We start from the raw sequence: 57671 nt of genomic DNA on the forward strand, positions 1-57671 counted from the left end.
CCAGTTCACGCTGGGCCTCTTCGCCCGCGCGTTCGGCCTGTGCGCGCTGGGCCTCCTCGCCCGCCGCGGCGACGAGCTTGGGCCAGTCGACGGGACGCAGCACGTAGGCCACGGCCGCCACGTCCACCGGGTCGGCGGCCGGCGGCGGCGTGCCCGAGGTCAGCGCCTCGGCGAGTTCAGGGAAGCGCTCGCGCAGCTGCTCGGCGATCCGCTCGCGGAAGGCGGGCTCGCTCTCGAGCGCGGCGGCCATCGCGTTCGCACCGAACTTGATGCGGCGCTGCGGAGTGAAGCGTGCGTACTGGCGCAGCGGGGCGGGCAGTTCGGCGACGCCGAGACCGCCCAGCGCCTCGCCCGTGAGGGACACCACCCGGCGGCGGACCTTCTCCGGCAGCGGCCTGTCGTACGGTTCGGCCTCCTCGGGGCGCGGCGGACCGGCGGCCCGGGGCTCGCCTCCGGACTCGTCGGCGACGGGCCCCGTGCCCGACTCCGGCTCGGGGCGCCCGGCACCCGGTGCCGACGGCTCGCGCCCCGAGCCGTCGGCAGTCCCATCCACCACCGTTCACACCTGCCGTTTCTCAGACCTGGGCGCCCGGCCGGTCCACGAGCTCGACCTGGTCGGCGGCGTCGCACCACCGGCAGCGCACGGATTCGATGCTCTCACTGAGCACCTCCTGCTCCTCGACCTGCGGCTCCCCGGCCAGGTCCAGGTGGACGTACTCGACGACCCTGCTGGAGCGCGTCACGTCGAAGCGCGTCAGATTGCCGCAGAGCGTGCATCGCCACCGGGTTCCGGCCGTGGGCTTGGGGACCGTCATGTACTCGACCTCATTCCTTCGAGCGTTCGCGGGCATCGCTGCGGTGCGACCAGGTGTGCGTGGTAACCCGGCGAGAGCACAGCATCGCCTGGCGTAACCCTATGACCCTGCCACGCACCGTGCGTCCCGAGGAGCCTGCCCAGTGGCCGAATCATCATGAACCGCACCGTCCCGAAGATTCCCGTCGTGACCTGTGCCCTCATCGTCCTGTGCACCGTGATCTTCCTCACCGGTCCGGCCTCGGGGTTTCTGCCCGGCTACGGCACGGGCCCCGGCCTGCACCGCGCGCAGGCCGCCTACTTCAATCACTGGGGCGTCGTGCCCCGCACCCTGTGGAGCGGTGCGCTGCGGCCGTTCGTCACACCTGTGACCGCGCTCTTCCTGCACGCGGGCTGGCTGCACCTGCTGGGCAACCTGCTGTTTCTCCATGTCTTCGGCGGCCCGGTCGAGATGCGCATGGGCCACCTGCGCTTCGCTGTCTGCTACATGAGCGTCGGGTACACCGCCATGCTCTGCTACGCGGCGGCACACAGCCAGTCGGCGGAGCCCCTGGTCGGGGCGTCCGGCGCGGTCTCTGGCGTGCTGGGGGCCTTCCTCTACCTTCATCCGAAGGCGCGGGTCACCAGCCTCTTCCCCTTCCTGTACTTCCTGCCGCTGCGCTTCCCGGCATGGGTGGCGCTCGTCTTCTGGCTCGCCCTGCAGTGGATCGCCACCCGCTCGGACACCGACGGACCGGGCGTCGCCTACCTCGCCCACGTGGTCGGGTTCACCCTCGGCTTCCTCTACGCCTGGGCGCGTTTCCGCCGTTTCCGTGCGGATACAGTGGGCACGCCCGCTCCGGCGACCCAGGGAGAGTCGACACCGTGATCACCTCGATCGTGCTCCTCAAGACCAGCCCCGAACGCATCCCCGAGATCGCCGAGCAGATCGCCGCGCTCGAGGGCGTCAGCGAGGTCTACTCGGTCACCGGTGCGCACGACCTGATCGCCATGGTGCGGGTGGCCAGGCACGACGATCTTGCGGACGTCATCCCCGGCCGGATCAGCAAGGTGCCGGGGGTGCTCTCCACCGAGACCCACATCGCCTTCCGCACCTACTCGCAGCACGATCTGGAATCGGCGTTCGCCATCGGCCTGGACGCCTGAGGGCGGCGGACGCGGCCCCGCCGGGGCCGGCCGGCGGACGTCCATCGCGCTGGACGCACCTGGCATCAGGATCTGCCGGCGGCCGGATCTCCTGACGGCGCTCAGGCGATGGGACCGACCCGGGCGGCGGGCTCCCGCAGGGTGCCGGGTTCCGGGACGCAGCGCCCGTCCTCGGTGCGGTAGCGCAGGCGGGCCCCGTCGCGGACCAGTTCGCTCACGGCCCGCACGAACCTCTCCACGTGCTCGTCCGGTGTCCCAGCCCCGATGCTCACCCGCACCGCGTTCAGCGACGGTCCCCCGGGCGCACCGCACTCACCGGAGTCCTCGCTCCGGGAGCCCAGCAGCGCACGCACCAGCGGGTGCGCGCAGAACAGGCCGTCGCGCACGCCGATGCCGTATTCGGCGGAGAGCGCGGCGGCCAGGTGGGCGCTGTTCCAGCCCTCGACGACGAACGAGACGACGCCGACCCTGCGCTCCGCCTCGGCCCTGGCGCCGGCACGTGCGCTGGCGCTGGGACTGGACCCGGCCCCGGTACCCTCGTCGTCCGCGCCGAAGAGCGAGAGCACCTTCACTCCCGGGACGTCCGACAGGCCCGACAGCAGCCTCGCCGTCAACTTCCCCTCGCGCGCGGCCAGTTCCGCGAATCCCGCGGCCGCGAGCGCATCGCAGGCGGAGGCGATGGCGCAGGCGCCGATCACGTTCGGCGACCCGGCCTCGTGACGGGCCGCCCCACTCTGCCACTCCACTTCGACGCCGCCGTCCGCGTCCCGCGCCACTCGGCGGCTGGCCCCGCCTCCGGCCAGATAGGGCTCGGCGGCGTTCAGCCAGTCGGTACGTCCCGCCAGCACACCGGCCCCGAACGGGGCGTACAGCTTGTGCCCGGAGAACGCCACCCAGTCGACGTCCAGTTCACCGATGTGCACGGGGCGGTGCGGTACGAGCTGAGCCGCGTCCAGCACGATGCGGGCCCCGTACCGGTGCGCCACGGCCGCCAGCCGGCGTACGGGCCAGATCTCGCCCGTGACGTTGGACGCGCCCGTCACGCACACCAGCTTCGGGCCCTCGGGCGCCGCGGCGAGGGCGCGCTCCAGCGTCCGGACGGCCCGGCCCGGCGAACGCGGTGCGTCCAGGAAGACGGTCCGGGTGCCGGCTCCGCGCCACGGAAGGAGGGCGGCGTGATGCTCCGTCTCGAAGACGAAGACGCGTGTGCCCTCGGGCAGCGCCGACGCCAGGAGGTTGAGCGAATCCGTGGTGGAGCGGGTGAAGACGACCTCGTCCGCGGGGCGGCAGCCCAGGAAGCGCGCCACCGTGGCACGGCTCCGCTCGAAGAGTGCGGTGGAGTGCCGGGAGAGGTATCCGGCGCCGCGGTGCACGCTGCCGTAGTAAGGGGCGAACGCGGCGACGTCCTCCCACACGCTGCGCAGCACGGGTGCGCTCGCGGCGTAGTCCAGTGCGGCGTAAGGGAGTTCACCGCCCGTGGCGAGCGGCGCGGGCACATCCAGGCCCAGCACCGGCAGGGGCGCGGAGGCCGGGGCGGAGGCGGACTGCGGAACCGGCCGGCGGGCCGGCGCGGGACGGTCGGTGGCGGACGCGACGAGCACGCTCATGCGATGTCTCCCTCGAATACCGGGGACCCCTGGCCATGGAGCCTCCCCGCCGATGCGAGGGAAGAGGGATCCGTGCTTGCCGCACGACCTTGCTGTCGTACGGCCCGGTCATCACCCGGGGCACCCCACCACGGAAGGAGGGTTGCCGGACAGCGGGCCGGGGCCTTGATCGCTGTCGCTCGTGACCTGGCGGGAAGTATGGCACAACGTGCCGCAGGCTCCGCCCCGCTGTCCGGATCCCGGACATGCCGGGGGCACCGGCCGGGCCGGAGCCCCACGGGGAGCGGAGACGGCGGCACCTCGGTGTCACATGTGACTGGCAGCCACCCAGCGGTCCAGAGCGGCCCGCGCGGCGCCGCTGTCGACCGACTCGGCCGCCCTGTCCATCGCCGCACGGATCTGCTCCGCAAGCGGGGCGTCCCCCGGCTCGAGAGCGACGAGCGCCGCCGCGGAGTTGAGCAGCACGGCATCCCGCACCGGGCCTCGCTCACCGTCCAGCAGGGCGCGGGCCACATCGGCGTTGTAGGCGGCGTCCGCGCCGCGCAGCGCCTCGACGGGCACGATCTCCACCCCGACGTCGCGCGGGTCGAAGGACTCCTGACGCACCTCTCCGTCCCGTACCACCCACACCGTGGAGGTGGAGGTGGTCGTCAGTTCGTCCAGCCCGTCGTCTCCGCGGAAGACCAGTGCCGACGAACCGCGTTCGGCCAGCACACCGGCCATGATGGGCGCCATGCGGGGATTGGCGACCCCTGTCGCCTGGGCCCCCACGCGTGCCGGATTCGTCAGCGGACCGAGGAAGTTGAACGAGGTGGGGATGCCCAACTCGCCCCGCGCGTTGGCCACATGCCGCAGCGACGGGTGGAACTTCACGGCGAAGCAGAAGGTGATCCCGGCCTCCTTGGCCACCTCGGCCACACGCTGCGGGCTCAACTCCAGGTTCACGCCCAGCTTTTCCAGCACATCGCTCGCACCGCTCGCGCTGGAGGCGGCGCGGTTGCCGTGCTTGACGACCTTCGCCCCGCATCCGGCGACGACGATGGCGGACATCGTGGAGATGTTGACCGTACGGGCCCTGTCGCCGCCCGTACCGACGATGTCGACCGTCGGTCCTGGCACCTCGATCACGTTGGCGTGCGCGTACATCGCCTGCACGAGGCCCGAGATCTCCCCGACCGTCTCGCCCTTGGCCCGAAGCGCCACCGCGAAGCCGGCGATCTGGGCGTCGGTGGCCTCGCCGCTCATGATGTTGTCCATCGCCCACGCCGTCGTGCCGGCGCTGAGATCCTCGCCGGCGAGCAGCGACGTCAGTACGTCCGGCCAGGTGTGGTGACCGGGGGTACCACCCAGGCCGGAGGCTCTGGGGGCGGGAGAGCCGGCAGACGGAACGGCACTCATGATCCCTCCTGAGGTCATCGGGGTGCGGCTGGGACCCACGCGCTCGCGTCCCGGCCATGGCACCGGGTGAGCCCGGCGGCCGGCATGCGAGCAGGGCGTGGGGGACGGCCCGGCCTCGGGGCCCAGCCAGTCACCACCCTAGCGGCACACGGTCGCCGCCAGGACCTCCGTCTCACGTGGGGCGAGGCGCCGGTGTGCTGCGTGCGGCCCGGGCCCCGCGCGGTCGCGGACAGACGCGAGGGGCCGGGCTCCCCGTCGGGAAGCCCGGCCCCTCGTCCGTGGCTGCGCGGTCCGCCCACGGGCGGTGCCGCGGCGGCTCAGTGGTGGCCGTGGCCGCTCGTGATCTCCTTGTACTCCTCGGCGGTCGGCTTGGGGATCTGCGCCTGCTCGCCGTAGTAGCCCTTGGACAGCCGGGCGCGCAGCTTCTGCCCGCGGCCGACCTTCCGCTGGACACCGTTCTCGTCCACCTCGGGGCCGGGCTCGTACGGCTTGTGCTGCTCGTGCGCGGTGAGGGTGTGCAGCTGCTCCTGCGAGAGCTGCTCGTGCACCTCGATGAACTCACCGTGCGGGAGCCGCTTGATGATGCCGGACTCGCGCCCGTGCAGCACCTTTTCCCTGTCGCGGCGCTGGAGCCCCAGGCACGCGCGCCGGGTGACGACGAAGACGATCACCGGCACCACGAAGAAGGCGATCCGCACGAACCATGTGATCGAGTTGATCGACAGGTCGAAGTGCGTGGCGACCAGGTCGTTTCCGCCGCCGATCAGCATCACCGTGTACCAGGCGACCCAGGCCGCGCCGAATGCCGTACGGGTCGGGGCGTTGCGGGGGCGGTCCGCGATGTGGTGTTCGCGTTTGTCGCCCGTCACCCACGACTCGATGAACGGATAGACGGCGATCGCAGCGAGCACCAGCGGGAAGATCATCAGCGGGATGAACACGCCCAACACGAGTGTGTGGCCCCACAGATGGATCTCCCAGCCGGGCATGATGCGGATCAGACCCTCGGAGAATCCCATGTACCAGTCGGGCTGCGCGTTGGTCGACACCTGGTCCGGCCTGTACGGGCCCAGCACCCAGATCGGGTTGACGGTGAAGGCCGCGGAGATGGCGGAGATGACGCCGAAGACGAGGAAGAAGAAGCCTCCGGCCTTTGCCATGTAGACCGGCAGCAGCGGCATGCCGACCACGTTCTTGTTCGTACGGCCGGGACCGGCGAACTGCGTGTGCTTGTGGTAGAAGACCAGGATCAGATGCGCCACGAGCAGGCCCAGCATGATCCCGGGCAGCAGCAGTACGTGGACCGAGAAGAACCGCGCGACGAAGTCGTGCCCGGGGAACTCTCCGCCGAAGAGGAACATCGACAGGTACGTGCCGACGATGGGCACGGAGAGGATCGCTCCCTCCATGAACCGCACGCCGGTGCCCGAGAGCAGGTCGTCCGGCAGGGAGTAGCCGGTGAAGCCGGTGAACATGCCCAGCACGAACAGCAGGAAGCCGAACAGCCAGTTGATCTCGCGCGGCTTGCGGAAGGCGCCGGTGAAGAAGACGCGCATCATGTGCACGAACATCGCGCCGAGGAAGATCAGCGCCGCCCAGTGGTGGATCTGCCGCACGAGCAGACCGCCTCGGACGTCGAAGCTGATGTCCAGCGTCGAGGCGAACGCCTCCGACATCCGCACACCCTGCATCGGCACGTAACTGCCGTGGTACTCCACCTCGTTCATCGAAGGGTGGAAGAACAGCGTCAGGTACACGCCGGTCAGGATGATGATGATGAAGCTGTAGAGCGCGACCTCACCCAGCATGAAGGACCAGTGGTCCGGGAAGATCTTGCGCATGTTGGCCTTGGCCAGGGTGTAGATGCCCAGGCGGCCGTCGGCCCAGTCCGCGACCCGCTCGCCGGCGGGTGCCTTGCGCTTCGGGGCGGTGGTCTCGGTTGCTGTACTCATGCTCGACGCTCCCAGTAGGCCGGGCCCACGGGTTCTTCGAAGTCGCCCTGCGCCTCGAGGAATCCTTCGTTGTTGACGCTGATCTTCAGCTGCGGCAGCGCGTGGCCGGCCGGGCCGAAGATCACTCGTGCACCGTCGGCCATGTCGAAGGTCGACTGGTGGCACGGGCAGAGCACGTGGTGCGTCTGCTGCTCGTAGAGGCTGACGGGACAGCCGACGTGGGTGCAGATCTTGGAGTAGGCGACGATCCCCTCGTGGGACCAGTCCAGCTCCCGCTTGTCCTTGATGTCGTCGGGCTCGAGGCGCACGAGCATCAGGGCCGCCTTGGCGATCTCCTTCTGGAAGTCCTCGTCCTCCTCCTCCAGGCCCTCGGGCATGGCGAAGGTCAGCGAGCCGACGGTGATGTCCTCGGGACGGAGCGGCTCGTGGGTGTTCTCGTTGACCAGGAGCTTGCCCTTGGCCCACAGCGTGTGCTCCAGCTTGTCCTCGGGCAGCGGCCCGAGGTCACGGAGGAGCACGACGCCGGAGAGCGGAACCAGGGTCAGCGCGCCGAACATTGTCTTGCGGATGAGCGAACGGCGCCCGAGGCCGGACTCCTTGGCGCCCTGAGCGAAGTCGTCCATGACCTTCGCCCGGGTCTCGGGCTCGGCCGAGACGGCGTGCCTCTCGTCGATCAGTTCGTGGTCGGACATCAGGGTGCGCGCCCAGTGGACCGCGCCCGCGCCGATGCAGAAGAGCGCGACGCCGAGCGTCATGCCCAGCGCGAAGTTCAGCGCACCGATGCGTCCCGCCGGCCACACGTAGATGATCTTGTCGATCGGGATGAGCACGAAGCTCGCGATGAAGCCCAGCGTCGCCAGCATCGACGTGGTGAACAGCATCGCCACGACGCGCTCGGAGCGCTTGGCGGCGCGCTCGTCGATGTCCTGGATCCGCGGCTCGTGCGGCGGCATGCCGGGGTCGGCGAACGGATCGTCCGCGACGGCCACGGCGCCGTGACCGTTCTGCTGCTCGGTCGGCAGGTTCTTCTCAGTCACGTTCTCGTGTGATCCAGTCTCGCTCATGACTTCCTGGCCTTTGCGGTCCGAGCTGCGACCCAGATGGCGACGAGGATGAGAACGCCGAGACCGAAGATCCAGGCGAACAGGCCCTCGACCACGGGGCCCAGGCCGCCCAGCTTGTAACCGCCGGGGCTGTCGGACTCCTTGCTGTTCACCGCCTTCAGGTACGCGGCGATGTCCCGCTTGTCCTGCTCGGGCATCACCTTGTCCGGGAAGGAAGGCATGTTCTGCGGGCCGGTCTGCATGGCCTCGTAGACGTGCTTGGAATCCACATCACCGAGGCCGGGCGCGTACTTCCCGTGCGTCAGGGCCCCGCCCTCACCGGTGAAATTGTGGCACTGGGCGCAGTTCGTGCGGAAGAGCTGACCGCCGTTGGCGATGTCGGCGCCGCTCGGGTCGTACTGGCTCTTGGTGGGCGTCACGGGGCCGGAGCCCAACGAGGCGACGTAGGCGGCGAGCTGGTCGGTCTCGTGCTGGCTGTAGATCTTCTTCTTCTTCGGCACCTGAGCGCCCGGCTGCTGCGCGGGCATGCGGCCGGTCCCGACCTGGAAGTCCACAGCGGCGGAGCCGACGCCCACCAGGCTGGGGCCGTCGCTGGTGCCCTGGCCGCCGGTTCCGTGGCAGCTGGAACAGCCCACGTCGTAGAGCTTCTTGCCCTCCTCGATGGCGAGGGACTGGCTCGACGACTGTTCGGCCTTCGCTTCACCTGCGGGAGCGAACGCGGCGTACAGCCCCCCGGTGACCGCCAGCGCGAAGATGAGAACGACGAGCGCCGCCAGCGGATGGCGCCGTCGTGCGGAGAGCTTTTTCACGGATTACCCCGGTGTCAGGATCTTCTGCGTCGATGCGTGTGCTTTGTGTCTGTCACTGCCCGGCGCACGCTCGCGCGCACCGGCGCCCGATCAGCTACTTGATCAGGTAGATCGTGGCGAAGAGGCCGATCCAGACGACATCGACGAAGTGCCAGTAGTAGGACACGACGATGGCTGCAGTGGCCTGCTGATGGGTGAAGCGCTTGGCCGCGTACGTCCTGCCGAGCAGGAGCAGGAACGCGATCAGACCACCCGTGACGTGCAGCCCGTGGAAGCCGGTGGTCAGGTAGAACACAGAGCCGTAGGGATCCGAGGAGAGCGTGATGCCGTCCTTCTCCACCAGCTCCGTGTACTCGAAGACCTGGCCGCCGATGAAGACAGCGCCCATGACGAAGGTGATGATGAACCAGCCCCGCAGCTTCTTCACGTCACCACGCTCGGCAGCGAAGACGCCGAGCTGACAGGTGAGCGAAGAGAGCACCAGGATCGTGGTGTTCACCGCCGAGAAGGGCACGTTCAGCGAGTCGGCATGTTCCTTCCAGAAGTCCGCACCCGTCACGGACCGCAGGGTGAAGTACATCGCGAAGAGGGCCGCGAAGAACATCAACTCGGAACTCAGCCAGATGATCGTTCCGACGCTGGTGAGGTTCGGCCTGTTGACCGACGGGTGCGCGTGCCCGGTTTCTACTGCTGTTGCTGTCGCCACGCCGACATTATGTCGGTCGCCCATAAGGCCCTTACTCCCGGGGTGCCGTTCGGTGTGTCCGGCCAGTGTGTCCAGCTCAAACAAGCCTCTCCCCCGGGCATGCGAAGCGGTGTTGAGCGGCCCGGCGAGGGAGTAACATCCGCGCAGCGGCTCCTTGCCGCCACGTGATCACGAGCGAGACGTCCCGCGGAGGAACGATGCAGCCGACCGCCACGGTGCTGGTCTACAGCGACAACACCGACACCCGCGAGCAGGTGCGGCTCGCCGCGGGCCGCCGTCCCGCCGCGGACGTGCCCCCCGTGGAGTACGTGGAGTGCGCGACGCTCCCCGCGGTCCTCTCGACGCTGGAGAAGCACCGCATCGACGTGTGCATCCTCGACGGGGAGACGGCACCGGCGGGCGGCATGGGCGTGTGCCGGCAGATCAAGGACGAGATCTTCGACTGCCCCCCTGTGCTGCTGCTGATCGGGCGCCCGCAGGACGCCTGGCTGGCGTCCTGGAGCCGCGCCGAGGCCGCTGTCTCGCATCCGATCGACCCTGTCGCCCTCGCGGGCGCCCTGGCGGGGCTTCTCCGGGAGAGCGACGGGGCCTCTGCGCAGGTGCAGCCTCTCTGATCCCCCCTTGCCGGTGATCGTCCGGGCCCCGTGACGGCCCGAACAGCTCATACCTGCGGGCGCAGCCTGTTCACTCCGCCCTCGGCACCGGCGTCCTGACCCTTGTTGCCGCGGTGCAGTGCGCTGCCCTTCTTCCACTTCTCCCAGGACAGGTTCCAGTCGCCGAAGCCGTTCTCGAAGGGCGCCATGTCGTCGCCGTCGGAGTTGACGTACTTGACCGGGACTCCGTTGCGCACGTTGTCGAAGAACCACTTGGCGTTGGCCGTGCTCATGCCGGTGCAGCCGTGGCTGCTGTTGGAGACGCCGTGCGAGCCGCTGGACCACGGGGCGGCGTGCACGTACTCACCGCTCCAGGTGAGCCGCGAGGCCCAGTGGACGCCCAGGTCGTAGGACTCGCCGCCGCCGATTCCGACGCTGCTGCTCCGCATCCGTACGAACGACTCCCGGCCCAGGATCACCTTGGTGCCGTTGCGGGTCTCGAAGCCGGCCTTGCCGGTGGTGATCGGGATCTCCTTGACGACCTTGCCGTTCTTGCTGAACTTCATGCTCAGGCCCGAGGCGTCCGCCAGGGCTTCCACCCGGTCGCCGGTCTTCAGCTTGACGGGCTTCGCCTTGTCGCCGTACAGCCCTTCGCGCACCTTCAGGCCCTTCAGGCGTGCACTGACACTGATGGTCGAGTGCGCGGGCCAGTACTCCTTCGGGCGGTAGTGCAGCTTCTTGTCGTCGACCCAGTGCCAGGAGCCCTCGACGTGCGGGGAGGACTTCACGGTGAGCGCGCCCTCGACGAGCTTGCGCTGCTTGGCGCCCTTGACCTTGTGACTCAGCTCGGCGGTGACGGGCTGGCCGACGCCGTAGGTGCCGCTGTCGGGCCCGAAGGTGACGCCGAGCCGCTTGGCGTGTGCCGGCTTGGTCTGGAAGGTCAGCGTCCGGCGTCCCTGCTCGCCGGCACCGTTCTCGGTGCTGATGCGGACGGTGTAACGGACACCCGCTGCGAGGCCGGCGGTGCTCCGCCAGCGCTTGCCGTCCTCCGAGAGCTTGCCGCTGAGGAAGCGTCCCGCGGTGTCGACGGCGGTGACGTCGGTTATTCGCCCTTCGTCGCCCGTTGCGGTCACTTCGAGGGGCTTGGAGGGGTCCACGACCGCCCCCTCCTCGCCCGCGCTGACTGATATCTGGTTGCTGGCGTCGTACGGGGCCCCAGCGAGGGGGTTCCCGCCGCTGCCGACACTGCACGAGGCAAGTCCGACAGCCATCGGTACGAGGGTGAGGGCACAGCCGGCCGAGATCCGGCGCTTCGTCCTGTTCGAAGAGTGATTCATAGGCCCAAGGTAGGAACTGTCACCTTTCAGGGCCTCTTGGGCGCATGCAAATGGGTCGGCGCCCGGTGATCACCGGGCGCCGACCCATTTGCAGACTGCCTCTGCCTGGAACCTTACTGGGTGCGATTCTCGCCGTGGTAGTACTCGAAGACCCAGCCGAAGAGGCCGATGAACAGCAGCGGCGCCGAGACGAACACCAGCCACCATCCGAAGGCGACGCCCAGGAACCCGAAGGCCGCGCCGAGCCCGAGGGCGAGCGGCTGCCAGCTGTGCGGGCTGAAGAAACCGACCTCGCCGGCGTCGTCGGCGACCTCGGCCTCCTTGTTGTCCTGCGCGCCGACATCCACACGGCGGGCGGTGAAGGCGAGGTAGTAGCCGATCATCACCGCCAGGCCGAAGGCGAGGAACAGTCCGGTCGTACCGACCGGCTCCTTCGACCAGGCGCCGTAGACGATCGCCGCGGCGAGCAGGAAGACGGCCAGACCGAGGAACATCTTGCCCTGGATCTTCACTTCGAGTCCTCCTTACCACCGACGAGCGTCCGCTCGACGGCCTGCTGCTCGCCGAGCTGGTCGAGAGCCGCGACCTCGGGGTAGTGCAGATCGAACGCCGGCGACTCGGAACGGATGCGGGGCAGCTGGAGGAAGTTGTGCCGCGGGGGCGGGCAGCTCGTCGCCCATTCGAGGGAACGGCCGTAGCCCCACGGGTCGTCGGCCTCGACCTTCTTGCCGTACTTGGCCGTCTTCCAGATGTTGTAGAGGAACGGCAGGACCGACAGCCCCAGCACGAAGGAACTGATCGTCGAGACCGTGTTCAGGGCGGTGAAGCCGTCCGCGGCCAGGTAGTCGGCGTAGCGGCGCGGCATGCCCTCGGCGCCCAGCCAGTGCTGGACGAGGAAGGTGCCGTGGAAGCCCGTGAACAGGGTCCAGAAGGTGATCTTGCCGAGCCGCTCGTCGAGGATCTTCCCGGTGAACTTCGGCCACCAGAAGTGGAATCCGGCGAACATCGCGAAGACGACCGTTCCGAACACGACGTAGTGGAAGTGCGCCACCACGAAGTAGGAGTCGGAGACGTGGAAGTCCATCGGCGGCGCGGCCAGGATGACGCCGGTCAGACCGCCGAAGAGGAAGGTGACCAGGAAGCCGATCGACCACAGCATCGGCGTCTCGAAGGACAGCGAGCCCTTCCACATCGTGCCGATCCAGTTGAAGAACTTCACGCCCGTCGGCACCGCGATCAGGAACGTCATGAACGCGAAGAAGGGAAGCAGCACTCCGCCCGTGACGTACATGTGGTGCGCCCAGACCGTCACCGAGAGGCCGGCGATGGCGATCGTCGCGCCGATGAGGCTGATGTACCCGAACATCGGCTTGCGGCTGAAGACCGGGACGATCTCGGAGATGATGCCGAAGAACGGCAACGCGATGATGTACACCTCTGGATGCCCGAAGAACCAGAACAGGTGCTGCCACAACAACGCCCCGCCGTTGGCGGCGTCGAAGACATGCGCCCCGAACTTCCGGTCCGCCTCCAGCGCGAAGAGCGCCGCAGCCAGCACCGGGAAGGCCAGCAGCACCAGCACACCGGTGAGCAGCACGTTCCAGGTGAAGATCGGCATCCGGAACATCGTCATGCCGGGTGCGCGCATGCAGATGATCGTGGTGATGAAGTTGACGGAACCGAGAATGGTGCCGAAACCGGAGAGCGCCAGCCCCATGATCCACAGGTCGGCGCCGATGCCCGGCGAGCGGACCGCGTCGGAGAGCGGCGAGTAGGCGAACCATCCGAAGTCCGCGGCGCCGGACGGCGTGAGGAAGCCGCCGACGGCGATGAGCGAACCGAAGAGGTAAAGCCAGTACGCCAGCATGTTCAGCCGCGGGAAGGCCACATCGGGAGAACCGATCTGCAGCGGCATGATCCAGTTCGCGAACCCGGCGAACAGCGGGGTGGCGAACATCAGCAGCATGATCGTGCCGTGCATGGTGAACGCCTGGTTGAACTGCTCGCTCGACATGACCTGTATGCCGGGCCGGGCGAGTTCGGCGCGCATGAACAGCGCCATGACGCCGCCGAAGAGGAAGAAGGCGAAGGACGTGACGAAGTACAGCGTCCCGATCTTCTTGTGGTCCGTCGTGGTGGCCCAGTCGACGAGCATGGCGCCGGGCGTCTTCTGCCGTACGGGCGGTGCTGCCTCGGCCGTCGCGGCGGCACCCTTGGGTTCGTTGAGGATGCTCACGGGTTATTCGTCTCCGCATTCCTGGCGTCGCCGGTGGTGGCGGTGCCCGACGGGATGTAGCCGGTCTGGCCCTTCTCGGCCAGGTCCTTCAGATGCTTCTGGTAACGCTCCGGGGACACGACCTTCACGTTGAAGAGCATCCGGGAGTGGTCGACGCCGCAGAGTTCGGCGCACTTGCCCAGGTAGGTGCCCTCCTTGGTGGGGGTCACCTCGAAGCGGTTGACGTGGCCGGGGATGACGTCCTGCTTCATGAGGAACGGCACCGGCCAGAACGAGTGGATGACGTCGCGGGAGGTGAGGATGAACTGCACCTTCTCGCCCTTCGGCAGCCACAGCGTCGGCCCGGGGTTCTTCGTCTGCGGGTTGCGCTCGGCGGGTGTACCGACGGTGTAGACACCGTCGGCGCCCTTGGGGAAGGCCGTCCTCATCCGGTCCGGGATGGCGGAGAGTTCCTTGTCGCCGGTGTTCGAGGTGGAGGCCTCGCCGTCGACGTCCTCGATGTAGTTGAAACCCCAACTCCACTGGAAGCCCACCACGTTGATCACGTGATCGGGCTTCTTCGTGGTCGCGAGGAGCTTGGTCTCGTCCCGCGCGGTGAAGTAGAAGAGCACCGCGACGATGATGATGGGGACCACCGTGTACAGCGCCTCGATCGGCATGTTGTACCGGGTCTGCGCGGGAACCTCGACCTTGGTCCTCGAGCGCCTGTGGAAGAGGACGCTCCACAGGATGAGTCCCCACACCAGAACGCCCACGGCGAGCGCTGCCGCCCACGAGCCCTGCCAGAGGGAGAGGATCCGCGGAGCCTCGTCCGTGACCGGGGTGGGCATGCCGAGGCGGGGAAAGTCCTTGTATGTGCAACCGGTGGCGGTCGCCAGGACCAGGCCCGCGGCGAACGCCTGCTGCAGCTTCCGCCGCATCGGGCGCCGCGACATGGGGATACCGCCCACGCCCTTCGGGCGGTGGGGGAGGTCGGAGCCGTTGGGACTCACGTAGCGCCTTCCCGAGAGTCTCGCCCGCCCATACCGGCTCGGCCGTTGCTGGTCGGGCGCGGCCCCTGGCGCGGGCAGGGGTTTGATGTTTATGCGGGGCAAACCTTACTGGACCGATCTCGGGGCCTCGCCGGGAGGGTCCCCAACGCGCCGCGGGCCTCTCAACAGGCGCCCTGCGGCGGCTCGTCGGGCGCCGCCGCCCCCGTACGGCAGCGGCGCGTTAGCGTTCCCACGTGCCCTACTTCGATGCCGCGTCCTCCGTACCCCTGCACCCCGTCGCCCGAGAGGCGCTGATCGCCTCGCTCGACGAGGGGTGGGCGGACCCCGCGCGCCTGCACCGTGAAGGACGGCGGGCGCGGATGCTGCTGGACGCCGCACGCGAGACGGCCGCCGAGGTGGTCGGATGCCGTCCGGACGAGCTGGCTTTCACCTCTTCGGGTACGCGTGCCCTGCACACCGGCATCGCCGGAGCCCTGACGGGGCGCCGCCGGGCGGGCCGCCGGCTGGTCGTCTCGGCCGTCGAGCACTCCGCGGTGCTGCACGCGGCCGCCGCGAACGAGGCTGCGGGCGGTTCCGTGACCGAGGTGCCCGTCGACCGCACGGGGCGGGTCGACGCGGCGGACTTCGCCGCCGCGCTCCGCGAGGACACGGCGCTGGCCTGTCTGCAGTCCGCCAACCACGAGGTGGGCACCGAGCAGCCGGTGACCGAGGTGGCCGAGGCGTGCGCGGTCTCCGGGGTCCCGCTCCTCGTCGACGCCGCGCAGTCGCTGGCGTGGGGCCGGGCCGGCGAGGGCTGGTCGCTGCTGGCGGGCAGCGCGCACAAGTGGGGCGGGCCGCCCGGTGTGGGACTGCTGGCCGTCCGCAAGGGCGTGCGCTTCGCGGCGCCGCCGCCCACGGACGAGCGGGAGGCGGGGCGCTCCGCGGGGTTCGAGAACATCCCGGCGATCGTGGCCGCGGCGGCCTCGCTGCGCGCCGTGCGTGCCGAGGCGGACGCCGCGTCGGACCGGCTGCGCGGACTGATCGACAGGGTGCGTGCGCGGGTGCCGGAACTGGTCCCGGACGTCGAGATCGCCGGCGATCCCGTGCGGCGCCTGCCGAACGTGGTGACGTTCTCCTGCCTGTACGTGGACGGTGAGGCCCTGCTGCACGCCCTGGACCGGCTGGCGTTCTCGGTCTCCTCGGGCTCGTCGTGCACGTCCAGCACGCTGACCCCGAGCCATGTGCTGCGCGCGATGGGAGTGCTCTCGGAGGGCAATGTCCGTCTGTCGCTGCCGCCCGTCCCGGGGCCGTCGGCGGAGGAGGACGTGGAGCGCTTCCTGGAGGTCCTCCCGCAAGCGGTACGTGAGGTGCGCGGCCACCTGGACGCGCCGGGCCGGCCGCCGGCGGAGCGCGAGGTTCAGGACGAGCGGGATGAGCGGGACAAGGCGGAGGGCCGGGACGAGGCGGCGGCGGAGCGAGAGCCGCCCGCGTCGTCCGCCGGGCCGCCCTCGGCCGTGACGGTGGACGCTCTGGGGTCGCTCTGCCCGCTGCCGGTGATCGAACTCGCGAAGGCGATCGGCGGCGTGCCGGTGGGCGGTGTGATCTCGGTCCTCGCGGACGACGAGGCCGCCCGGGTCGACATCCCCGCGTGGTGCGAGATGCGGGGCCAGGAGTATCTGGGCGCCGACGGCACCGAGTTCAGGGTGCGCAGGCTCAACTGACGGCCCGGCCGGCCGCCCGATACACGTGTCCCGTGGGCGGGACGCGCCGCCTCCGCCCACGGGACACCGGTGCCGTCAGCGCGTCACTTCAGGTGCGCGGCGACCTCGGCGGCGGCCTCGTCGCCGTACTGCTCCGTGAAGCGCTCCATGAAGTGCGCCCGCTTCAGCTCGTACTCCTGCGTGCCCACCGTCTCGATGACGAGAGTGGCCACCATGCAGCCGACCTGGGCGGCGCGCTCCAGGCTCACGCCCCAGGCGAGGCCGGAGAGGAAGCCCGCGCGGAAGGCGTCGCCGACGCCGGTGGGGTCGGCCTTGGCCTTCTCCTTGGGCACGCCGACGACGATGGGCTCCTCGCCCTCGCGTTCGATGCGGACGCCCTTCGCGCCGAGCGTGACGATCCGGGTACCGACCTTGGCGAGTATCTCCTTGTCGGTCCAGCCCGTCTTGGTCTCGATGAGCTCCTTCTCGTACTCGTTCGAGAAGAGGTACGTGGCGCCCTCGACGAGATCGCGGATGTCCTCGCCTTCCATGCGCGCGATCTGCTGCGAGAAGTCCGCCGCGAAGGGAATGCCCCGCTTGCGGCACTCCTCGGTGTGCCGGGTCATCGCCTCGGGGTCGTCTGCGCTGATACAGACGAGGTCGAGGCCGCCGACCCGCTCGGCGACGGTCTGCAGCTCGATCAGGCGGGCCTCGCTCATGGCACCGGTGTAGAAGGAGCCGATCTGGTTGTGGGCCTCGTCGGTGGTGCACACGAAGCGGGCTGTGTGCCGCAGCTCGGAGATGTGCACCGACTCGGTGTCCACCCCGTGCCTCTCGAGCCAGGCGCGGTAGTCCTCGAAATCCTCGCCCGCGGCGCCGACCAGGATCGGGTTCGCTCCCAATTGCCCCATGCCGAAGGCGATGTTGGCGCCCACGCCGCCCCGCCTGATCTCGAGCGAGTCGACGAGGAAGGAGAGCGAGACGGTGTGCAACTGGTCGGCGACGAACTGGTCGGCGAACCGGCCGGGGAACGTCATCAGGTGGTCGTTCGCGATGGAGCCGGTGACTGCGATACGCACGGCGAAATCTGCTCCTGTCGGAGGACGCTGTCGGATGGCAGCATCACGCTACCTGCTCCCTCCGCTCAACCGAACAGGACGGAACTACCAGATAGTAGGGCCTTCCAGGCGCCTCACCTGCTGCGTAGCGTCGGACTCATGCGCAACCTCACGCGGCACACGGCCGCAGACCCCGAGTCGATGGACGAACTGCTGGGCGACTGCGCCCGCATGGCGCCGCACTGGACGGAGCCCGCATGGGCCCTGCACATCCCGGCCGACAGGGACGTCCCCGCGGTCGGCCCGGCCTCCCACGAAGCGCTGCACGGGGTCCGGGTTCCGGCTGCCTCCGCCCGCATGCTGGAAGGCATGTCCGAGTACGGCGTCTGGTGAGGGCGGGAGCCGCGAGCGGCTGACCGTTCCCGCTGTCCCTGAGATCTCCCGGGAACCTTCGCGGCCTCGTGCGGGAACCGCCGGAGCCTCGGCTTCGTCCCAGGTGTGCCACAACGGTCCAACTCGTCGGCAGGGGCGGGGCGGAGACGCGGTGGCGGAGCCGAAGGAGCGATGGCGTGAGCACCGAACCGTCTCCCACCTCCCGTGGGGAGACCCCTTCCGCCGGCGGACAGGGCGTTCCGGCCCGCAAGCACCGGCTGCCCGTGATCGCGGTGGCGGCCGCCGTACTGGTGGCCGGCGGCGGGGGCGCGTGGTGGGCCTCGACCGCGGAGTGGGGCTCTGTGGGCGCGGACAATGCGTCCGAGCCGCCCCGGCTCGCCCTGGACGGCCTCGCCTCCGCCGGCCGGAGCAGCGAAGGAGACCGGGAGCGGCCGGGCATCGCGCCGGGCGAACCGCACCCGCAGGTCTACCGCGCCAACGGCGAGCTTCCCGACGGCCCGGACAGCGCGTCCGTCTACCGGAATCCGGCACACGTCGGGCGTGCCTCCGTCGCCGCGCTCGCCGACGCGCTCGGCGTGAAGGGGAAGCCGGAGCGGAAGGACGGCCGGTGGATCGTGGGCGAGGACGCCGAGTCCCCCCGCGGAACCGCCCTCGTCGTCAACGACGACCGCATGGCCGGAAATTGGACATACCGGTCCGCGGACCGGCCGGTGCACTGTGCCAGGCCGCTGCCGACCGTGCCGCAGTCCGGCATCGTCCCGCCCGACCACGGCGACGCCCCGGACTCCTGCTCGTCGGTGCCGGGCTCCGGCAAGGGTGACCCCGTCTCGGAGAAGAAGGCCGAGGACGCCGTACGGCCGCTGCTGAAGACGCTGAAGCTCGGGGACGCCGGAATCGACGCGGGCGTGACCACCGGCCCGCTGCGCATGGTGACGGCCACCCCCGAGGTGGGCGGCATGCCGGCCAAGGACTGGAACAGCACGTTCACGGTGAACGAGGACGGCAAGGTCGTCCTCGGACACGGCAATCTGGGCGAGCTGAGGAAGGGCGCCTCTTACCCGGTGATGTCGGCGGAGGAGACCCTGAAGCACCTCAACAAGCAGGGGTCCATGGCCTCCGGCCCGGGTGCGGGCACCACGGTCCGCGAGCCGTGGGCCGCCGAAGACCGGGCGGAGCCCGGAAAGGCCGAGCCCGGAAAGGCCGATCCCGGGAAGCCGGAGCCCGGAAAGGCCGAGCCGGCACGGCCTGGCGGCACAGAGCCCGGAAAGGTGAAACCGCGCAGGGCGCTGAAGGTGACCGGTGCGGAGTTCGGGCTGGTCACCCGGTACACCGCCGGCAAGCCCGTGCTCGTACCGTCCTGGATCTACGAGGTGCGGTTCGGCGGTGACCACACCGCGAGCGTCGCCCACCCCGCGATCGAACCGGAGTACCTCGAACCGGCCAAGCCCGCGCAGCCGGGCTCCGGCACCGGTTCCGACTCCGATGCCGGCACCGGATCGGACCCGGGCTCCGGTCAAGCCGAGGAGACCGGAGCGGCACCAGGGCAGGCCGTCACTTCCTACACGGCGGACGGACGCAGCGTGAAGCTCACCTTCTGGGGCGGCGTGTGCGACGGCTACGAGGCGAGTGCCGAGGAGTCCGGCAGCACGGTGAAGGTGACGGTGCGCCCGAAGAACACGGACCCGAAGAAGGTCTGCGTGAAGATGGCCAAGCGGCAGACCGTCGAGGTCGAGCTGGACAAGCCGCTCGGTGACCGCAAGGTGGTGGACGCCACCGACGGGGAGGGCGTTCCGCTGAAGTGAACCAGCGATCGGCGGGTAGACGTCAGTAAGCGCGGCCCGGGCTTCGGCTACAGCACATCCGACGGACACGGAGGCGCGGGGGCGGGAACGACGAAGGCGGCGGACCCCTGGTGGGGGGAGTCCGCCGCCTTCGTCCTGTTCAGCCGGCCGGGCGTCCTGGTCAGTTGAAGGAGTCGCCGCAGGCGCAGGAGCCGGTCGCGTTCGGGTTGTCGATCGTGAAGCCCTGCTTCTCGATCGTGTCGACGAAGTCGATGGAGGCGCCGCCCAGGTACGGGGCGCTCATCCGGTCGGTGACGACCTTCACACCGTCGAAGTCCTTGACCACGTCGCCGTCGAGCGAGCGCTCGTCGAAGAAGAGCTGGTACCGAAGGCCGGAACAGCCACCGGGCTGGACGGCGACCCGGAGCGCCAGGTCGTCACGGCCCTCCTGCTCGAGCAGGTTCTTGACCTTCGCCGCGGCGGCGTCGGACAGGATGATGCCGTCGCTCACAGCGGTGTCGTCCGATACGGACATCTGCTTCTCTCCCGGGTTGTTCGGACTGCTCTTCCGCCGACTGCAACCGTCGGCGTCCCGGATTCATTCCAGGGGGACACGTTCTTTCTACGTCCTTCTCCTCCCTCATGCTCGCACACGCCCGGAGCGGCTGGGAATGCGTCACATCGACGCGAACGGCATCGTCAAAGTGACGTGAAGCGGTTATGATAAATAGCGTCAATTAGACGAAAAGCCGCTTGCGGCGATGGAGAAGAGGAAGGGTGGGTGCCGTGACCGCCCCACTGGACGTACAGCCGACTCCGCTGGCGCTGCTGCTCCTCGGCCGCGACGCGGACCCGAAGAGCGAGCGCGGCGTCGATTGCCCCGGGGACCTCCCCGCCCCCTCCGACCCCGGCCTCGTCGAGCGCGCCCGCGCCGCGAAGGCCGAGCTCGGCGAGCGTGTCTTCGTACTCGGCCACCACTACCAGCGCGACGAGGTCATCGAATTCGCCGACGTCACCGGCGACTCCTTCAAGCTGGCGCGGGACGCGGCGGCCAGGCCCGACGCGGAGTACATCGTCTTCTGCGGCGTGCACTTCATGGCCGAATCGGCCGACATCCTCACCTCCGCCCGGCAGAAGGTCGTCCTGCCCGACCTGGCCGCCGGCTGCTCCATGGCCGACATGGCCACCGCCGAGCAGGTCGCCGAGTGCTGGGACGTGCTCACCGAGGCCGGCGTGGCGGACGTCACCGTGCCCGTCTCGTACATGAACTCCTCGGCCGACATCAAGGCGTTCACGGGCCGGCACGGAGGCACGATCTGCACCTCGTCCAACGCCCGCCGGGCCCTGGAGTGGGCCTTCGGGACGCAGGAGAGGCGGCCGGGCGGCGGCAAGGTCCTCTTCCTGCCCGACCAGCACCTCGGACGCAACACCGCCGTGCGGGAGCTGGGGATGTCCCTGGAGGACTGCGTCGTCTACAACCCGCACAAGCCGGACGGCGGTCTCACCGCGCAGCAGCTGCGGGACGCGAAGATGATCCTCTGGCGGGGACACTGCTCGGTCCACGGACGCTTCTCGCTCGACTCTGTCCGGGACGTGCGCGAGCGCATCCCGGACGTCAACGTCCTGGTGCACCCGGAGTGCAAGCACGAGGTCGTGGCGGCGGCCGACCACGTCGGCTCGACCGAGCACATCATCAAGACGCTGGAGGCCGCACCCGCCGGGTCGAAGTGGGCGGTCGGCACCGAACTCAACCTGGTGCGGCGGCTGGCGGCCCGCCACTCCCCCGACAAGGAAGTCGTCTTCCTCGACCGTACGGTCTGCTTCTGCTCGACGATGAACCGGATCGACCTGCCCCATCTGGTCTGGGCGTTGGAGTCCCTGGTGAAGGGCGACGTCGTCAACAGGATCGAAGTGGACGCGGAGACCGAGAAGTTCGCGAAGCTCGCCCTGGAACGCATGCTGGACCTGCCGTGATCTGCGGCGGATGCTGCTGCAACCAGTGAGGGACACGGACGCCGAGGCCGTGCGGCAGCCGGCCTCGGCGTCCTTCGCCGCGTCGCACGGCGAGGGCTCGGCCGGCACCGGCGCGCCGCACGGCGCCGAGCCCTCGCCCGCGCCCGTCGCCTCCGTCGTCCGGACGCGTCGGCGGCGGCGACCCCGGCAGCCCGCACGCAGCCGGGAGCGGATCCGGCACCTGGCACATACCGGCCCGGGCGGGCGGCAGCTGGGTCGCCGCCGACGCGTCCGGACGTCCCGTCGAACTCCTCGCTGCCACTTCGCGACACCTGGCCACACGGCTGCTGACCACGGCCTTGCTCAGCCTCCCGGAAGGCGCCCGCGCATCGGCCCACGACCTGACGGCGGACCAGCAGGGGGCACCACCCGGGCCGCGAGGCCCAAGGGGAGGGCCGTGGACGTCGGCCTCGCCACGGGGCCGGAGGTGACCACCGGCGGCTACGTGTGCCTCCGGGGGATGCGGCCGCCCTCGCCGTACATCCCTTACGGGGCTTGCGGCGGCGGGCCGGGAGCGGTCCGGGACGCGGGTTCCTCAGTGCGAGCCGGGCCGCACGAGACCGTTCTCGTACGCGGTGACCACAAGGCGGGCCCGGTCGCGCGCCCCCAGCTTCGACATGGTGCGGTTGACATGCGTCTTGACGGTGAGCGGGCTGACGGACAGCCGCTGCGCGATCTCCTCGTTGTTGAGACCGCCGCCGATCAGCGTCAGCACCTCGCGCTCCCGGCCGGTGAGCACGTCGAGCGGGCCCTGATCGTTCCGGCTTCCCTCCCCGTTGCCGGCGTGCTCCCCGCCGGCCGTCTCCGTGGCGGCGTCCGGGCCCGCCTGCGCCAGGAAGGAGGCGATCAGCCCCTTCGTGGCCGCCGGTGACAGCACGGCCTCGCCCCTGGCGGCCGTACGGATCGCGGCCAGCAACTCCTCGGGCTCCGCGCCCTTGCCGAGGAAGCCGCAGGCGCCCGCGCGCAGAGCCTGCACGACGTAGCCGTCCACCTCGAACGTGGTGAGGATGACGACCCGCGCCCCGGCGAGCGACGGATCGTTCGTGATCGCCCGGGTGGCGGCGATGCCGTCGGTACCCGGCATCCGGATGTCCATGAGCACCACATCGGCGTCCGTCGCACGTACGGCGTCGACGGCTTCGGAGCCGTCGGAGGCCTCGGCGACGACCTCCATGTCCGGTTCGGAGTCCACCAGCACCCGGAAGGCGCTGCGAAGCAGCGTCTGGTCGTCCGCCAGCACCACACGGATCGTCATGCCGACGCGCCTTCCTCGGCCCGGGGGCCCGGCCCGCCGTCCACGTCCGTGGCCACGTACCCCTTCCCGTGCGCGGCACCGGCGCGGTCGTCCGCGCGGTCGCGGGGCCGGAGCGGCAGGCGTACGAACACGCGGAATCCGCCCTCCGGCAGTGGACCCGCCTCACACAGCCCGTGCAGCGCGGCGGCTCGTTCCCGCATCCCGATCAGGCCGTGCCCGCCGCCCGGCACGCCCGCTCCCCCGACCGCCGCATGGGCCGGGGCCGGGGCGGGAGCGGCGGCCGGATCCGCTGCTCCTTGCTCCGCCGCGGGCGCTGCCGCTGTCGTCTCCTCGGGGGCTGCACCGCCGCCGTCGCCGTCGCCTTCACCGTCGTCCGTGACGGTGATCTCCAGCCGGCCGGGCAGGGTGACGATCCGCACCTCGGCGTGCGCCCCCGCGCCGACGTGCTTCTGCACGTTCGTCAGCGCCTCCTGCACGACCCGGTACGCGGTCAGGTCCACAGCTGACGGCAGGGCCCGGGGCGCTCCCCCGCCCTCCCCCTCGGGCGGGTCCTCCCCCTCCGCTGCGACGTCCACCGAGACGGACAGCCCCGCCCTGGTGAAGCCCTCGACCAGCTCGTCCAGGACGCCCAGCCCCGGCGCCGGTTCGGTCGGCGCCGTGCTCTCCCCGGACTGACGCAGCAGGCCGACCGTGGCCTGGAGCTCGTTCAGCGCGTGCCGGCTCGCCTCCCGTACGTGCGCCAGCGCCTCCTTCGCCTGGTCCGGCCTGCGGTCCATGACGTGCGAGGCGACACCGGCCTGGACGTTGACGAGCGCGATGTGGTGGGCGACGACGTCGTGCAGCTCGCGGGCGATGCGCATGCGCTCCTCGGCCACGCGGCGCCTCGCCTCCTCCTCCCGGGTGCGCTCAGCCCGCTCGGCGCGCTCCCGTATGGCGTCGACGAACGCGCGGCGGCTGCGCACCGCCTCCCCGGCGGCAGCGGCCAGCCCGGTCCAGGCGAAGGTGGCGAGGTTGTCCTGCGCGTACCAGGGGCGGCTGCCCAGCAGCATGCCCGCGGCCGTGAGCACCGCCACGGTCACGGCGCCGACGCGGACGCTCGTGACTCGGTCCGTGCGGTTGGAGACCGTGTACAGCGCGATGATCGCGGCGATCACGATCGGCGCGCGGTGGCCTCCGGACGGGGCGCCCACGCGCGGGTCGACGACCAGGCCGACGACGGTGACCAGAGCGGTGATGCACAGCACCGGCATCGGCGCCCGGCGGCGGAGCACCAGCACACCGCAGGCCAGCGCCGCCAGCAGGACCGTCTGCGGGGCGATCTCGCGCCGGACGAAGCCGGGGCTGATGTCATGGCCGGAGGCTCGCGCGCCCGCGCCGAGCAGGATCGCCGCGAAGGCGCCCACGGCGATGAGTGCGTCCACCGCGTAGGGATGCGTATGCATCCACTGCCGCACATCGCTCATGGTGCCTGCTGAGGGCTTCGGCGTCATTGGGGGCTCGTCTGTTGCTCAGGCCTGCCGGACGGGCCGGAAGCGTCGAGGGTGCCGGTCTCGCCGGCATCCGCCGGGCCGGGCCGTCCGGCAGGGAGTGCCGGAGGGGCCGGACGGGCCGGTGGGAGCCTGGGCCCCGTCGGCCCTCCGGCTGTCCGCCGAGCGCTCCGCGGACCGGCCGGTCCGGCGGGTCAGTTGGGGATGAGGCCCCCGTCGGTGAGCATCTCCCGTACTTCTTCGAGGGATGCGTCCGGCGCGGGCAGGATCAGCTCCGAGGGCTCCAGTGCGTCGTCGGACAGGGGCGAGCCCATCGTCCGCACCGCGTTGAGGAGCGCCGCCAGCGTGTGGCGGAAGCCCTCCTCGTCGCCCGTCTCCATCTCGGAGAGCAGCTCGTCGTCCAGCTTGTTCAGCTCGGCGAAGTGGCTGTCGTCCAGCTTCACCTGGCCTTCTCCCATGATCCGTACGATCATGCCGCTCTCCTTCTGGCGCGGGGCCCTCAGCTGCTTCTCGGTGTCACTGCTCCCGGGAGCCGGGGCTGCCGCTCGTCCGCGGCGCTGCCCCGGCCTGCCTGCCGGCCGCTACTTCTCGAACTTCGGGGTGTCCTGGGACTGCTGCTGGCCCTGGGACTGCCCGGTGCCGCTGCCGCCCTCGATGGCCTGCTGCCCGCCGCTCTCCGAGCCGCCGGCCAGCTCGGCCTTCATACGCTGAAGCTCCAGCTCGACGTCCGAACCACCGGAGAGCCTGTCCAGCTCGGCGGTGATGTCGTCCTTCGCCATGCCGGAAGGGTCCTCGAGAGCGCCGGAGGCGAGCAGCTCGTCGATCGCGCCGGAGCGGGCCTGCAGCTGCGCCGTCTTGTCCTCGGCGCGCTGGATGGCCATGCCGACGTCGCCCATCTCCTCGGAGATGCCGGAGAAGGCCTCGCCGATGCGCGTCTGCGCCTGCGCGGCCGTGTAGGTGGCCTTGATGGTCTCCTTCTTCGTGCGGAAGGCGTCCACCTTCGCCTGAAGCCGCTGGGAGGCGAGCGTCAGCTTCTCCTCCTCGCCCTGCAGCGTCTGGTGCTGCGACTCCAGGTCCGTGACCTGCTGCTGCAGCGCGGCACGGCGGGAGAGCGCCTCGCGGGCCAGATCCTCGCGCCCCAGGGCGAGGGCCTTCTTGCCCTGCTCCTCCAGCTTGGTGGACTGGCCCTGGAGCTGGCTCATCTGCAGCTCCAGGCGCTTGCGGGACGTTGCCACGTCGGCGACCCCGCGGCGCACCTTCTGAAGCAGCTCGAGCTGCTTCTGGTACGAGTAGTCGAGCGTCTCGCGCGGGTCCTCGGCCCGGTCCAGGGCCTTGTTGGCCTTCGCGCGGAAGATCATTCCCATACGCTTCATGACACCGCTCATGGGCCTCGCGCGCCCCCTTCGTAACGGACTGAGCCTCAGCAGCACACCTTCAAGACCCAAGACTACGGGCCCTGGTTCCATTACCGCACTGTTCGACCGCGGATGCGCTCCTCCTGAAGGACGATCGGGGCGTGACACCTCCGGCGCAAGGAGTAGGCGCGTCCCGTGGTCAGCCGACGTGGAGGGCCTCACGGCCGGTGGTCCCGTCGTGGCAGCAATGGCAGTCGTGGCAGTACGGGCACGGGCGCGGGCGCGGGCGCGGGTGGGGGCGCGGGCGCGGGCGCGGGTGGGGTCGGGGACATGCAGCGCGATGACCGGACGGGCGGCGCGAGGGGTGCCGGCGGACCGGACGCGGCGCGGCGACCGCTCCGCACCGGCTCGAACCCGGGTGTTGCGAGATCGTTCCCGGCAGGGCTCTGGGGCACCTCCGCGCCGCACCGTAGGCTTGGCGGCGTGTTCCGAAGCCGTTCGAAGGACGGGCAGGCCGCTCCCACCGCGAAGGTGACCGCCGCCGAGCCCCAGCAGACCCGTGACCCGCAGGCTCCCAAGGGCCGGCCGACGCCCAAGCGCAGCGAGGCCCAGTCGCAGCGCCGCACGCTCGCGAAGGCGCCGTCCAACCGCAGGGAGGCCGCCAAGCGGCAGCGCGAGGCGCGCCGCAGCGCCATGACCCGCCAGCGTGAGGCGCTGGCGAGCGGCGACGAGCGCTATCTGCCCGCGCGTGACAAGGGCCCCGTACGGCGCTACGCCCGCGACTACGTGGACTCGCGGTGGTCCGTCGCGGAGTTCTTCCTGCCGATCGCTGTGATCATCCTGGTGCTGAGCATGATGCCCTCGCTCCAGCTGAAGAACATCTCGCTCCTGCTCTGGCTGTTCGTGATCGTGATGATCGTGCTGGACTCGATCGGGCTCGGCTTCCGGCTCAAGAGGGACCTGCGGGAGCGCTTCCCGGACGAGTCCAGGCGCGGCGCCGTCGCCTACGCGCTGATGCGTACGCTCCAGCTGCGCAAGATGCGCCTGCCCAAGCCGCAGGTCGCACGCGGCGAGAAGCCCTGAACGGGCGGCAGGGAGGCCGGGCCGCCCTCGTGTGCGCGGCCTCGGGCCCGGCGGAACGCCGTCGATGTGCCGCGGGTGCGCCGTGGACCTGACTGATCCCGGACAGCTCGCGCAGCGGCTCCTGGCCCGCCAGCTCGACGAGCAGATATCGGCCGCGTTCGACGCCGAACGGCGGCTGCGTGTGCTCGACGTCGGGCTCGGCCGCGGTGTCCAGGCGCTGAGGCTGGCGCGCGCGGGCCACACGGTCACCGGCCTTCAGTCCGATCCCGATCTGCGTGAACTCTTCGAGAAGGACCTCGCCGAGGAGCCGGAGGAGACACGCGGGCGTGTGCGGCTCGTGACCGGTGGGAGCGAGGACACCGGCGCGCACTTCCGGCCCGGTGCCTTCGACGTGGTGATGTGCCACGACGGCCTGCTCCAGGCCTCCAGTCCCGGCACCACCCTGGCCGGACTCGCCCGTGTGCTGGCCCCCGGCGGACTGATGTCCCTGCTGATACGCAACGACGCGGCCCTGGCCATGCACCCCGGCAGGGCCGGCGACTGGGACGCGGCGCTGGCCGCGCTCGACTTCCCGGAACGGACCGGCAGCACGCTGCGTGTGGAGACGCTCACCAGGGGGCTGGCCGGGATCGGCACGCCGCTGCGCCAGTGGTACGGGGTGGGGATATTCGGCAGCCATTGCCCCGCCGAGGAGGAGAAGTCGGAGCGGATGCTCGCCGTGGAGGAGCGCGCGGGACGCCTCGATCCGTACCGTTCCGTGGCGTCGATGCTGCACATCTGCGGGGTGCGCGGCGGCTGACCGTCAGGGGACGCCTCCGGCGCCGGCCGGGGACGGCGAACGCGCGGGCGGCGGACACCGAGGCGGCTCCCGCTCCGACGCGCTCGTCCCGCTCCTGGGAGCCGGTGGCCCCGCCCCCTGTCACCGGGGGTCGAGGACCCTTGGGGGGCGGGACGCGGCCGGGTTCCGGCCACGGCCCGCCGTCGCCGGCCGCTACACGTTCTCGCCCTCGAAGCCTTCCTCGGCGTGCAGGCTCATGGGGCCGTAGACCTTGCTGCCGTCGTCCAGCAGGGTCACCTGGTCGGTGCCGCCCTGAAGCAGGTCCTTCCAGACCTCGCCGATCCAGGACTCGGCGTCCCCCTGAGTGGGGAACTCCTCGGGCGCCACGGCGGGTTCGGTCTCCGATCCGTCGGCCTTCTCGAACCGCCACGTCCACGCCATGAATGCCTCCCGAGATCGACTGTTGCTGCCCGCAGACTAGTCCTGAGCGAGCGGGCGCCGACCGCGCACGAGACGATCGGGGGGTGGAACTCACACTGCTCGGCACCGGAGCCCCTTCCGGTCTCCCGCGCCCCGACTGCCCGTGCGCCGTGTGCGCCGCCTGCGCCAGGGGCCGTACGAACACGCGCGCGGCCACGGCCGTTCTCGTCGACAGCACGCTGCTCCTCGACCTCACCCCCGGCCCCGCATTCGCCGCCGCCCGTGCGGGACGGTCACTGCACGGCGTACGTCAGGTGCTGCTCACGCACCCGCACGAAGGCCCCGCCACGGAGTTCCCCGCGGGGCTGCCCGCGCCGCTGCGTGTCGCCGAGCGGCAGGAGCTCGCGCTCATCAGCGGCCACCGCGTGCGTGCCCTCGCCCTGGACGCGCCCGGCACCGGCTACCAGGTGACCGGCCCCGGCGGAGAACGCCTCCTCTACCTGCCGCCACGGGCCGCCCCGGCCGGTCTCGAGGAAGGGCGCGAACCGGTCTCCGCCCCCTACGACATGGTGCTGCTCGACATGCTCGGCCGCCCCGAGGCGCTCGCCCGGCTGCGCGAGGCGGGTGCGGTCGGCCCGGCCACCGACGTCGTCGCGGTCCACATCGACCACGACGTGCCGCCGGGCCCCGAGCTGCGCCGGCGCCTCGCCGCTGCGGGAGCCCACGCCGAACCGGACGGGACGACCCTCGTCGTCGGCGACTACCCGGACATCCCCGAGATTCCGCGCCGCACGCTCGTACTCGGCGGGGCGCGGTCCGGGAAGTCCGTCGAGGCGGAGCAGCGGCTGGCTTCCTTCCCCGGCGTCGTCTACGTGGCGACCGGCGGTACCCGCGAAGGCGATTCCGAGTGGGCGGCCCGGATCACCGCGCACAAGGAACGACGTCCCCCCTCCTGGCGCACCACCGAGACCTGCGATCTGGTGCCGCTGCTGGAGGAGCCGGGCCCGCCCCTGCTCATAGACTGTCTCGCCCTGTGGCTGACGGACGCGATGGACACCGTGGGCGCCTGGGACGACCAGCGCTGGGCCACCGTCGGTTCGCGCATGCTCAGGGAGCGGGTCTCGGCGCTCGTCTCGGCGCTGCGCGGAACCCGCCGGACCGTGGTCGCGGTGAGCAACGAGGTGGGGTCGGGCATCGTCCCCGAAACATCGTCGGGGCGCCGCTTCCGCGACGAACTGGGCCGTCTGAACACGGAGTTCGCCGGCGAGTGCGAGCACGTACTGCTGGTCACCGCCGGGATCGCGCAGCCGCTGCGCGGCTGACGGCACGGGCCCCTCGGGCGGAGCCGCGGCGCCCCGGCACGACCCCTGTGCGCGTACGCACCGCACCGCCGTACGCACGGGCACCGTGCCGTAACCTTCGCCTACATGACTGACCGCACCCTGGACCTGGACGACTTCTCCGATCTCATCGAGCGCCCGCACGGCGGCCTGCGCCGGGACGCCGAGGAGCGAAGGGCGCGGACGGGCCTGCCGGCCGAGGCGCTGGGCAGGCTCGACGAGCTGGGCGAGTGGCTGACGGCGGCTCAGGGACGGGTGCCCGTCGAACCGTTGCGGCAGCCGCGGCTCGTGGTCTTCGCGGGCGATCACGGTGTGGCCTCGCTGGACGTCTCGACCCGCCGTGCCGGTACGGCGCACACGCTCGTACGGGAGACGCTGGAGGGCACGACGCCCGCCGCGATCCTCGCCCGCAGGTTCGAAGTCCCGGTCAGGATCGTCGACATGGCGCTCGACTGCGACCCGTCGGAACTGCCGGAAGAGGTGACCCGCCACCGGGTGCGCCGCTGCTCCGGCCGCCTCGACACCGAGGACACGCTGACCGGGCCGGAGGCCGAGGCGGCCTTCCGTGCGGGGATGGCCGTCGCGGACGAGGAGGCGGATGCGGGCACGGACCTCGTCGTTCTCGGCGATCTGTCCGTCGGCGGCACGACGGCCGCGGCGACGCTGATCGCAGCGCTGTGCGGAACGGACGCGTCCGTCGTCACCGGCCGGGGCGGCGGCGTGATCGACGACCTGACGTGGATGCGCAAGTGCGCCGCCGTCAGGGACGGGTTGCGCCGTGCGCGGCCCGTACTGGGCGATCAGCTGGAGCTGCTGGCCGCGGTCGCGGGCGCCGACCTCACGGCCATGACCGGTTTCCTGCTCCAGTCCGCGGTACGCCGCACGCCCGTCGTGCTCGACGGCGTCGTCACCGCGGCGTGCGCGCTCGTTGCGCAGCGGGTCGCCTTCCGGGCCCCTGACTGGTGGGTCGCCGGGCATGCGAGCAGTGAGCCCGCGCAGGCGAAGGCGCTCGACCGCATGGCCCTCGATCCGCTGCTCGAGCAGCGGATCGAGGTCGGCGGTGGCACAGGCGCTCTGCTGGCCCTGCCGATGGTGCAGGCGGCGGCCGAACTCGCGGCGCAGCTGCCCGTGTCGGAGGACGCCGAGGACGAGAAGAAGGACGACGGATACTCCGACGAAGCCAACCCCCCGGCGCTGGACGTGACTTGAACGCTCACCGGTACCGGGTGCGCATCCCGCTCGACCCGCCGCGAGCCGCCCTCGGTGAAGCCCTCCCGGTCAACCGGGTGCATGGGGCAGCGTGCAGGACGGGCGGACCTGCGAACTCTGCGGCGCCGGGGACGAGTTGACAACGAAGTACGACGCGGACCGACGGGGCCGACGGGCCGGGCCTCTCCCCGGGGGCGTCCCGCCGGGCAGAGGCCCGGCAGGCCGGGAGTGCCGGCCGGGGCCGGCCGACGCCGGCAACCGCGGTGCGCCTCCGCGCCGGCCTTGCCTCGTCGTGCGCGGGCGGTGCCGTCGCGGAGCGTGAAGCGCTAGCCTGCGTTCCGATGGACACCACTCCCCCGGACGACCCCGGACAGACCGGCGGGCCCGGCGGGCCCCGGGACCACGACGCCCGGACCCGCGAACCCGGCGAATCCTGTGCGCCCCGCGGGGAGAAGTCTTACGAGGCGCCCCGCGAGGAAGACACCCGCGGGTCCGCGGAGCCGGCCGGCGACGACGGCCGCAAGGGCTCCGGCAACGGCTCCGGCACAGGCTCGGGCAACGGCTCCGGGAAGGCCGCCGATGCGGTCGCCTCCGCCGAGGACGGCATCCGCTTCGCTCTCGGCACGTTCACCGTCCTTCCTGTGAACGTCCCACGCTGGGACCGCGGTTCGGCACGTCGCGGAATGGAGTGGGCTCCGCTCGTGGGTCTGCTCGTCGGGCTCACCGCCGCCGCCGCGGGCCTGCTCGCGCTGCTGCTCGGCACGTCCTCGCTGCTCGCCGCCGTCGTCTCCGTGGCCGTGCCCGCCGTGCTCACGCGGGCCCTGCACCTCGACGGCCTCGCCGACGTCGCGGACGGCCTGGGAAGCGCCAAGCCCGCCGAGGGCGCACTGCGGATCATGAAGCAGCCGGACATCGGCCCGTTCGGCGTGGTCACCCTCGTCCTCGTGCTGCTGGCGCAGGTCGCGGTCCTCAACGAGCTCTACGGCCAGGGGGGTTGGGCCCCCGGAGCGCTCGCCGTCATCGTCTCGGCCGTCACAGCGCGCACCGCGCTCACCCTCGCAGCTCGTTCGGGTGTTCCTGCCGCCCGTCCGGAAGGGCTCGGCTCGTTCGTCGCCGGAACGGTTCCGGTGCGTACGGCCGTGATGGTCGCCGCGTCGGTCGCCGTGCTGAGCGCCGCCGCGGGCGCTGTCGTGGGCTGGTGGAACCCGCTCTTCGGCGCAGTGTCGTACCTCTTCGCCGTGGGGCTCGGACTGGCCGTCGCGGAGCTGCTGCTGCGCCACTGCCGCCGCCGTCTCGGCGGCATCACCGGCGACGTCTTCGGTGCGCTCGCGGAGTGCGCGGCCACCGTGACGCTCGTCGTGCTGGCCTTCGGCTGACCCGCCCGGCGCAACGCCCGGCCTGCGGTCCGCCCGCCGGCCCGGACCTCAGTACCCGCCCCGGGCCCCGGTGTTGACCGTCACGCGTTGCGTAAGGTCTCCCGCACAACACGTGTTGTACGGGCATACGATGCCCGATGTGCCGGGAGCCGTTCACCCGTATCCGGCGATCCGGCGCTCCGGCGTCCGAACAGGAAGAAGGTCCCTCTCACCGTGTCTGCTCTGACTCTCAGCACTTCGTCCGCCACGACCCAGCGCGCGGACGTGGTCGTGATCGGCGTCGCCAAGGGCGCCAAGGGCCCAGTCGTCGCTCTCGGCGGCGAGGCCGTGGACAAGGCGTACGGCGGGAAGCTCGCCGCGACCCTGGACGCGCTCGGTGCGAGCGGCAACGAGGGCGAGACCACGAAGCTCCCGGCGCCGGCCGCCGGGCTCAAGGCGCCGGTGGTGCTGGCCGTCGGCCTGGGCGACGCACCCGGCAAGCACGAGTCATACGGCCTGGAGACACTGCGCCGCGCCGCGGGAACGGCGGCGCGGGCCCTGGCCGGCACGAAGAAGGCCGCGTTCGCCCTGCCCGTCGACGACGCGGCGGCAGTGGGCGCCGTCGCCGAGGGTGCGCTGCTCGGCGCGTACTCCTTCACCGCCTACCGCAGTTCCGACGAGGGCCGCAAGAACGGCAGGAAGGGCGGCGCCGCCGGGGAGAAGAAGGACAAGGGGGGCGCGAGCGCGCCGCTCGCCGAGATCACCGTCATCGGCGCGAAGCCGCGGGACAAGGCGCACAAGGCCGCCGCCGAGCGTGCCCAGGTGCTCGCCTCCGAGGTGGTGCGCGCCCGCGACCTGATCAACACCCCCTCGAACGACCTCACTCCGGCCGTCTTCGCCGACCACGCGAGGGAGGCCGCCAAGCAGCACGGCCTGGACATCGAGGTGCTCGACGAGGGTGCGCTCGCCAAGGGCGGCTACGGAGGCATCCTCGGCGTCGGCAAGGGCTCGGAGAACCCGCCGCGTCTGGTGCGGATCTCCCACACGCACCCCAAGGCGCAGAAGACCGTCGCCCTCGTCGGGAAGGGCATCACCTACGACTCGGGCGGCATCTCCCTCAAGCCCGTCGGCCACAACGAGACGATGAAGTGCGACATGAGCGGCGCCGCCGCCGTGTTCGCGGCCGTGGTCTCGGCCGCCCGGCTCGGCCTGCGCGTCAACGTCACCGGGTGGCTGGCGCTGGCCGAGAACATGCCGTCCGGGTCGGCCACTCGTCCGGGTGACGTCCTGCACATGTACAGCGGCAAGACCGTCGAGGTCCTCAACACCGACGCCGAGGGGCGGCTGGTGCTCGCGGACGCGCTGACCCGCGCGGGCGAGGAGTCGCCGGACGCGATCGTCGACGTCGCCACCCTCACCGGCGCGATGATGGTGGCGCTGGGCAACCGCACCTTCGGCGTCCTCAGCAACAACGACGACTTCCGCAGCACCGTGCACGAACTGGCGGAGCAGGCGGGCGAGGCGTCCTGGCCGATGCCGATGCCGAAGCATCTGCGCAAGGGCATGGAGTCCCCCGTCGCCGACATCTCCAACATCGGCGAGCGGCCGGGCGGCGGCCTCGTCGCGGGCCTGTTCCTGAACGAGTTCGTCGACGAGGACGTCCTCTGGGCTCATCTGGACATCGCGGGGCCCGCGTTCAACGACTCCGGCCCCTTCGGCTACACCCCCAAGGGCGGCACCGGCTCCGGGGTGCGCACGCTGGTGCGTCTCGCCGAGCGTGCCGCGGCGGGCGAGCTTCCTTGAGGCGGCCCGGCGTTCGCCGGTTTCTCCCTCTCCCCGCGAGTGCGTGCCGGGCTGCGTGAGCATCGTCACACTTCCCGCCGTATTCGAGGGGTACGTCGTGCAGTCGCCCGGCGGTACGGCCTGGTTCGCCGAGAGCGATCGTGGCCGTACCGCCGGGTACACGGCCCCGCGTCCCGCATCGTGCCGACAAGTGCGAAGATGGGTTCCCGGCAGGACAGGGCCCCAGCGCGGCTTCACCAAGCCGAGTCCAGGGCCGAGCAGTACAGCGGCCGCAATACAGCCGCCCGGTCTGAGAACAGGCCGGCTCCGGCGTACCCATGCATGGAGGACGTGACGTGGCGAACGACGCCAGCACCGTTTTCGACCTAGTGATCCTCGGAGGCGGTAGCGGCGGCTATGCCGCTGCCCTGCGCGGGGCGCAGCTGGGTCTGGACGTCGCCCTGATCGAGAAGGACAAGCTGGGCGGCACCTGTCTGCACCGGGGCTGCATCCCCACCAAGGCGCTGCTGCACACCGGCGAACTGGCCGACCAGGCCCGCGAGGGTGCGAAGTACGGCGTGAAGAGCTCCTTCGAGGGCATCGACATGGCCGGGGTGCACAAGTACAAGGACGGCGTGGTCTCGGGGCTGTACAAGGGCCTCCAGGGCCTCGTCGCCTCCCGCAAGATCACCTACGTCGAGGGCGAGGGCCGGCTGTCGTCCGCCACGTCCGTCGACGTCAACGGGCAGCGCTACGAGGGCCGGCACATCCTCCTGGCGACCGGCTCGGTCCCCAAGTCGCTTCCCGGGCTGGAGATCGACGGCAACCGCATCATCTCCTCCGACCACGGGCTGCTCCTGGACCGCGTTCCGCAGTCCGCGATCATCCTGGGCGGCGGCGTCATCGGCGTCGAATTCGCCTCCGCCTGGAAGTCGTTCGGCACGGACGTGACGATCGTCGAGGGCCTCCCCCACCTCGTTCCCGCCGAGGACGAGAACAGCTCCAAGCTGCTGGAGCGCGCGTTCCGCAAGCGCGGCATCTCCTTCTCGCTCGGCTCCTTCTTCGAGAAGGCCGAGTACACGAACGACGGCGTGAAGGTCAGCCTCGCCAACGGCAAGGAGTACGAGGCGGAGATCCTGCTCGTCGCCATCGGCCGCGGCCCCGTCTCGCAGGGCCTGGGCTACGAGGAGGCCGGGGTCGCCATGGACCGCGGGTTCGTCCTCGCCGACGAGTACTGCCGCACCAACGTGCCGACGATCTCGGCCGTGGGCGACCTCATCCCGACGCTGCAGCTCGCACACGTCGGCTTCGCCGAGGGCATCCTCGTCGCGGAGCGGCTGGCCGGGCTGAACCCGGTGCCGGTGGACTACGACGGCGTTCCGCGGGTGACGTACTGCCACCCGGAGGTCGCCTCCGTCGGTGTCACCGAGGAGAAGGCCAAGGAGATCTACGGGGCCGACAAGGTCGTCACCCTCAAGTACAACCTCGCCGGCAACGGCAAGAGCAAGATCCTCAACACCACGGGCGAGATCAAACTGGTCCAGGTCCGCGATGGTGCTGTGGTGGGCGTCCACATGGTCGGTGACCGGATGGGCGAGCAGGTGGGCGAGGCCCAGCTCATCTACAACTGGGAGGCGCTGCCGGCCGAGGTCGCGCAGCTCATCCACGCGCACCCCACACAGAGCGAGGCGCTCGGCGAGGCCCACCTGGCCCTCGCGGGGAAGCCTCTGCACTCCCACGACTGATCAAGGCCTCCCCTGGCCCCCGCTCAGCGAGGGGCACGGCAGTAGGGGAAGAGTCCGGGCGCTTCCCGCATCCGCACCATTCCGTTAGGAGCAACCGAAACCATGGCGGTTTCCGTAACCCTGCCGGCGCTCGGCGAGAGCGTCACCGAGGGCACCGTCACCCGCTGGCTGAAAGCCGAGGGTGAGCAAGTGGAGGCCGACGAGCCGCTGCTCGAGGTCTCCACCGACAAGGTCGACACCGAGATCCCGGCGCCCGCCGCCGGAACGCTCTCTTCCATCAAGGTCGCCGAGGACGAGACGGTCGAGGTCGGCGCCGAACTGGCCGTGATCGACGACGGCGGCTCCCCTGCGCCGGCGGCCGAGGCACCGGCCGCTCAGCCGGAGCCGGCAGCCGAGCCGCAGCAGGCGCAGCCCGCGGCCGAGGCGGCTCCTGCCGGCGGCGGGGGCGGCGGCTCGGCGGAGGGCACGGACGTGGTCCTTCCCGCGCTGGGCGAGTCGGTCACCGAGGGCACCGTCACCCGCTGGCTGAAGCAGGTCGGCGAGGAAGTGGAGGCCGACGAGCCGCTGCTCGAGGTCTCCACCGACAAGGTCGACACCGAGATCCCGGCGCCCGCCGCCGGAACGCTGCTCGAGATCGTCGTCGGCGAGGACGAGACCGCCGAGGTCGGCGCGAAGCTGGCCGTGATCGGCAGTGGGGCCTCCGCGGCGCCGGCGGCCGAGGCACCGGCCGCTCAGCCGGAGCCGGCAGCCGAGCCGCAGCAGGCCCGCCCCGAGCCGCAGCCGGAACCGGCCAAGCCGGCCGAGCCCGCCCCCGCACCGAAGGCTGAGCAGGCTCCGGCTCCCGCCCCCGCGGCGCCGAAGCCCGCACCGGCTCCCGCGCCCGCCGCGTCCGCCGCTCCCGCCGTCAGCGAGTCCGACGGCGCGTACGTCACCCCACTCGTGCGCAAGCTGGCCAACGAGCAGGGCGTCGACCTGAGCACCGTCAAGGGCTCGGGCGTCGGCGGCCGCATCCGCAAGCAGGACGTCACCGCCGCGGCGGAGGCCGCCAAGGCTGCCGCACCGGCTCCGGCCGCCGCGGCAGCGGGTGCCCCTACGGCCCCCAAGTCGCCGAAGCTGGAGCCCTCTCCGCTGCGCGGCCAGACGGTGAAGATGCCGCGTATCCGCAAGGTGATCGCGGAGAACATGATGAAGGCGCTGCACAACCAGGCGCAGCTGTCCACCGTGGTCGAGGTCGACGTCACGCGCGTGATGCGGCTCCGGGCGCGCGCCAAGGACGCCTTCGCGGCCCGGGAGGGCGTCAAGCTCTCCCCGATGCCGTTCTTCGTGCAGGCGGCGGCGGAGGCGCTCAAGGCGCACCCGTCCGTCAACTCGCGGCTCAACGACGACGGCACGATCACCTACCACGACGTCGAGAACATCGGCATCGCGGTGGACTCCGAGAAGGGCCTGATGGTCCCCGTCATCAAGGAGGCGGGAAACCTCAACCTCGCGGGCATCGCGCGCAAGACGGCGGAGCTGGCGAAGAAGGTGCGCGAGGGCGGCCTGGGCCCGGACGACATGTCGGGCGGCACGTTCACGATCAGCAACACCGGTTCGCGCGGTGCGCTGTTCGACACGGTCATCGTGAACTACCCGCAGGTCGCGGAGCTCGGCATCGGCGCGACGGTCCGCCGTCCGATGGTCGTCGACCACCCGGAGCTGGGCGAGACGATCGCCATCCGCGACATGGTCTACCTGACCCTGTCCTACGACCACCAGCTGGTCGACGGCGCGGACGCCGCGCGCTACCTCAGCGACGTCAAGGCCCGCCTGGAAGCAGGCGAGTTCGAGGGCGAACTGGGTCTGTGACCCACCGCTGAAGGACCGGGACGGCCCCGCACGGACAGCTCCGGCTGCTCCGTGCGGGGCCGTCGCCGTACTGCCGTCCGGCCTCCCGCCCGGCCGAGGGCGTGGGCAGCCGAGAAGCGCAGGGGCCGCTTACGGAAAGGGCCCCCGGGAGCGGGGCGTCCACGCGTACGATCTGGGCCCGGCACAAAACACCGGAGAACCCCCCATGCTGCGCATCCACTTCACGGGTACCGACCTCGCGCGCACGCACGTCGCAGAGGGCCCCGATCCGCTCTGGGAGACGGTCTTCAGCCTGCACATGCTGCGGGCCCGCTACGGCAGGCTGCCGTTCGCGGACTGGCGCCGCCGCGTCCGGGCCGGCCTGCGGGGACACGGACGAACCGACGACGTACGGCAGTTGATGTCGCTCGTGCCCGACGCCAGTTACTTCCCGGACTTCCTCACCCCGCCCGAAGGACTGCTCGGTCTGGAGGAAGGCATCGAGGCCGTCGTCGCCACGCCGCGCGAGCGCATCTCGCGCGAACTGGCCGTCCTGCACGCGCGCGTCGGCGCCCCGAGCTGGGCCAAGGACCTGACGGACCGGTCCCCCCACGCCCGCAGGCACCTCGGGGAGATGATCTCCGGCTATCACGCGCGGGCAGTGACGCCGTACTGGCAGGCGATCCGCCGGCGCGCGGCCGCCGACCGCGCGCTGCGCGTCCGCGCACTGCACACGGGCGGAGCGGACGGCGCGCAGGGTCTGCTGGCGAGCTTCCGTCCCGCGATGCGCTGGCGGCCGCCCGTGCTGGAGATACCCGGGCACCCGGTCGACCGCGATCTGCACCTGCGGGGGCGGGGACTGCTGCTGGTGCCTTCCCAGTTCCTCTGGAACCGCCCGGTGCCGCTGGCCGACCCCGAACTGCCGCCCACCATCCTGTATCCCCTGGACCGCGACGCGCGGTGGATGTCCCTCGTCCCGCACCACAGGGCCGCTGAGCCCTCGCCCTCCGGTGACGCCCTCGCGCGGCTGCTGGGCAGGACACGCGCGGAAGTGCTGCGTGCCACGGCCACCGTCCCGAACACGACCGAACTCGCCCGCCGCGTCGGCATCTCGCCCTCGGCCGCGAGCCAGCACGCCGCGGTGCTGCGGGACGCCGGTCTCATCGTCAGTCACCGGCACGCCAACAGCGTTTTCCACCAGCTCAGTTCGGCAGGGGGCGCGCTGCTGCGGCAGCAGTCGGCGGACTCGGGACATATGTGACGGCGGTGACGGCGGAGCGCGTGCGCGCACGCCGCCCGCGCAGCGGGCCGCCCCGGACAGCGAGCCCCCGCCTGCGGTTGCGGGCAGGCAGGGGCACCCTCGGGCGGCCGTGGCCGGAGTTGCTCGCCGTTCACGACCGACGGCCGCCCCGACAGAGGCAGACCCGGGCGCCGCCCGGGTCTTTCCTTGCTGTCCCCCCATGCCCAGGGCGGAGCACGCCCTGCACGTCAAGGACTGTGACTCACACACGGCCCCGCGGCCAGGTTGATGAAGCCACAGGCACAACACACAGGTCAGATGACCCAACACACGTACGAGCGAGGCGAGTTGGCCGCACCGGGGAGCCGCACGGGAGGACGCGGTCCGGGAGGGCGAACGCACACGCCGGTCGCGCCGGACCGTCAAGGGCGGGCATGCTGCCGGGATGGACAACGCCGAAGCGCTCCTCATCGGAGGCCGTGCCGGGGTGGGCAAGTCAAGCGTGGGGTGGGAGGTTTCGGCCCGGCTGCGCGCCTCCGGTGTCGCGCACGCCGTCATCGAGGGCGACTTCATGGGCCAGGTCCACCCCGCGCCGGCAGGTGACCCCGACCGCACGGGGATCGTCGAACGCAACCTCACCGCCGTGTGGGCCAACTACGCGGAACTCGGGTACCGGCGCCTGATCTACACCAACACCCTCGCCGTCATGCCCCGGATGGGGGTCCTCTTCCAGCGCGCCATGGGTACGGACGTACGCGTCGTGCGCATCCTGCTGACAGCCTCCGACGGGGCGGCGACCGAGCGCCTGACGGAACGCGAGCGCGGATCGGAGCTGGAGGACGCGCTGCGCTCCAGTCTGCGCAAGGCCCGGCTGCTGGAGGAACGGGTGCCCGCGGACACCGTGCGGGTGGCGACCGACGGCCGCTCCGTCGTGAAGATCGCGCGGGACGTGGTGGCCGCAACCGGATGGGGCTCGTGACGAAACCCTCACGGATCGTGGCCCCCGGCCGGCGCGCCCGTAACCTGCGGGGTCGTATCGTCGAAGCACCGTCCCCGCCGAGCCCACTCGCACCACCGGCCTCCCGGACCGCCCCAGGAAGGACCCGCTCCCGTGACCTCGACTCCGTCCCCGTCCCGGCCGCTGGCGCACTCGCTGCGCGAGCAGATCCGCGAGCACATCGTGGACGGCATCGTCAGCGGCCGGTGGAAGCCCGGTGAGCGGATCGTGGAGCGGCGGATCGCCGTGGAACTGGAGGTCAGCCAGACGCCGGTGCGGGAGGCGCTGCGCGAACTGGAGACGCTGCGGCTGATCGAGTCGGCGACGAACAAGGGCGTGCGCGTACGGGAGTTGTCGGCGGCCGATCTGGAGGAGATCTACCCGGTGCGCGCCGGGCTGGAGCAGATCGCCGCCGAACTGGCGGCTCCGCGCCTGGCCGGTGACGCGTCCGCACTCGCCCCGCACGTGGCCGCGCTGTACGAGGCGGACCGTGCCGGTGACGGCGAGGCCCAGGTGCGGCACACCGTCGCCTTCCACCGGGAGATGGTGCGGGCGGCGGGCAACAGCGTGCTGCTGCACACGTGGGAGTCGCTGGGCATCGAGGTGTGGACGGCGCTGTCGATCCGCTGGCTCGGGACGGTGCAGCAGTCGTACGCGGAGGAGCACGAGGCGGTCATGGAGGCCTTCCGCCGGCGCGATCCACGGATCGCGGAGCTCGTCAAGGCGCATGTCATGGGCTGCGCGCCGGCACCGCGGGACGGCGAAGCCTGAGCCCGCCGGGCGCCTGACCGGGGCCCCTGCGGGGTGGACGCCGCTCAGTGCACATAGTTCTTGAGGATCTCCGTGTCCAGCTCCATGCCGACGGGCTCCGGGATCTCCACCTTCTCCCCGGAACGGGAGGTGTGGATGTCCCGGTAGCGATCCCCTTCCTCGTCCGGGCCGCTGTGCGCGACGACGGTGCCGGAGTCCCGGTCGATGAGCAAATAGACCGGGATGCCCGCTGCGGCGTAGGCGGACGGCTTCTCACAGCGGTCCCGCCGGTCGGTGTCCTCGTCGTAGGAGGTCACCTCCAGCACCATCAGCACACCGCTCGGATCCGCCCACTCCCCTTGCCCGGCCAAGTGAGCCACTGGAGCGAGCACACCATCGGCCCGGGCACGGCCGTTACGGTACAACCCGACTTTCAGGCCCTGCTCAGGATGCAGATCCAGGTCCGGCCGGGACTGGATGCACTGCCTGATCAACCACATCGTGATGGTGGCGTGGTCCCCGTCAGGCATGCTCTTGACCCCGATCCGTCCGTCGATGAACTCCAACATGACGGTCTCGGGCCTTCGAGGCGATCTCCTCGAACTCCTCGACCTGCATCTGAGACGTGCGCTCGGCCATGACCGTCATGGAGTACCCCCTTTCAGGCGAAGGCCAGTATTGGCGGAACAGAAGGGCGCGGCAGCCCTCTCCGCCGGGGGTGCACTCAGGTGAGTGACCTCTCACGTGACCGGCATGACGTCGAGGACCTCGTCGGCGAGGCGGGCCGCCGTCGGCTCGTACTTGCGGGCCAGTGCACGGAAGCAGGTCTCCGCCCTGATCGCGGGCCAGTCCTCGGGCAGGTGTTCCGCGGGGAGGTGCGGGTCCTGGCGGACGAGGCGCAACCAGTCGGTGTGCAGCATCAGTTGGCGGGCCAGGTCGTCGGGCGCGGCGGGCAGCGGAGGGCGGCTGCCGGTGTCCCAGCGCCGCAGGAACTCCCGGTATCCGTCGGCTATCGACGCCGCGTCGAACCCCTTGCGTACGAGGTCGGCGGCCTCGGTCGGCTTGAACGCCTGCGCGCGGAGCACGGTGACGTACTCCTCGAGCCCGAGCGGCGCGAGGATCGCTGCGGCGTCCTTCTCGCCGGGGGCGATCCACAGCCCGTTCTGAAGCGGCCCGAAACCCTCCCAGAGCAGCCGTGAGCGCAGATCGTGCCGTTCGCGGCGGTGGCTGTCGGGCAGGGAGAAGCCGACCAGCGTCCATGTGCCGTCCCAGTCCCGGTTGACGGCTCCGGTCTCCCAGATGCGGCGGTGCCCGTCCTGGAGCACCTCCTCCGCGTGCGGTGTGAGGGCGAAGTACACCTTGCGGCCCTGACGGTGGCGCACCAGGAGGTTGCGTTTGGCCATCCGGGCGAGCGTCGAGCGCACGGCCTCCTCGCCGACGCCGGCACGTGCGAAGACGTCGATGACGCTGCCGGAGTAGACGCCGGTGCCGCGCCCGAGTACATGGATGCCGAAGAAGCTGAACATGAGCGACTGCGGACGGACGGCGGGGCCGGGGCCCCGGTCCGGTTCTTCTGATTCCGAGCTGCTGGGCGTCACGTTGACGAGCGTAGCCGCCGGGAAGCGATGTTGTGCACATTATTGACGGCCGTCTCAGAACTGCCTTACGTTCCTTGGCGTACGACGCAAGAGCAGCAGTGGCCGAAAGAGGTACGTGCCCATGGACCTGTCCGGGAAAGCAGCGGTCGTCACCGGCAGCGCCCGGGGCCTCGGCCTCGCTTACGCGGAGGCGCTCGCCGCCGCCGGCGCGTCCGTCGTCGTCAACGACGTCGACGCGGCGGCCGCCGGCGCCGCGGTCGAGAAGATCACCGCCGGCGGGGGCCGGGCGGTGTCCGTGGTCGCTCCCGTCGGTGACGCCTCCACGGCGGACGCCCTGGTGGACGCGGCGGTCGAGAACTTCGGGCGACTGGACGTCATGGTCACCAACGCGGGCGTACTGCGCGACAAGGTGCTGTGGAAGATGTCGGACGAGGACTTCGACACCGTCGTCGGCGTGCATCTGCGCGGCACGTTCACCTGCGCCCGCGCGGCGGCCGTACGGATGCGGGAACAGGGCACCGGCGGACGGCTGATCCTGGTCTCCTCCCCCGCCGGGCAGCGCGGCAACTTCGGGCAGACCAACTACGCGGCCGCCAAGGCCGGCATCGTCGCCATGGCCCGCACATGGGCGATGGAGCTCGCACGCGCCGGCATCACGGCGAACGCGATCGTCCCCGTCGCCGCGACCGAGATGACGAAGACGATCCCAGCCTTCGCGCCCGTCATCGAGGAAGCGGAGAGGACCGGCAGCCCGCTGCCCGAATGGCTGCGCAAGCACGAGGGGTTCGGAACGGCGGAGGACGCCGCGCCGCTCGTCGTCTTCCTCGCCTCCGATGCCGCCTCCGACGTGACCGGTCAGGCCATCGGCATCGGCGGCGACAAACTCGCCCTGTGGTCGCACCCGCAGGAGAAGACGCCGGCCTACGCCGACGGCGGATGGGACGCGGACTCCATCGCCGCCTCCTGGAAGTCGGGCCCGGGCGCCCAGCCGGAGACGTACGGCATTCCCGCACCGCGCCCGCCGGAGGCACAGTGATGACCCGGGCCGACGGCACACCCCGCGAACCGGCCATCGACGCCGAGCAGCTGACGGCGATCGACGTGCACACCCACGCCGAGGTGTCGGCCGACGGGCACGGCTCGCTCAGCCCCGAACTCTTCGGCGCCTCCGCCGAGTACTTCAAGACGCACACCGAACGGCAGCCCACCATCGGCCAGATGGCCGCCTACTACCGCGAACGGAACATGGCCGCCGTGGTGTTCACGGTCGACGCCGAGCATGCGACGGGCCATCCGCGCATCTCCAACGAAGAGGTCGCCGACAGCTGTGCGCAGCACGCCGACGTCCTGATCCCCTTCGGCAGCGTCGACCCGTGGAAGGGCAGGGCGGCCGTGCGGGAAGCGCGCAGGCTCGTCACCGAACACGGCGTGCGCGGCTTCAAGTTCCACCCGAGCATCCAGGGCTTCTCACCCGACGACCGGATGGCCTACCCGCTCTACGAGGCGATCGAGGAACTGGGCGTGCCCGCACTCTTCCACACCGGCCAGACCGGCATCGGCGCGGGAGTGCCCGGCGGCGGCGGGATCCGGCTGAAGTACAGCAACCCGATGCTCGTCGACGATGTCGCCGTGGACTTCCCCGAGTTGCGCATCATCCTCGCCCACCCGTCGTTCCCCTGGCAGGACGAGGCGCTGGCCGTCGCGACGCACAAGCCGTACGTGCACATCGATCTCTCGGGCTGGTCGCCGAAGTACTTCCCGCCGCAACTGGTGCGCTACGCCAACAGCCTGCTCAAGGACAAGGTCCTCTTCGGCTCGGACTACCCGGTGATCACGCCCGACCGCTGGCTCTCCGACTTCGACAAGCTCGAGATCAAACCCGAGGTACGTCCCAAGATCCTCAAGGAGAACGCGGCGCGTCTGCTCGGCCTCACGAAGCCGGCGGCCGCCACGTCGGAAGGAGCCACCCCGTGACCACCACAGTCCACGGCGTCGAGGAGCTGAAGGCCCTCGCCGGTCAGGACCTGGGCAGCAGCGACTGGCTGGAGATCACGCAGGAGCGGGTCGGCACGTTCGCCGACGCCACGGACGATCACCAGTGGATCCACGTCGACGAGGAGGCAGCCGCCTCCGGTCCCTTCGGCGGCACCATCGCGCACGGATACCTCACGCTCTCCCTCGTCATCCCGCTCTTCACGCAGTTGCTGCAGATCAGCGGCGTCTCGATGAGCGTCAACTACGGGCTGGGCAAAGTGCGTTTCCCCAGCCCCGTCCCCGTCGGCAGCAGGATCCGCCTGACGGGCAAGGTCGGCACCGTGTCGGACGTGTCCGGAGGCGGGGTCCAGATGGAACTCGACTTCACGGTCGAACTGGACGGTTCCGACAAACCGGCGTGTGCAGGCCAGGCCCTCTACCGCCACTACCCCTGAGCTCACGCTCCCCCTGTAACTCACCGACACGGGAGGCCAGTCATGGCCGGCACCGCAGCGTCATCCACCCCATCACCCCGGAACGTCCAGCTCCGCCGCGCGGTCACGTCCAGCTTCATCGGCAGCGTGATCGAGTACTACGACTTCCTCCTCTACGCCACCGCCTCGGCCATCGTCTTCAGCAAGGTCTTCTTCACCGACCTGGACCCACTGGCCGGCACCGTGGCGAGCCTCGGCACCTTCGCCGCCGGCTACCTGGCCCGCCCCCTCGGCGGCGTCGTCTTCGGGCACTTCGGCGACCGGCTGGGCCGCAAACGCATGCTCGTGATGACGATGACCCTGATGGGCGCCGTCAGCTTCCTCATCGGCGTGCTCCCGACCTACGAGCAGATCGGCAGCTGGGCGGCGGTCATGCTGGTGCTGCTGCGCGTCCTGCAGGGGGTCGCGGTCGGCGGCGAGTGGGGCGGCGCCGTCCTGATGTCCGCCGAGCACGCGACGTCGCGGCGCGGGCTGTGGGCGTCCTTCACCAACGCGGGCGCACCTTTCGGCATGGTGCTCTCCACCGCTGCCCTCACCGGGACCGGCGCCGTGGTCGGCGACGAGGCGTTCCTGGCGTGGGGCTGGCGCGTTCCGTTCCTGCTGAGCGTCGTGCTGCTGGCCGTCGGCCTGTTCGTGCGGCTGCGGGTCGAGGAGACTCCCGTCTTCGCGGCGGCGCGCACCGGGAGCGACGGCAAGCTGCCCCTTCTCGACGTGCTGCGGCGCCATCCGCGCAACTTGCTGCTGGCCGTCGCGGTCGGGCTCGCGGCGTTCGTCGCGCAGGGCACACTCACGACGTTCCTCATCGCCCACGGCGTCCAGGCGGGCCACGAGCGGCAGACCGTGCTGAACGCGCTCACGCTCTCCTCCGCGCTGGCGGTACCGGCGATCGTCGGCTGGTCCGCGCTGTCGGACCGGGTCGGGCGGCGGCCCGTCGTCCTCGCCGGTGCGGTCGCCATGGGCATCTTCGCCTTCGCCCTCTTCCCGATGGCCGACGCCGGAAGCGCACTGCTGCTGACGGTGGCGCTCGTGCTGGGCCAGTCCGTCATCCACCCGATGATGTACGGGCCGCTGGCCGCGCTGTGCGCCGAACTCTTCAGCACCCGCAGCCGCTACACCGGCGCATCCCTCGGCTACCAGCTCGCCGGGCTGGGCGCGGGACTGGCGCCGCTGCTCTTCGCCGAGATCCAGCGCGCGACCGGCGGGGCCGGGACTCTCACCATCTCGATGGTCGTCGCGGGATTCTGTGCGCTGACCGTGGTGAGCATCCTGATCCTGGGCGAGACCCGCGACCGGGACCTCACCGAGAAGCCCGAGGCCGGCCCCCGTCCCCTGATCAGGAGCTGAGGGATGCACAACCAGGGCATCGGGTCGTGGCCCGGCCGGAGGGCTCAACTCTCGCCGGGCCGCACCGCGTTCGTCCACGAGGGCGACGCGGTGACCTACGCCGAGGTCCACCGGCGCAGCACCCGGCTCGCGTCGCAGCTGAGAGCCGAAGGCGTGGGGCCCGGCGACCGGGTGGCGTATCTCGGGCCCAACCACCCGGCGTTCGCCGAGACGATGTTCGCCACGCACATGCTCGGCGGCGTCTTCGTACCGCTCAACTTCCGCCTCACGGCCCCCGAACTCGACTACGTGCTCGGCCACTCGGGAGCCTCGCTGCTGGTGTACGGCCCCGAGTGCGCGAAGACCACGGCCGACCTCACCGCGCGCGGCGGCCTGCGCGGCGTCGTTGCCCTGCGCGACCCGTCCCCGGGTGAGCGGGACTACGAGCCGTGGCTCGCCGCGGGTGATCCCTCGCCCCTCGACGCCACGGTCTCGCGCGACGATCCCGCATTCATCCTCTACACCTCCGGGACCACCGGCAGGCCCAAGGGCGCCGTCCTCACGCACGCCAACATCATCTGGAACACGCTCAATCTGATGGTTGGCCTGGACATCGCCTCGGACGAGGTGACGCTGATCAGCGCCCCGCTCTTCCACGTCGCCGCGCTCAACCAGACGCTGCTGCCCACGTTCCTCAAGGGCGGATGCAGCGTGATCATGCCGTCGTGGAACGTCGGCGCCTGCTACGACCTGATCGCCGCGCACCGCATCACCTGGATGTTCGGCGTGACGACGATGTTCGCCGCGTTCGCCCAGTCCCCGCGATGGCCCGAAGCCGACCTCTCCTCGCTGCGCCACCTGATCTCCGGTGGCGCGCCCGTCCCGGAGGCGCTGATCCGCACGTACCAGGAGCGGGGTCTGGTCTTCTGCCAGGGCTACGGCCTCACCGAGACCGCACCCGGCGCGACGTGGCTCGAAGCGGCGGAGAGCGTCGAGCGGGCGGGATCGGCGGGCGTTCCGGTCTTCTTCGCCGATGTGCGCCTGGTACGGCCCGACCTGACGGAAACGGAACCGGGCGAGCGGGGCGAAGTCCTCATCCAGGGGCCCAACGTCACGCCGGGCTACTGGAACGACCCCGGAGCGAGCGCGGCTGCCTTCTCCGAGGGCGGGTGGTTCCACTCCGGGGACGTCGCGACGCGCGACGAGGACGGCTTCATCACCATCGTCGACCGGGTCAAGGACATGTACATCTCCGGAGGCGAGAACGTCTACCCGGCCGAGATCGAGGCCGTCCTCTTCGAGCACCCCTCGATCGCGGCGTGCGCGGTCGTCGGCGTGCCGGACGATAAGTGGGGGCAGACGGGCCGCGCGTTCTTCACGCCGCGCCCCGGAACCCGCGCGACCGCCGAGGAGTTGCGCTCGTTCCTCACCGCACGCCTCGCCAAGTACAAGATCCCCGCGTACTTCGAAGAGGTCGACTCGCTGCCCCGCACCGGTTCCGGCAAGATCCAGAAGCAGAAACTCCGCGAACTTCCCCTTCCACCCGGCGGTTAGCCTGTGCCCATGCCGGACGAGGTCGCGGCGTTCCGCCGCTCGCTGGGCCTGGACTCCCTGATAGACGTCCACACCCACTTCATGCCGCAGCGCGTACTGACGAAGGTCTGGGCGTACTTCGACACGGGCGGCCCACTCGTGGGGCGGCCCTGGCCGATCGAGTACCGGCACGAGGAGGAGGAACGCCTGCGGCTGCTGCGGGAGTTCGGCGTGAAGGCGTTCACCTCGATGCTCTACCCGCACAAGCCGGGCATGGCGCGCTGGCTCAACGACTGGGCCGCGGACTTCGCCGCCCGCACACCGGACTGCCTGCACACGGCCACGTTCTACGCCGAGCCGAGCGCGGGCGACGACGTGCGGCGCGCCCTGGAACAGGGCGCGCGGGTCTTCAAGAGCCACCTCCAGGTCGGCGACTACGACCCCAACGACCCCACACTCAAGGAGGTCTGGGGACTGCTCGCCGACGCCGGCGTCCCCGTCGTGACGCACTGCGGCTCGGGCCCGAGGCCCGGCCGCTTCACCGGGCCCGGACCGATCGCCGCACTGCTCGGCAGCCATCCCCGACTACCGCTGGTCGTCGCGCACTTGGGGATGCCGGAGTACGAGGACTTCCTGGAACTGGCCGAGCGCCACGAGAACGTCATGCTCGACACGACCATGGCGTTCACGCCGTTCGTCGAGGCCGAAACGCCCTTCCCCCGCCGGGCGCTGCCGCGCCTGGCGGCCCTCCAGGACCGCGTACTGCTCGGCACGGACTTCCCCAACATCCCCTACACCTACGCCGAGGCGCTTCGGGCGCTGGAGTCGACGGAGCTGGGGACGGAGTGGCTCCGCGCGGTCTGCCACGACAACGCGGCGCGGCTGTTCGGGCTCTGAGGGGCCGTGGCCGTGCGGGGGCGTGTGGAGCACGGCAGTCGGAAGCATGGGTGGGTACGGGGCGGCTGGACCGAGACGGGCCGGACGACCGCCCCGGAGGCACCGGCCCCGACCCACCCACGCACCAGATCCGCAGCACGCTGAAAAATCACGGCACCGCGTGCCGATTTCCGTGGCACGGAATGCCAATTTCGCGAGAAGCTTTGATCGATCATCGATCGCAGGCGTACAGTCCAATTGCTGGGCCGACCCTGTCCTGCCATTCAGGAAGGCCCCGCACCGAAGAACCCAACCGTGGAGCCCCGCGGCCGGCGGAGCTCGTACGGGATCCCGCACCCACGGGAGCCCGTACAGGAAGGACGCGCACCGAACGCGGCCCGACCGCACGTGAACAACCCCGCGCCCAGCGGGCCCGCGCCCAGCGGAGTGCTCCACCCCCGAAGACCCCTCCCCCGTCCGCCCGTCCGGAAGGTGGCCACCATGCCCCGCCCCGTACGCAACCGTCCGAGCGAGCTCGACCAGCTCGTGGACCGCGACCCGCAGGAGACCGCCGAGTGGCGGGAGTCGCTGGACGCCGTCATCGCGCATGCCGGTCCCGAGCGGGCCACGTACCTGATGCGCCGCGCTCTGGGCCACGCCCAGGACAGCGGGCTGGCGGTGCCGCATCTGCTGGAGACGGACTACGTCAACTCCATCCCGACCGCGGCCGAGCCCGAGTATCCGGGCGACGCGGAGACGGAGTCCCGCATCACCGCCTGGAACCGCTGGAACGCCGCCGCGATGGTGACCCGCGGCAGCCGCTACGGCCTGGGCGGTCACATAGCGACGTTCGCCAGTGCCGCCTGGCTGTACGAGACGGGCTTCCAGCACTTCTTCCGCGGCAAGGAGGACCCGGCGTCCGGAGGTTCGGGCGACCAGCTCTACATCCAGGGCCACTCCTCTCCCGGCATCTACGCCCGAGCCTTCCTCGACGGCCGGCTCACGGAAAGCGACCTCGACCGCTTCCGCCAGGAGACCTGGCACCCGGGCGAGGGCCGCGGTCTGCCCTCCTACCCGCACCCCCGCCGGCTGCCGTGGCTGTGGGAGTTCCCCACCGTCTCCATGGGCATCGGCCCGATCAACGCCGTCTACCAGGCACGCTTCAACCGCTACCTGACCGATCGCGGGATCAAGGACACCTCCGCCTCCCACGTGTGGGCGTTCCTCGGCGACGGCGAGATGGACGAGCCGGAGTCGACGGCCGCCCTCGCCCTCGCGGGCCGCGAGCGGCTCGACAACCTCACGTTCGTCGTCAACTGCAACCTCCAGCGCCTCGACGGGCCCGTCCGCGCCAACTTCAAGATCGTGCAGGAGCTGGAGGCGCAGTTCCGCGCGGCCGGCTGGAACGTGGTCAAGTCGCTGTGGGGCACCGCCTGGGACGAGCTGTTCCAGCTGGACACCACCGGCGCCCTGGTCCGCCGCCTCCGCGAGGTGCCGGACGCGCAGTTCCAGACGTACGCGACGCGCGACGCCGCCTACATCCGTGAGCACTTCTTCGGCGCCGATCCCGCTCTCGCCGAGATGGCGAAGCTGCTGACGGACGAGAAGATCGCCGCCTGCTTCCACACCTCCCGCGCGGGCCACGAGCCGCGCAAGGTGTACGCCGCGTACAAGGCGGCCGTCGAGCACAAGGGCGCGCCGACCGTGATCCTGGCGCAGACCGTGAAGGGCTGGACGCTGGGCCCCGGTTTCGAGTCCCGCAACGCCAACCACCAGATGAAGAAGCTGACCGGCAAGGAGTTCCGCGCGATGCGCGACCTCCTCGAACTGCCCATCCCGGACAGCAAGCTGGACGACGAGCTCGTGCCGTACGTGCACCCGGGCGAGGACTCCCCGGAGGTGCGCTACCTCCAGGAGCGCCGCGCCGCGCTCGGCGGGCCCGCGCCCGCGCGCAAGGTGCATCCCGTGGCGCTGCCCGAGCCCTCCGCGAAACCCTTCGAGACGCTGAAGAAGGGTTCCGGCAGCCAGGAGATCGCCACCACCATGGCGTTCGTAAGGCTGGTGAAGGACCTGATGCGGGAGAAGGAGACCGGCAGGCGGTGGGTGCCGGTGGTGCCGGACGAGGCGCGCACCTTCGGCATGGAGTCGCTCTTCCCGTCGGCCGGCATCTACTCACCGCTCGGGCAGAACTACGACCCGGTCGACCGCGACCAACTCCTTTACTACAAGGAGGCGTCGGACGGCCAGATCCTCAACGAGGGCATCACGGAAGCCGGTTCGCTGGCGGACTTCACCGCGGCGGCCACGTCGTACGCCACGCACGGCGAGCCGATGATCCCGTTCTACATCTTCTACTCGATGTTCGGCTTCCAGCGCACGGGCGACCAGTTCTGGTCCCTGGCCGACCAGTTGGGCCGCGGCTTCGTCATCGGTGCGACCGCCGGCCGTACGACGATGACGGGTGAGGGGCTGCAGCACGCGGACGGCCACTCGCCGCTGCTGGCCTCCACCAACCCCGCCGTCGTCACCTACGACCCGGCGTTCGCCTACGAGGTGGGGGCCATCGTCAAGGACGGCATGCGCCGCATGTACGGTCCGGACCCGGCTCTCAACGAGGACGTCTTCTACTACCTCACGGTCTACAACGAGCCGAAGGTCCAGCCGCCGCAGCCCGCCGGCGAGGACGTCGAGGAGGGCATCCTCAAGGGCCTCTACCGATTCAGCGAGGGGCCCGGGGGCACCGCCCTGGCCGAAGGCCCGGGGGAGAACCCGACTCGCCGCGCATCCAGCTTCTGGCGAGCGGCACCGCCATCCACTGGGCGCTGGAGGCACAGCGGCTGCTGGCCGGGGAGTGGGGCGTGACGGCGGACGTCTGGTCGGCGACGTCCTGGAGCGAACTGCGCCGCGACGCGCTGGAGTGCGACGCCGCGCAGCTGCGGGGCGAGGAGCGCACTCCGTACGTCACACGCGTGCTGGAGGACGCCCCCGGCCCGGTGCTCGCGGTCAGCGACTGGATGCGGGCCGTCCCGGACCAGATCAGCCAGTGGGTGCCGCAGGACTGGACATCGCTCGGCACGGACGGCTTCGGGCTCTCCGGCACCCGTGAGGCGGTGCGCCGCCACTTCGGCGTCGACGCCGAGTCGGTCGTCGTGGCGGCGCTGGCGCAGCTCGCGCGGCGCGGCGAGGTCAAGCACGAGACGGTGCGACGGGCCGCGGAGGGCTACGGCCTGGCCTGACCGGCGGCCGGCGGAGCCCGGTACCCGGAGCCCCGCAGCCGACAGGCGCGGGGCTCCGGGCGCGCTGCCCCGGGGCCCGGACACCCGGTGCCCCGGAGGTTCACCGCCCGCGGGCGCGGCGGCAGAATGCTGCCATGCGCGCGGCCCGGCTCATCAGGATGGTGCTTCTGCTCCAGACCCGGCGTGCCATGACCGGTGCCGAACTCGCCGCCGAACTCGAGGTCTCCGAACGCACGGTCTCGCGCGACGTGCTGGCCCTGTCGGAGGCCGGGGTGCCGGTCTACGCGGACCGCGGACGCAGCGGCGGCTACCGGCTCGTCGGCGGCTACCGCACCCGGCTCACCGGAATCGGCCGCGGCGAGGCCGAGGCCCTGTTCCTGTCCGGGGTGCCGTCCGCCCTGCGGGACATGGGACTCGCGGACGCCGCGTCGGCCGCCCGGCTGAAGGTCTCGGCGGCCCTCGTCCCCGAGCTGAGCGACGCGCACCGCTCGGCGGCGCAGCGTTTCCACCTCGACGCACCGGGGTGGTGGCAGCCACCGGAGGAACCACCGGAGCACCTGCCCGCGATCGCGGACGCGGTGTGGGACGACCGCACGGTGCGGATCTGCTACCGGCGCCGCGGAGCCGATGATGGGGGGACCCCCACCCCTCGCTTCGCTGGGAGGACTCCCGCCCGGGCGGCAAGGCCCAGGGGGAGGGAGTTGGAGCCGTACGGGCTCGTGCTCAAGGCGGGCGTCTGGTACTTGGCGGCCCGCGTGCCGGATGCCGGGGAACGGAGGGTGTACCGGGTGGACCGGGTCACCGGCGTCGAGGAGACGGGTGAACACTTCGTGCGCGACGAGGAGTTCGACCTGCCGGCGTTCTGGGAGGAGCGTTCCGCCGCGTTCGCGCGGTCGATCCTGCGGGACGAGGTGGTGCTGCGGCTGACCCCGGCGGGGATGCGCGCGCTGCGTCACGTGACCGACCGGCGGGCCGCGGAGGAGGCGCTGGCCGCGGCGGAGGCGCTGGCCGCGGCGGAGGCGAACACCGAGGAAGCGGACGCGGAGGACACGGAGTCGGACACGGAGTCGGACACGGAGTCGGGCGCGGCGGAGGCCGGACCGGGCTCCGCCCCGGCCGGGGAGGGCGGCGGCCCCGCCACGGTGGTACTCGCCGTGGAGTCCCTGGACGTCGCCTACACCCAGCTCCTCGCTCTCGGCCCGGAGTGCGAGGTGCTCGAACCTGCCGGGCTGCGCGCCCGGTTCGCGGACGCGGCACGGCGCATGGCGTCGCGGTACGGGCCCGGCGCGGTGCCGGCGGAGGCCGCCCACCGGTAGCCGGTCACCGGTAGCCGGTCACGTCCGCCTTCGCGCTCTCCTGGTCGACCTCGGCCATGTAGCGCCAGGCGTCCGGCGCCGACCCGTCGGCGTCGGTGAATCCGTACTCCTTCGCCAGTCCGCCGCTGGAGAGGGAACGCCCGTTGAACCGGGCCACGTCCGGGTCGGCGGCCAGCGCCGCCACGGCGCGTCCCACGAAGACGGGCGACTCGGAGATCGCGAAGTGCGGGTTCCGCGCACAGCCGTCCCGCCAGTTCTCCTCCGTCACCTCGAACGCCACCTCGAGCATGAACTCCGAGCGCAGCCAGCCCGGCGTGAGACAGACGGCGGCCGCGCCGTGCTCCGGCAGCTCCTCGGCCAGCGCGCGGGTCATCCTCAGCGGCCCGTACTTGGCGAGGTCGTAGTAGAACGGCTTGCGGTAGCGGGGGCCGTTGTACTCCTCGGTGCCGTCGGTGACTTCGACGACGAGCCCGCCCGGCCGGCGGATGAGCAGCGGGATCGCGTACCGGCTGGTGACGATGTGCGTCTCGATGCCGAGCCGGAGCATGCGCATACCCTGCTCCAGGTCGTGCTCCCACATCTTCCTGTCCCACTGCACGAGGTGGTCGCCGCCCCAGATGTCGTTGACGAGGACGTCCAGTCGGCCCTGCTCGTCGTCGATGCGCTCGACCAGTGCCCGTACCTGCCCGGGCTCCAGGTGGTCGACGGCTACGGCGACACCACGGCCGCCGGCCTCGTCGATCAGCTCCGCGGTGCCCTCGATCGTCTCGCTCGCGCGGCCGACCTCGCTGACGTGCTCGCGGGTGGTGCGGCCCGTCGCGTACACGGTGGCTCCCGCTCTTCCCAGCTCCACCGCCATCGCCCGGCCCGACCCCCGTGTCGCGCCCGCGACCAGCGCCACCTTGCCCGCCAGCGCGCCTGTTGTGTTCACCGGTCGTCCTCCCTCGTGTCCGGCAACCGCTGCGGACAGCACGCTCGCACGGAAAGCGGACATCTGCTGTCGGGTTTTCCGGCTTCCCGTGGCATGTCCGGCACGAGCACCTCATGGGATGGTCACAACAGCGGCACATATAGACCTTGACGCGCCCCGGTAACGACAAGGCGGCATCCGAGGGAGTCCGCGTGCGTCTGGCGGGTACAAGGCGGATGCTGTGTTCGTGATGGACGAGACCGAGTTCTGGGCGCTGATCGATTCGACCCGCGAGGACGCCGAGGGCGACCCCGAGGAGCAGGCCGACCTGCTCATCGAGAAGCTGACGCGACTCGATCCGGACGCCGTGACGTTCTTCGCCCGGCACTTCGAGTCCCGCTACAACCGCGCCAACCAGTGGGACCTGTGGGCGGCGGCGTGGATTCTGCTGGACGGGGTCAGCGACGACGCCTTCGACGCATTCCGCTGCTGGCTCATCGGCCAGGGCCGCGAGGTGTTCGAGACCGCGGCGCACGACGCCGATTCCCTCGCCGACGTACTGGAAGGCTTCGACGAGGAGCTCGACGGGGACGCCGAGGACCTCGGCTACGCCGCCGACGAGGCGTACGAGCAGCTCACCGGCACGGTCATGCCCGATCTCGGCCTGCCCGAGCCGCAGGAGGACCCTACCGGCGTCTCCCTCAACCTTGAGGACGAAGCCGCCCTCGCCGAACGCCTCCCCAAACTCTGGGACCGCTTCCGCGGCTGACCCGCCCGCTCCCGCCGCCTCCCGGGCCGGGGCCCGGCCCCGGCGGCCGGACCCGCCGGGCTGGTCCGTCGCCCCCCGAGCCCTTCACCGCCCGGCCGGCGAGCGCCCCATCAGAACATCGTCGACGTACTCCCCGTCGAGCAGGAACTCCCCGGGCAGCACGCCCTCCACGGCGAAACCGGCCGACTCGTAGAGCCGCCGGGCGGGCGCGTTGTGCGCGAGCACCCGCAGCGTCATCCGATGGACACCCTCCTGGCGGGCCCGTTCGCAGGCGGCCTCCAGCAGCGCCCGCGCGACGCCGCGGCCCCGCGCCCGCTCGTCCACCGCCAGGCCCCGTATCTGCCGCACATGCGCGTTGCTCTCCAGCTCGATGGGCGGCACCACGCGTATGTAGCCGACCACTCCGAGGCCCTCCGGCTCGCCCAGCTCCGCGACGAGGACGTGCCGCGGCGGATGAACGGCGTCGAAGAACGGCGGGTAAGGCGGCCTGGGCCGTGCGGCCACCGAGTGCAGCGTCGACCAGCCGGCCCGGTCCAGCTCGCCGAGCGCGGGCCCGTCGGTCGGGCCTGCGGCGCGGATGGTCGGCTCGGTCGGCATGCGCACCACCCTGCCCACCGCCCGTCCGAAGGTCCACCGGATATCCGTCCTGCCCCGCCAACAACGCCGCAGTGCGCGGCGCTTCAGCTGCGGCGGGGCCAGGCGGCAGGATGGTGCCATGCGTATCGCGGTCTCCGGTTCAACCGGCCTCATCGGCACGGCCCTCTGCCGTTCCCTCCGTGCGGACGGGCACGACATCGTCCGCCTCGTCAGGCGCGCCCCCCAGGAGGCCCGGCGCTACGAGAGCGCGGGCCCCGCCCCCGCCTCGGGCGGTCCGCTGCCGTCCGAGGTGAGGTGGGACCCGAAGGGCCGCTACGTGGACGCCGCGGGCCTCGTCGGATGCGATGCCGTCGTCCACCTCGCGGGCGCCGGCGTCGGGGACCGGCGCTGGACCCCCGCGTACAAGAAGGAGATCCGTGACAGCCGGGTGCTGGGCACCGCGGCCGTCGCCGACGCGCTCGCCTCACTCGACGAGCCGCCCCGCACTCTGATCGTGGGCTCCGCCATCGGCTACTACGGCGACACCGGCTCGCGTGCCGTCGACGAGAGCGCTCCGCCCGGCGACGACTTCCTCGCCAACGTGTGCCAGGAGTGGGAGGAGGCCGCGGACGCCGCACGGGAGGCCGGGATCCGTACGGTCTTCGCCCGCACCGGCCTGGTCGTCGCGCGTGAGGGCGGTGCGTGGGGGCCGCTGTTCCGGATCTTCAAGGCGGGGGCCGGCGGCCGGCTCGGCAGCGGCGACCAGTACTGGAGCCACATCGCTCTGCACGACCACATCGCTGCGCTGCGTCATCTGCTGGACCGGGACGATCTGTCGGGCCCGTTCAACCTCACGGCTCCGGAGCCGGTCACCAACCGGGAGGCGACCGCCGCGATGGGCCGCGTCCTGCACCGGCCCACGCTCTTCCCCGTGCCGGCGCCGGTGCTGCGGGCGGCGCTGGGCGAGTTCTCGAAGGACGTGCTGGGCAGCCAGCGCGTGGTGCCGGGGCGGCTTCTCGAATCGGGCTTCACGTTCGCGTTTCCCGGCATCGAAGACGCGGTACGCGCCGCATTGCGCTGACGGTACGGCCGGCCCGGCGGGGCGCCCGCCGCCACCCCGGGATTGCGTGGGGCTGTGCCGCGGCCTGATCGAAGCGGTGTGCGACCGCTGTGCGCCCGTGCTCTGCCCGTGTGCCACTGACCGCGACCGGGCAGATGCGTAGAGTCCGGATCCTTACGGTTCACCAGCGCCGCGCCGGGCAGTACGGATGCAGGACGGCCTTCACCGCGCGCCGACCCCCGGGAGGCACCGTGCACTCCAGCGAGACATCACGCCCCGGCCGTGCACAGACCCCGGACGCGGACGTCGTCGTCATCGGCGCGGGCCTCGCCGGCCTCGCCGCGGCACAGCACCTCACGGACGCAGGACTGCACGTCACAGTGCTGGAGACCACGTCACAGGTGGGCGGCCGGATGGCCACGGAGAACGTCGACGGCTACCTGCTGGACCGCTGCGGGCGGCTGCTGTGCCCCGACTGGCCGGAGTTCCGGCGGCTCCCCGCGCTGGCCACGCTGGAGATGCGCCCCTTCTCTCCCGGTGCCCTGCTGCGCGCCGACGGCCGCACACACCGCATAGGCGACCAGCGCCGCACCGTCGGGCGTCGACCCCTGGGGCTCGGGGCGCGTGCGGTGCCCCCGGAGGCACCCGCCGACGTGTACGCGGAGGCCGCGGTCGCCGCCGGCCGCGCCGACCGGACCGAACGGCGCACAAGGAGCGCACTCGAGCCGGCACGCTCCGCCGCCGGCTCCCGCGGCCGGACTTCCTGGGGCATCTCCCGCCGGCGCCAGGGGAACACGGGCGCGTTCGAGCTCGCCCGGCTGCGCGGCGCGCTGACGCGGTTCGCGAGCGTGCCCTGCGACCGGCTGCTCGCTCGTACCGAACTCCCCGCAGCCCAGGCCCTGTCGGCACGCGGACTGCCCGCCCGCACCGTGGGCTCGCTCGTCCGTCCGCTGCTCTCCGCGCTGCTCTCCGACCCCGCGCTGACGACTTCCAGCCGCGTCGCCGACCTGACGCTGCGCGGCTTCGTGCGCGGCGGCAGCTGCCTGCCGGCGGGCGGCATGTCCGCCGTCCCGGAACTGCTCGCCGCGGCGCTTCCCGAGGGCACCGTGCGCACGGACGTCACGGCCGTGGCCGTCACGACGAACACCGTCACCACCCGCGACCACGGCACCCTCGCCTGCCGCGCCGTCGTCGTGGCCACCGGCGCCGCCGACGCGGGCATGCTGCTTCCCGGGCTGCGGGTGCCGGACTTCCACCCGATGACCGTCCTGCACCACGCCGTCGACGAGGCGCTGCCGCTGTCGCCCTCGCTGCTGGTCGACGGGGACGCGGCACGGCACGGGCCGGTGTCCCACTCGTGGGCCGCCTCCGCGGTCGATCCCGCGCGGGCGCGGCCCGGACGTGCGGGCCTCGTCACCTCGGTGGTGCTCGGCACCTCGGCGGCGCAGCCGCTCGCCTCGCTGGAGGAGGCCGCCCGCTCCCAACTGGCCACGCTCCACGGAGTGCCGACAAGGCGCTGGAGCCTGCTTGCCGCGCACCACGACGCGCAGGCGGTCCCCGCCATGCCGGCCCCGCACGACATGCGGCGCCCGGTGCGGCTGCTCTCCGGCCTCTACGTGTGCGGTGAGCACCGCGACACCAGCACGGTTCAGGGCGCGCTCGTCTCGGGACGCCGGGCCGCGCACGAGGTGCTGCGCGACTTCAGGCTGCCGCTGCCCGTGAGCGACGGTCCGCTGACGACGGCGGCGTGAGCGCCTGAGCGGCACTGCCACGGCGCCCCTCCACCTGCCCCCGTTTCCGCCCCA

The 57671-nt window shown here is 71.3% G+C and carries 50 protein-coding genes, 2 pseudogenes and 1 riboswitch (1 of these 53 only partly in view); of the genes and pseudogenes, 29 read left to right on the forward strand and 23 right to left on the reverse strand.

The genetic code is table 11. The features are described from left to right. On the reverse strand, positions 1 to 556 hold the 5' portion of the coding sequence (locus EV375_RS05920) for an NYN domain-containing protein (protein WP_486588313.1). The gene continues 899 nt to the left of window position 1, outside the view; 556 of the gene's 1455 nt are visible here — the first part of the coding sequence; the start codon lies at positions 554 to 556; the stop codon falls past the left edge of the window. Positions 557 to 575: 19 nt separating this feature from the next. Beyond that, positions 576 to 815 carry a hypothetical protein gene (locus tag EV375_RS05925; protein ID WP_130298509.1) on the reverse strand — a complete coding sequence of 80 codons (240 nt, stop codon included), beginning with the start codon at positions 813 to 815 and terminating at the stop codon, positions 576 to 578. Positions 816 to 971: 156 nt separating this feature from the next. Here EV375_RS05925 and EV375_RS05930 point away from each other — a divergent pair, with 156 nt between their 5' ends. Further along, positions 972 to 1682 (forward strand): rhomboid family intramembrane serine protease, encoded by a 711-nt coding sequence (locus EV375_RS05930; RefSeq protein WP_130298510.1) that lies wholly within the window; start codon positions 972 to 974, stop codon positions 1680 to 1682. Further along, the gene (locus EV375_RS05935) at positions 1679 to 1960 is read left to right on the forward strand and encodes an Lrp/AsnC family transcriptional regulator (RefSeq protein ID WP_028435764.1); all 282 of its coding nucleotides are present in this window, start codon (positions 1679 to 1681) and stop codon (positions 1958 to 1960) included. Before EV375_RS05930 ends, EV375_RS05935 begins: the two co-directional genes overlap by 4 nt. A 101-nt stretch (positions 1961 to 2061) precedes the next feature. On the opposite strand, the gene EV375_RS05940 is transcribed toward EV375_RS05935, so the two are convergent. The 6 genes from EV375_RS05940 to ctaE form a co-directional block, all read right to left on the reverse strand. After that, entirely contained in the window at positions 2062 to 3567 is a 1506-nt protein-coding gene (locus EV375_RS05940; protein ID WP_130298511.1) for an aminotransferase class V-fold PLP-dependent enzyme, read from the reverse strand. A gap of 67 nt (positions 3568 to 3634) precedes the next feature. Beyond that, positions 3635 to 3754: riboswitch (SAM riboswitch) on the reverse strand. 119 nt (positions 3755 to 3873) lie between these two features. Further along, entirely contained in the window at positions 3874 to 4965 is a 1092-nt protein-coding gene (gene trpD, locus EV375_RS05945) for an anthranilate phosphoribosyltransferase (RefSeq protein WP_130298512.1), read from the reverse strand. 317 nt (positions 4966 to 5282) lie between these two features. Continuing rightward, positions 5283 to 6917: a cytochrome bc1 complex cytochrome b subunit gene (gene qcrB, locus EV375_RS05950; protein WP_130298513.1), complete on the reverse strand. Its 1635-nt coding sequence runs from the start codon at positions 6915 to 6917 to the stop codon at positions 5283 to 5285. Further along, positions 6914 to 7981 carry a cytochrome bc1 complex Rieske iron-sulfur subunit gene (gene qcrA, locus EV375_RS05955; protein WP_130298514.1) on the reverse strand — a complete coding sequence of 356 codons (1068 nt, stop codon included), beginning with the start codon at positions 7979 to 7981 and terminating at the stop codon, positions 6914 to 6916. The genes qcrB and qcrA overlap by 4 nt, the downstream gene beginning before the upstream one ends. Next, positions 7978 to 8790 (reverse strand): cytochrome bc1 complex diheme cytochrome c subunit, encoded by an 813-nt coding sequence (gene qcrC / locus EV375_RS05960; protein WP_130298515.1) that lies wholly within the window; start codon positions 8788 to 8790, stop codon positions 7978 to 7980. The genes qcrA and qcrC overlap by 4 nt, the downstream gene beginning before the upstream one ends. A gap of 94 nt (positions 8791 to 8884) precedes the next feature. Continuing rightward, a complete protein-coding gene (gene ctaE, locus EV375_RS05965) occupies positions 8885 to 9496 on the reverse strand; it encodes an aa3-type cytochrome oxidase subunit III (RefSeq protein ID WP_055485541.1) in 612 nt (203 codons plus the stop codon). Between the two features lie 197 nt (positions 9497 to 9693). On the opposite strand from ctaE, the gene EV375_RS05970 reads away from it, so the two are divergent. Then, a complete protein-coding gene (locus tag EV375_RS05970; protein WP_130298517.1) occupies positions 9694 to 10110 on the forward strand; it encodes a metallophosphoesterase family protein in 417 nt (138 codons plus the stop codon). A 47-nt stretch (positions 10111 to 10157) separates the two neighbouring features. Here the strand turns inward: EV375_RS05970 and EV375_RS05975 are convergent, their stop codons facing one another. From EV375_RS05975 to ctaC, 4 genes are all read right to left on the reverse strand, one after another. Beyond that, positions 10158 to 11426: an Ig-like domain-containing protein gene (locus EV375_RS05975; RefSeq protein WP_130298518.1), complete on the reverse strand. Its 1269-nt coding sequence runs from the start codon at positions 11424 to 11426 to the stop codon at positions 10158 to 10160. Between the two features lie 113 nt (positions 11427 to 11539). After that, entirely contained in the window at positions 11540 to 11938 is a 399-nt protein-coding gene (locus EV375_RS05980; RefSeq protein WP_130298519.1) for a cytochrome c oxidase subunit 4, read from the reverse strand. Beyond that, positions 11935 to 13662 (reverse strand): aa3-type cytochrome oxidase subunit I, encoded by a 1728-nt coding sequence (gene ctaD, locus EV375_RS05985; RefSeq protein WP_130298520.1) that lies wholly within the window; start codon positions 13660 to 13662, stop codon positions 11935 to 11937. The genes EV375_RS05980 and ctaD overlap by 4 nt, the downstream gene beginning before the upstream one ends. Continuing rightward, entirely contained in the window at positions 13659 to 14654 is a 996-nt protein-coding gene (gene ctaC / locus EV375_RS05990; protein WP_486588314.1) for a cytochrome c oxidase subunit II, read from the reverse strand. The genes ctaD and ctaC overlap by 4 nt, the downstream gene beginning before the upstream one ends. Before the next feature lie 233 nt (positions 14655 to 14887). Here ctaC and EV375_RS05995 point away from each other — a divergent pair, with 233 nt between their 5' ends. Then, positions 14888 to 16354 (forward strand): cysteine desulfurase/sulfurtransferase TusA family protein, encoded by a 1467-nt coding sequence (locus EV375_RS05995; RefSeq protein WP_130298521.1) that lies wholly within the window; start codon positions 14888 to 14890, stop codon positions 16352 to 16354. 83 nt (positions 16355 to 16437) lie between these two features. Here EV375_RS05995 and EV375_RS06000 read toward each other — a convergent pair whose 3' ends face one another. After that, complete coding sequence (locus EV375_RS06000) at positions 16438 to 17412, reverse strand: carbohydrate kinase family protein (protein WP_130298522.1); 975 nt, start codon at positions 17410 to 17412, stop codon at positions 16438 to 16440. A gap of 138 nt (positions 17413 to 17550) precedes the next feature. Between EV375_RS06000 and EV375_RS06005 the strand changes: the two genes are divergently transcribed. Both EV375_RS06005 and EV375_RS06010 read left to right on the forward strand, forming a co-directional pair. Then, the gene (locus EV375_RS06005) at positions 17551 to 17784 is read left to right on the forward strand and encodes a hypothetical protein (RefSeq protein ID WP_130298523.1); all 234 of its coding nucleotides are present in this window, start codon (positions 17551 to 17553) and stop codon (positions 17782 to 17784) included. A gap of 176 nt (positions 17785 to 17960) precedes the next feature. Further along, positions 17961 to 19586: a hypothetical protein gene (locus EV375_RS06010; protein WP_130298524.1), complete on the forward strand. Its 1626-nt coding sequence runs from the start codon at positions 17961 to 17963 to the stop codon at positions 19584 to 19586. A 160-nt stretch (positions 19587 to 19746) separates the two neighbouring features. On the opposite strand, the gene EV375_RS06015 is transcribed toward EV375_RS06010, so the two are convergent. Next, entirely contained in the window at positions 19747 to 20100 is a 354-nt protein-coding gene (locus EV375_RS06015) for an iron-sulfur cluster assembly accessory protein (RefSeq protein ID WP_130298525.1), read from the reverse strand. Positions 20101 to 20351: 251 nt separating this feature from the next. Between EV375_RS06015 and nadA the strand changes: the two genes are divergently transcribed. Continuing rightward, entirely contained in the window at positions 20352 to 21539 is a 1188-nt protein-coding gene (gene nadA, locus EV375_RS06020; protein ID WP_130298526.1) for a quinolinate synthase NadA, read from the forward strand. A 574-nt stretch (positions 21540 to 22113) separates the two neighbouring features. On the opposite strand, the gene EV375_RS06035 is transcribed toward nadA, so the two are convergent. The 4 genes from EV375_RS06035 to EV375_RS06050 all read right to left on the reverse strand — a co-directional run bounded on the left by EV375_RS06035 (position 22114) and on the right by EV375_RS06050 (position 25705). Further along, positions 22114 to 22833, reverse strand: a complete 720-nt coding sequence (locus EV375_RS06035) for a response regulator transcription factor (protein ID WP_130298528.1) — start codon at positions 22831 to 22833, stop codon at positions 22114 to 22116. Further along, entirely contained in the window at positions 22830 to 24296 is a 1467-nt protein-coding gene (locus EV375_RS06040; RefSeq protein WP_207227991.1) for a sensor histidine kinase, read from the reverse strand. Before EV375_RS06040 ends, EV375_RS06035 begins: the two co-directional genes overlap by 4 nt. Positions 24297 to 24514: 218 nt before the next feature. Beyond that, positions 24515 to 24793, reverse strand: a complete 279-nt coding sequence (gene pspAA, locus EV375_RS06045) for a PspA-associated protein PspAA (RefSeq protein WP_130298529.1) — start codon at positions 24791 to 24793, stop codon at positions 24515 to 24517. Positions 24794 to 24901: 108 nt separating this feature from the next. After that, positions 24902 to 25705 carry a PspA/IM30 family protein gene (locus EV375_RS06050; RefSeq protein WP_130298530.1) on the reverse strand — a complete coding sequence of 268 codons (804 nt, stop codon included), beginning with the start codon at positions 25703 to 25705 and terminating at the stop codon, positions 24902 to 24904. A gap of 453 nt (positions 25706 to 26158) precedes the next feature. Between EV375_RS06050 and EV375_RS06060 the strand changes: the two genes are divergently transcribed. Then, positions 26159 to 26758, forward strand: coding sequence for a DUF3043 domain-containing protein (locus EV375_RS06060; protein ID WP_130298531.1), 600 nt, complete (start codon positions 26159 to 26161; stop codon positions 26756 to 26758). 64 nt (positions 26759 to 26822) lie between these two features. Further along, positions 26823 to 27557: a methyltransferase domain-containing protein gene (locus tag EV375_RS06065; RefSeq protein ID WP_130298532.1), complete on the forward strand. Its 735-nt coding sequence runs from the start codon at positions 26823 to 26825 to the stop codon at positions 27555 to 27557. Between the two features lie 192 nt (positions 27558 to 27749). Here the strand turns inward: EV375_RS06065 and EV375_RS06070 are convergent, their stop codons facing one another. After that, entirely contained in the window at positions 27750 to 27977 is a 228-nt protein-coding gene (locus tag EV375_RS06070) for a hypothetical protein (RefSeq protein ID WP_130298533.1), read from the reverse strand. A gap of 83 nt (positions 27978 to 28060) precedes the next feature. On the opposite strand from EV375_RS06070, the gene EV375_RS06075 reads away from it, so the two are divergent. The 9 genes from EV375_RS06075 to EV375_RS06115 all read left to right on the forward strand — a co-directional run bounded on the left by EV375_RS06075 (position 28061) and on the right by EV375_RS06115 (position 40222). After that, positions 28061 to 29278, forward strand: coding sequence for a bifunctional adenosylcobinamide kinase/adenosylcobinamide-phosphate guanylyltransferase (locus EV375_RS06075; protein ID WP_165434684.1), 1218 nt, complete (start codon positions 28061 to 28063; stop codon positions 29276 to 29278). Positions 29279 to 29383: 105 nt separating this feature from the next. After that, the gene (locus EV375_RS06080; RefSeq protein WP_130298535.1) at positions 29384 to 30505 is read left to right on the forward strand and encodes a nicotinate-nucleotide--dimethylbenzimidazole phosphoribosyltransferase; all 1122 of its coding nucleotides are present in this window, start codon (positions 29384 to 29386) and stop codon (positions 30503 to 30505) included. Positions 30506 to 31110: 605 nt separating this feature from the next. Then, entirely contained in the window at positions 31111 to 31881 is a 771-nt protein-coding gene (locus tag EV375_RS06085; RefSeq protein ID WP_130301647.1) for an adenosylcobinamide-GDP ribazoletransferase, read from the forward strand. 213 nt (positions 31882 to 32094) lie between these two features. Then, positions 32095 to 33663, forward strand: a complete 1569-nt coding sequence (locus EV375_RS06090) for a leucyl aminopeptidase (protein ID WP_130298536.1) — start codon at positions 32095 to 32097, stop codon at positions 33661 to 33663. A 335-nt stretch (positions 33664 to 33998) separates the two neighbouring features. Further along, on the forward strand, positions 33999 to 35387 hold the full coding sequence (gene lpdA / locus EV375_RS06095) for a dihydrolipoyl dehydrogenase (protein ID WP_165434685.1): 1389 nt from the start codon (positions 33999 to 34001) through the stop codon (positions 35385 to 35387). 102 nt (positions 35388 to 35489) lie between these two features. After that, positions 35490 to 37235, forward strand: coding sequence for a 2-oxoglutarate dehydrogenase, E2 component, dihydrolipoamide succinyltransferase (gene sucB / locus EV375_RS06100; protein ID WP_130298538.1), 1746 nt, complete (start codon positions 35490 to 35492; stop codon positions 37233 to 37235). A gap of 205 nt (positions 37236 to 37440) precedes the next feature. Continuing rightward, positions 37441 to 38475, forward strand: a complete 1035-nt coding sequence (locus EV375_RS06105; RefSeq protein ID WP_130298539.1) for a winged helix-turn-helix domain-containing protein — start codon at positions 37441 to 37443, stop codon at positions 38473 to 38475. Positions 38476 to 38899: 424 nt separating this feature from the next. Then, positions 38900 to 39433 (forward strand): hypothetical protein, encoded by a 534-nt coding sequence (locus EV375_RS06110; RefSeq protein WP_130298540.1) that lies wholly within the window; start codon positions 38900 to 38902, stop codon positions 39431 to 39433. Positions 39434 to 39565: 132 nt separating this feature from the next. After that, positions 39566 to 40222, forward strand: a complete 657-nt coding sequence (locus EV375_RS06115) for a GntR family transcriptional regulator (protein ID WP_130298541.1) — start codon at positions 39566 to 39568, stop codon at positions 40220 to 40222. Between the two features lie 44 nt (positions 40223 to 40266). Here the strand turns inward: EV375_RS06115 and EV375_RS06120 are convergent. Both EV375_RS06120 and EV375_RS06125 read right to left on the reverse strand, forming a co-directional pair. After that, a pseudogene (locus EV375_RS06120) lies at positions 40267 to 40849 on the reverse strand (Uma2 family endonuclease). A 92-nt stretch (positions 40850 to 40941) separates the two neighbouring features. Continuing rightward, positions 40942 to 41799 carry a PaaX family transcriptional regulator gene (locus tag EV375_RS06125; protein ID WP_486588315.1) on the reverse strand — a complete coding sequence of 286 codons (858 nt, stop codon included), beginning with the start codon at positions 41797 to 41799 and terminating at the stop codon, positions 40942 to 40944. A gap of 121 nt (positions 41800 to 41920) precedes the next feature. Between EV375_RS06125 and EV375_RS06130 the strand changes: the two genes are divergently transcribed. From EV375_RS06130 to EV375_RS06165, 8 genes and pseudogenes are all read left to right on the forward strand, one after another. Then, positions 41921 to 42835 (forward strand): SDR family oxidoreductase, encoded by a 915-nt coding sequence (locus EV375_RS06130; RefSeq protein ID WP_130298542.1) that lies wholly within the window; start codon positions 41921 to 41923, stop codon positions 42833 to 42835. A 35-nt stretch (positions 42836 to 42870) separates the two neighbouring features. After that, on the forward strand, positions 42871 to 43773 hold the full coding sequence (locus EV375_RS06135; protein WP_130301649.1) for an amidohydrolase family protein: 903 nt from the start codon (positions 42871 to 42873) through the stop codon (positions 43771 to 43773). Beyond that, positions 43770 to 44228 carry a MaoC family dehydratase gene (locus EV375_RS06140; RefSeq protein WP_130298543.1) on the forward strand — a complete coding sequence of 153 codons (459 nt, stop codon included), beginning with the start codon at positions 43770 to 43772 and terminating at the stop codon, positions 44226 to 44228. The genes EV375_RS06135 and EV375_RS06140 overlap by 4 nt, the downstream gene beginning before the upstream one ends. A gap of 42 nt (positions 44229 to 44270) precedes the next feature. Further along, positions 44271 to 45611: an MFS transporter gene (locus EV375_RS06145; protein ID WP_130298544.1), complete on the forward strand. Its 1341-nt coding sequence runs from the start codon at positions 44271 to 44273 to the stop codon at positions 45609 to 45611. A 3-nt stretch (positions 45612 to 45614) separates the two neighbouring features. Beyond that, entirely contained in the window at positions 45615 to 47144 is a 1530-nt protein-coding gene (locus EV375_RS06150; RefSeq protein ID WP_130298545.1) for an acyl-CoA synthetase, read from the forward strand. 9 nt (positions 47145 to 47153) lie between these two features. Further along, on the forward strand, positions 47154 to 48020 hold the full coding sequence (locus EV375_RS06155; protein ID WP_130298546.1) for an amidohydrolase family protein: 867 nt from the start codon (positions 47154 to 47156) through the stop codon (positions 48018 to 48020). A gap of 480 nt (positions 48021 to 48500) precedes the next feature. After that, a pseudogene (gene aceE / locus EV375_RS06160) lies at positions 48501 to 51235 on the forward strand (pyruvate dehydrogenase (acetyl-transferring), homodimeric type). Between the two features lie 134 nt (positions 51236 to 51369). Continuing rightward, positions 51370 to 52551 carry a WYL domain-containing protein gene (locus tag EV375_RS06165; protein ID WP_130298547.1) on the forward strand — a complete coding sequence of 394 codons (1182 nt, stop codon included), beginning with the start codon at positions 51370 to 51372 and terminating at the stop codon, positions 52549 to 52551. Between the two features lie 4 nt (positions 52552 to 52555). Here the strand turns inward: EV375_RS06165 and EV375_RS06170 are convergent, their stop codons facing one another. After that, entirely contained in the window at positions 52556 to 53482 is a 927-nt protein-coding gene (locus tag EV375_RS06170) for an SDR family oxidoreductase (protein ID WP_486588316.1), read from the reverse strand. Between the two features lie 229 nt (positions 53483 to 53711). Between EV375_RS06170 and EV375_RS06175 the strand changes: the two genes are divergently transcribed. Next, entirely contained in the window at positions 53712 to 54230 is a 519-nt protein-coding gene (locus EV375_RS06175) for a DUF4240 domain-containing protein (RefSeq protein WP_175437746.1), read from the forward strand. A gap of 84 nt (positions 54231 to 54314) precedes the next feature. Here the strand turns inward: EV375_RS06175 and EV375_RS06180 are convergent, their stop codons facing one another. Further along, positions 54315 to 54827 (reverse strand): GNAT family N-acetyltransferase, encoded by a 513-nt coding sequence (locus tag EV375_RS06180; protein ID WP_130298549.1) that lies wholly within the window; start codon positions 54825 to 54827, stop codon positions 54315 to 54317. 118 nt (positions 54828 to 54945) lie between these two features. Here EV375_RS06180 and EV375_RS06185 point away from each other — a divergent pair, with 118 nt between their 5' ends. Then, positions 54946 to 55887: a TIGR01777 family oxidoreductase gene (locus EV375_RS06185; protein WP_130298550.1), complete on the forward strand. Its 942-nt coding sequence runs from the start codon at positions 54946 to 54948 to the stop codon at positions 55885 to 55887. A gap of 230 nt (positions 55888 to 56117) precedes the next feature. Continuing rightward, positions 56118 to 57617, forward strand: coding sequence for an FAD-dependent oxidoreductase (locus EV375_RS06190; protein WP_486588317.1), 1500 nt, complete (start codon positions 56118 to 56120; stop codon positions 57615 to 57617). The last annotated feature ends 54 nt before the right edge of the window (positions 57618 to 57671 follow it).

This window comes from Streptomyces sp. CNZ301 (genome assembly GCF_004217425.1).

What these genes read in the sequence shown, in the direction of transcription:
- EV375_RS05925 (WP_130298509.1), bottom strand. Translation starts at nt 815, where the DNA reads ATGACGGTCCCCAAGCCCACGGCCGGAACCCGGTGGCGATGCACGCTC.
- EV375_RS05975 (WP_130298518.1), bottom strand. Translation starts at nt 11,426, where the DNA reads ATGAATCACTCTTCGAACAGGACGAAGCGCCGGATCTCGGCCGGCTGT.
- EV375_RS06105 (WP_130298539.1), top strand. Translation starts at nt 37,441, where the DNA reads ATGCTGCGCATCCACTTCACGGGTACCGACCTCGCGCGCACGCACGTC.
- EV375_RS06185 (WP_130298550.1), top strand. Translation starts at nt 54,946, where the DNA reads ATGCGTATCGCGGTCTCCGGTTCAACCGGCCTCATCGGCACGGCCCTC.
- EV375_RS06015 (WP_130298525.1), bottom strand. Translation starts at nt 20,100, where the DNA reads ATGTCCGTATCGGACGACACCGCTGTGAGCGACGGCATCATCCTGTCC.
- EV375_RS06050 (WP_130298530.1), bottom strand. Translation starts at nt 25,705, where the DNA reads ATGAGCGGTGTCATGAAGCGTATGGGAATGATCTTCCGCGCGAAGGCC.
- EV375_RS06040 (WP_207227991.1), bottom strand. Translation starts at nt 24,296, where the DNA reads ATGAGCGATGTGCGGCAGTGGATGCATACGCATCCCTACGCGGTGGAC.
- qcrB (WP_130298513.1), bottom strand. Translation starts at nt 6,917, where the DNA reads ATGAGTACAGCAACCGAGACCACCGCCCCGAAGCGCAAGGCACCCGCC.
- EV375_RS06175 (WP_175437746.1), top strand. Translation starts at nt 53,712, where the DNA reads ATGGACGAGACCGAGTTCTGGGCGCTGATCGATTCGACCCGCGAGGAC.
- EV375_RS06005 (WP_130298523.1), top strand. Translation starts at nt 17,551, where the DNA reads ATGCGCAACCTCACGCGGCACACGGCCGCAGACCCCGAGTCGATGGAC.
- EV375_RS06165 (WP_130298547.1), top strand. Translation starts at nt 51,370, where the DNA reads ATGCGCGCGGCCCGGCTCATCAGGATGGTGCTTCTGCTCCAGACCCGG.
- EV375_RS06155 (WP_130298546.1), top strand. Translation starts at nt 47,154, where the DNA reads ATGCCGGACGAGGTCGCGGCGTTCCGCCGCTCGCTGGGCCTGGACTCC.
- EV375_RS06110 (WP_130298540.1), top strand. Translation starts at nt 38,900, where the DNA reads ATGGACAACGCCGAAGCGCTCCTCATCGGAGGCCGTGCCGGGGTGGGC.
- EV375_RS06035 (WP_130298528.1), bottom strand. Translation starts at nt 22,833, where the DNA reads ATGACGATCCGTGTGGTGCTGGCGGACGACCAGACGCTGCTTCGCAGC.
- EV375_RS06180 (WP_130298549.1), bottom strand. Translation starts at nt 54,827, where the DNA reads ATGCCGACCGAGCCGACCATCCGCGCCGCAGGCCCGACCGACGGGCCC.
- EV375_RS05970 (WP_130298517.1), top strand. Translation starts at nt 9,694, where the DNA reads ATGCAGCCGACCGCCACGGTGCTGGTCTACAGCGACAACACCGACACC.
- EV375_RS05940 (WP_130298511.1), bottom strand. Translation starts at nt 3,567, where the DNA reads ATGAGCGTGCTCGTCGCGTCCGCCACCGACCGTCCCGCGCCGGCCCGC.
- qcrA (WP_130298514.1), bottom strand. Translation starts at nt 7,981, where the DNA reads ATGAGCGAGACTGGATCACACGAGAACGTGACTGAGAAGAACCTGCCG.
- EV375_RS06065 (WP_130298532.1), top strand. Translation starts at nt 26,823, where the DNA reads ATGTGCCGCGGGTGCGCCGTGGACCTGACTGATCCCGGACAGCTCGCG.
- sucB (WP_130298538.1), top strand. Translation starts at nt 35,490, where the DNA reads ATGGCGGTTTCCGTAACCCTGCCGGCGCTCGGCGAGAGCGTCACCGAG.
- EV375_RS05930 (WP_130298510.1), top strand. Translation starts at nt 972, where the DNA reads ATGAACCGCACCGTCCCGAAGATTCCCGTCGTGACCTGTGCCCTCATC.
- EV375_RS06145 (WP_130298544.1), top strand. Translation starts at nt 44,271, where the DNA reads ATGGCCGGCACCGCAGCGTCATCCACCCCATCACCCCGGAACGTCCAG.
- pspAA (WP_130298529.1), bottom strand. Translation starts at nt 24,793, where the DNA reads ATGATCGTACGGATCATGGGAGAAGGCCAGGTGAAGCTGGACGACAGC.
- EV375_RS06070 (WP_130298533.1), bottom strand. Translation starts at nt 27,977, where the DNA reads ATGGCGTGGACGTGGCGGTTCGAGAAGGCCGACGGATCGGAGACCGAA.
- EV375_RS06080 (WP_130298535.1), top strand. Translation starts at nt 29,384, where the DNA reads ATGACTGACCGCACCCTGGACCTGGACGACTTCTCCGATCTCATCGAG.
- EV375_RS06150 (WP_130298545.1), top strand. Translation starts at nt 45,615, where the DNA reads ATGCACAACCAGGGCATCGGGTCGTGGCCCGGCCGGAGGGCTCAACTC.
- trpD (WP_130298512.1), bottom strand. Translation starts at nt 4,965, where the DNA reads ATGAGTGCCGTTCCGTCTGCCGGCTCTCCCGCCCCCAGAGCCTCCGGC.
- EV375_RS06130 (WP_130298542.1), top strand. Translation starts at nt 41,921, where the DNA reads ATGGACCTGTCCGGGAAAGCAGCGGTCGTCACCGGCAGCGCCCGGGGC.